A 56913-nucleotide genomic window follows, 5' to 3' on the forward strand; every position below is an offset into this window, starting at 1 on the left:
CTTTTATTTCTGGACCACTTTGGACTGTAGCTTTAGCTTTTACTTCTCCCACTTTCATTGTATGATGGACAGCACGCTTAAATTCAGGAACCCAATTTTGTAACTTTATTGAATTTTGAATTGAATATGTACTTGATACCGAAACAGTTAAACTCCCTTCAACAGTTGTTTTAAGACTTATAGGGATATGTACTGTCACTCCCGTAACCGGTGTAGGTAAAATCAATTCTCCCAATGGAATCTCTATTTCTTCTGATGCACTAAATTCTAAAGAACCTTCTGTGGTAAAACTCAATTCATTATTGATATCAAAATTCATAAAATCTAGTTTAGGAGTCCAGAAATTTAAATCAACAGCCTCTGACCAAACCTTACCTTCAATATTAAATGATAGCGTTCCTTTGATGCTTTTATCATCATTTCTCTTACCAGACAATGAGACTGATGATGAAAAAGATCCTTCAAGAGAGACACTTCTAAATAGACTTGTATCTGTATTTGATTCTTTTTTTACAGTGACTCCTTTAGCTGGAATAAAAGTAGCACTACTAATATTAGATGACCAAGCTTTTGTGTTGATATTTTGTACAACCTCGTACAATGATGGAACACTATATTCAATAACTGATTGATTATTAATAGTGCTAATTGATTTGATTTTGATAGCTTTTGAAGTCTCATAAATCTTAGATGGTGGGACCACAAGAATATCACCTGCTCTGGCATTAATTTCTTTAGACAGTACTAATTTTTTCCCATCGTCACTTTCGCTCTGATATTGACCGTCATTAACGTAAATTACCTTGCCTTTTAGATGATAGTCCACCATATCATCTGAATATTTTCTTCCTAATTCAAAACGTCCCTTTATATTTTCAATTATCGGATCACCATAAGATAGAGCAGTGACTTTAGCTTCGAAGTCTTTAGATTTTAAAGTATAAGATTGATTAGAGATTAAATGAGCAAACATATAGCCATCAAAATCAGTATTAACTTCAGTAATTAATTTATTATCTTTATAAACTGATATAGATTTTTCTTCAAGTGCATTATTGTTACTATCGTATGCGTGTCCTGAAACAACTACATCTTTCCTAGACAACCCATTTTTGGGGGTACCTATATGATAAACTTTAGTAATTAATGGTATATCTTTGCTAATTACTAATTCCGTTTGTTGTTCTTTGTTACTTAGAACCCGTTTTTTCTTAACATTTACCGTCACATAACTAGCTTGAATATCTCGTAATTGTCGCTGACCTTCAAGCATTGTATTATCATAGACTTCTATCGTCTTGATCTGAAGCAACTTTCCTTCATCTGGTGAAGCAAGATTTAGAAACGGTGTTCTATTTTTTACTAACTCACGAACTTTTTCACGGTCAGTGACGACTGTTTTATTTTCAGATTCAGTAACCTCGACTGTATAGTAACTTGAGTTAGGAATTTTTTGTGTTGTAGCTTTGGAATCAGTAGCAAGATTCTCAGCTGAGTTCGCACTTGGTGCTACTTCACTAATGTTTGGTTGAGTTCCTATTTTCTTCGTTCCAATCAGAAGAACTTTATTTTGAGGTTCTTCTCTTGTTTCTGAGATTGTTTCCTGTACAGTTTCTACATTATCCACTAGGGTAATCTTTTTAGTAGAAACTTTCTTCCCAAGTTTCCCTTCTGTTTCTACCTTAGTCTCACCTTCAGCTAAAGAGCTATCCTTCTTAACAACCACTTCAAACGGAATGTCTTCTGTAGAGCGTATAGTACGAATAACTTTTTTGGCTTTAACTATTGTGGACTCTGCAATAGTTTCCAAGCTAGAGCTTGAAGTCTCAACTGGAGCTGGAATTTCTTCTTTTTTATCCTCTCTTACTGATGATTCTGTTGAAGGTGCTGTTCCTAGATTTTCAATTTCTGAATTTTTTTCAACTGTTTGTTTAGCAGGGGTTGGGGTAGTTTTAGCTGGCGTCTCATCTTCCACAACTTCCTCAGACAATATTTCCACTAATGTAGATGGGATGACAACATTTGTTCCCTTAAGAATGTCAGCAGTTGTTTTTTCTTCATATACAGTATCTTTCTTGTAAACTTCAGTTACAGTTCGAATTATAACTGGCTGACCATTCTGAACTTCTCGTGTTTCAACAGGTTGACTCGTGCTAACTTTTATATAACCAGTGACATCTTCTAAAGTTTTCCCAGAATCATCCACTTTAATAATTTTATCAATAACTTTAGGGTCTACAGGCTTAACTGGTTCATCTTCTTTTGGTGGCATTATTGGTTTAATAGGCTCCACTTTACCACTACTACCATCATCAATAGCATCTTTCCCAGGATTATCCGTTGGAACAATAGTATCCTGAATTTTATTTTCCTTTGCTGGAAGTGAAGTTGCAGGTGTAGTTGGATTCATATCTAGATCTTTTCCATCAATGTAACCTACAAACCGATATCCAGAAATATTCACTTTACCATCTGGGAGAGTTGTACCTACTGTTATCATTTCGGTATGGTTATAGTTAGATAAAGTAGCAACAGTCAAAGCAGATACAGTTGTTACCGTCAAAGCTCCTCCAACCAAAGAGATTGACAAAATACTCTTGACAATCTTCTTATCTGAGTTACCAGATTTTTTTATGATATAAGCAACCAACAGTAGACCTGTTCCAATAATAGAAGCCAAGGACAATGCATTACTTCCAGTATCTGGTAAAATATTATTTGTAGTATCTCTACGATAGATAACAAACAAATCTGAACCATCTACAAGATCCTTTGGTAACTCGTTTACAATAAGTTTTTTCTCTATTTCTGTTAGCTCATCCATAGTAGCATATTTATAGTTTACTGTAATATCTGTTTCAGTAGCTGAAGCTGTTTCAAGAGGAAGTGAAGAAAAGCCAATAATCCCAATAACTGCAGACACTGCCCCAATGCCTGAAACTTTTCTGAGACTAAACCTTCTTCTGCGTTCATATACATTTAACTTATCTTTTTGTTTCATATTTATCTCCTTTTATATCGATATTCCAGTTCCGTATATTTAAAACAAAAATTCTCACATCATTCATATTTTACAACCAATACAACTATTTTGTCAAGCGCTTTCATTTTTCGTTAGCAAATTAAGAACAAATCAAATTGTTCAGTTCAAGTTAGACAGCAAGAAGAATTTCTCTGAGCGACTTGTAGTACAATCATTTTTTAGGATAGTTGTTATTCCAATTTTCAATGAAAGCGACTTCTTTGGGAGTCGTTTTCTTAGTTCATTTATGTAACCATCTATGAATGAGCCTGTTGTGATTGTCATTAGTTCTTCTTTCCAAAGAGGAACAGGGATATGCATAGTAGATATGTTTCTTAGAAAACACATCAGACAAGTGGTTGAATCCTGTTCAATTATCTGTCGTGATGGAAAGAATTTAATGCTGTTTTAAGATGAATTTTAGAGCCTGATTGACAGAATCAGCGCTTTTATTTGAAATCAATAAGACTGTCTCACGTTTGATTTCAGTATGGACAGTTTAAAGAGCTCTTTTCCAAGTAAAGAAGCAATTTTTCTATTTGATTCCCCTTCTTTTTTCCCGACCTTCATGTATGTTTATTTTACTTTTTTGGCTAACATGGTCGCAAAGCGTAGTTGAATGCGATTGCCATTTTCATCACGACGGTGCAGATGTCCTGGATTTTCATTGTACTTGACCAACTCCCAATCCTTGTAGTAGTCCGCCAACTCCCCTTCTTTAAAAGTGAATGGGAAGTTGACTGAGCAAGGATAATCCTCTGTATCCATGGCACAGACGATAAGGTTATAGCCACCGACCGTGGTGTGTTGCTGCATATTTTGGATAATAGCTGGAATACGGTCCGCTTGAAGAAACATGAGAACAACTGTCGATACTATGAAATCATAGTCTCGGCTAATGCTGGCTGAATTGATATCATAAAGTCCTACAGGCATGTCTAGATCCTCTTGCTCTACGATGCTTTGCAAGATTTCAAGGGACAATTCATTTTGATCCACAGCTGTCACATCAAAACCATTCTGTGCAAGAAAGAGAGAGTTACGGCCTTGACCACAACCCAAATCCAAGGCTCTTCCTGGTTTCACCGTCTGCATGGCCTCTAGGACCTCTGAATGGACTGGATTGGTCTGGTATTTCTTAGGGAAATAATCCTCAGGTTTACAATAAAATTCCAAGTACCATTCTACATCGTCTGTTGCCGCCTCTACTCGGTGCCAAGCTTGCGGTTGCGCCATAGGGTTGTCTGCACCTGCCTCAAAGAGGTGCTCAGCTAGAACCTCACCATCTTCGGTTAATTCAATAAACTTGAGTGCCCCCTTCAAGACAGTAATTTTTCCCCAAGTGCCGACTTTAGTATTGTGCTTTTGCTGAACAGCTTCAGGCATGGTCTGTTTATTCCACAAGGGCATCCGTTTATAGGCAATTAGTTTTTCCATTATTATTCCTCTTCTTATCTCTGGTTCACAGCTTTCATCACACGCGCGATGTCGCGGTTTTGTTCACGTCGCTTGATCGACTCCCGTTTGTCATAGTCATGTTTCCCTTTGGCAAGTCCTAAAAGGAGCTTAGCGTATCCATCTTTGAGATAGACTTTGAGGGGTACAAGGGTCATTCCTGTCCCTTTGGTCTCTTGTTCCAATTTTTGAATTTGCTTCTTATGGAGCAGGAGTTTGCGACGGCGTTCTGGTTCCTGATTCCAGATATTGCCCTCTTCGTAAGGAGCGATATGAACATTGCTCAGCCAGACTTCTCCATTTTTTACTTGGGCAAAGCCGTCCTTGAGATTGATTCGAGCAGCTCGAACGCTCTTGATCTCCGTTCCTGTCAGGACCATTCCTGCCTCTAGCGTATCTACGATTGTATAGTCGTGGTGCGCCTTTTTATTTTGTGCGACGACCTTTCCCTCGCCCTTTGCCATGCTTGGCTCCTTTCTTAGCTACTTCCTTGTAAAAAGGTTTCTTGCCTTTTTTCTTTCTATCTTTTTGTGAATGCTTTTGCTTATCATTTGAGCGTCCTGATTTTCTCTTGTCTTCCTTCTTGTCTGAACGACGACTTGAACCACGACCCCTGTCTCTGCGACCAGCTTGTTTCAAGCCTTTTTCAATGACATCAAACTCACTAGGTACGAAAGAGAAATCAATCTCTCCTGTCATCTTATCGGCTCTTTCAACTCGAATGCGAATCTGCTGTCCCACACGGAAAGTTGTACCCGATTTCTCTCCACGGAGTGTCAAATCACGCTCATTGAAATGATAAAATTCAGGTAGGTTAGTGATGTGAATCAAGCCTTCAACTGTATTTGGCAATTCAACAAAGAGACCGAACTTGACGATGCTGGATACAACTGCGTCGTACTCTTCACCCACGTATTCTTCCATGTATTCAGCCTTTTTCATGGCTTCTACTTCACGCTCTGCCTCGATGGCACGACGTTCACGGTTGGAAGACTGGGTTGCAATCTCTGGAATCACTTGTTCAAAATGCTCTGCTATTTCCTTGGAACGACCATAGTCCCGAATCATACGGTGGACAAGGAGGTCTGGATAACGGCGAATCGGACTGGTGAAATGAGTGTAATAGTTAGCAGCAAGACCATAGTGACCATGATTGTGCTCTGAATAGCGAGCCTGTTGCATGGAACGGAGAAGCATCATGGATAATACATCCGCATAGGGTTCTCCCTCAACCGCACGCATGATATCTTGAAGGGCCTCCTGACTAATTTCGCTAGCAGTTCCATAAATTCGCAATCCAAAGCTCGAAGCGTAATCAATAAACTTTTGCACCTTTTCAGCCTTGGGCTCCTCGTGAATCCGATAAATGAAAGGGAGGTCCAGCTTGCTAAAGTGCTCTGCAACTGTTTCGTTTGCAATCAGCATAAAGGACTCGATCATCCGTTCAGCAACGCCACGTTGACGGAGGACAATATCCACAGGCTTGCCTTTTTTATCCACCAAAATCTTTGCTTCGCTGGTATCAAAATTAAGGGCACCACGTTTCTCACGCATGCTTTCTAGCCTTTCATGAAGCTTGGCCATTAATTCGATACTAGGAACAATTTTCTTAAACTCCTGTCTCTTTTCCTCATCGCCAGCTAGGATGTCATTGACAGCGCTATAGGTCATACGAAAACTAGTCTTGATAACCGTTTGGGTAATGGTGTAGTTGACTACACAACCATGTTTATCAATTTCCATAATGGCAGACTGGGTCAGGCGGTCAACTTGTGGATTGAGAGAGCAGATGCCATTTGACAAACGCTTTGGAAGCATTGGAACCACTCGGTCTGTTACATAGACAGAAGTTGCGCGGTTAAGGGCTTCCTTGTCAAGGGCAGAGCCCTCAGTCACATAGTAGGAAACATCCGCGATGTGAACTCCGAGTTCCATATTGCCATTTTTCAAAGGCTTGATGTGAACTGCATCGTCCAAGTCCTTGGCATCCGCTCCGTCAATGGTAAAGGTAAGCTCATCTCTTAAATCAAGACGCCCTTCCATATCCTTTTGAGACGGAGTATCTGGTACACTTTCTGCCTCCTTGAGAACAGCCTCTGGAAATTCAGAGACAATATCCATAGACTCTAAAACTTCCAAGACATCAATCCCAGCATCTGTCGAGTGTCCAACTACATCCAGTACACTAGCGACAAAGAAATCGTGTTTTCTACTTGGGTATTTGTCGATAAAGACCTTGAGAACCTCTGTCCCTTCAAGTTTGAGGGCTGGTTTCTTAACATAGATTGGTTGGCTGATTTTCTGATTTTTTGAACGGATGTAGCCCGCATACTTGGGTTTTTCCTGATCCAGAACGATTTGCCCGACAACGGTTGTCAAACTGTGTTCTAGGATATCGATAATCTTAGCTTCGGCAGCTGTTCCCTTGTTACGATCAGCAACTTTTTTGATGACCACCTCAACGGTATCGCCATCAATGGCATAGTTGACATCGTTTTTTCCTACAAAAAGGTCGTCCTCTTCGCCTTCTAGACTAACAAAACCAAAACCATTTTTATGGGCATGAAAAATCCCTTTGAGGGTAATTTCATGTTTCTTCTTTTGGTCCAGACATAAACTACCATCATCTTCAAAACGAATCTGGTGCTTTCTTTCCATGAGAGACAGGGTTTTAATCAACTCACGGAAATCCTTGGATCCATCCTTTCCGAGAGCCTGAGCTAGGTCATTTACCGTCACTCGCCCCTTCTCTTGCAAATATTCTTTAATTTTATCTTTCATGTTTTCTTTCTAGATTTTTATATTTTTTTTTGAGTGATAATTTTATAAGTGTCATTAAAAATAAAAATAGGCAAAGACCTAGTCTCGCCCATTTCTTATCTACTTGATAATACCGTCAATGCTAAGGCAATGGCTAGCCAGAAAAAGACTAAAATACCTGTCAAACGTTGCATCACAGCTTCAAAACCACGCGCTTTACTACGTTCAAACAAATCACCTGAGCTGGCATCAAATACATTGCTGGATTGGTTCTTGGTCGGTTGCATGAAAATCGCAATCACAATCACAACAGATAATACTAATAAAATGGTTAATAATAGGTTATACATATCAAACTCCTTAAAATCCCTATTATTTTACCATAAATTCTACTTAGATTCAAGATGTAAAGTCACTTTTCTTTCCTTTGGACAATATTTTAGAACTTCAATCTTGTCTGGATGGGTTTTTGAGTTCTTACTAGTTAGATAATTCATGCTACCACAAGAGGAGCATTTGAGATTAATTTTTACTCGCACGAGATTTCCTTTACTTTTAATAATGATCTAAATTGAACTAAGTTACATAAACAGCTGAAAGCCACACAGGCAGCCGTCGCATAAAAAACAGAGTGGTAGCCATATTGCCCCGCGACTGCTGAACCAGTCATAGGGCCAACAACACCTCCAAGGTAGAAAAAGACTTGGTTAAAGGCAAAAATCCTTGAAATGCCAGCTTTGGGAGTCATTTTACTAAGCAAGGCATTGATACCTGGTATCAGAGCGCCCGTTCCTAAACCAAAGAGAAAACGATACAAACCGAGTTCAAGGGGACTAGTCGCACTGGCACACAGAATATAGATGATGACTGAATACATCTGAGCCAGAATCAGAAGTCGATGATTCCCTAGCTTATCACCAAGCTTTCCCATCACTCCAGCGCTCATCATACTAGAAAATCCCATACTAGATACAATCAAGCCTGAGACGAAGAGGAGATTTTCGTTCTGCCCTAAGTCCCGCACATAGAGAGCCAGAATGGGTCCAATCGATTGAGCTGAAAATTGTATGACAAAGGTAGTCAAAAATAAACTAATCAAAAGATGAGAGTGCTTGATTGAACCGAGCAATTCTTTTGTTGGTATTGCTTTCTCCTTAGCTATTGGCTGAAAATCCTCCTTGATAAAGAAAATGGTTAAGAGTGCAGCTAAAAACAAGAAGCCACCAATCAACAGAAAAACATTTCGAATACCAAAAATTTCAGCAACCAGGCCCCCAACAAAGGGGCCCGTTAGAGTTCCAGCTACTACTCCCGTTGATAAAGTCCCCAAAGCATAGCCAGACTTATCCTTAGGAACTTGACTGGCTATTAAAGCCGTCGCATTTGGTACGAAACCTGTAAATACACCATTTAGTAATCTAAGAAAGATTAACCAATAGATATTCGGAACAAAGGCCAAACCTCCCATAGTAAGGGTCATGGCAAGGCCTGCTCGAATCATCATGGGTTTTCGACCGTACTTGTCAGCAAGAATGCCCCAGATGGGAGAAACTAAAGCTGCGGAAACAGCAGAAACAGAAATGGCTAATCCAGCATAAAAAGCAACTTGGTCGCTTTCAATTCCCAACTGCTCTACAAAGATAGGCATAAAAGGGACGACTAAGGATATACTGGCCCCAGTTAGAAAACTACCAAACCAGGCGACACGAAGATTCTCTTTCCAACTAATCTCTTGCACAGCTATCGCCTCCTTCAAGTAACTTGACTACTTGACTTACAAGCTGATCACGACTGCCATTGTTATCTAGTATACGACTCGCCAATTTTCTCTTTTCTGCTAAAGACCACTGGGCGGAAAGACGGGACTTGGCAACTTCCTTAGAAAGATGATCCCGTTTCATGAAACGTTCTAATTGGATATCATAGTCCACATAGATCAGCCACGTTTCATCAAACCAGGCACTGTAGTCCTGTTCAAAAAGCAGGGGAATATCCATGAAAAAAATCGCTTCTGTCTGAGCTAACTGGTCACGCAATGCTGCCAGTTCCTCACGAATAATCTCCCCTTGGGTTTGCTTAGACCATTCTCGTTCTTCAGGATTTGAAAAGATGAGACTAGCCAGAAGAGGGCGATTGAGTTCTCCATTTTCTAAGATGATTTTCTGTCCAAAGTGCTGGACTAAGACCTGATAAAGGTGGCCCCCAGGTTTTTGTAGATCATGGACGACTGCGTCGGCATCCACCACTTGAAAACCTTTCTGTCTCAAAAAATTTGTCACAGTTGATTTACCAGAGGCAATTCCTCCTGTGATTCCAATGATTTTCCCCATCAGTCCCTCCTTTGACACTGAGGACAAAAATGAGTTCCTCGTCCACCGAGATGGAATTTCTCAATGATGGTGCCACAGCGTGAACATGCTTGACCAGTCTTATCATAGACCTGATGAAAATCCTGCATGGTTCCATCTTCCCCAAAGGCATTGGTATAGGTTCGAATAGTTGAACCCCCTTTTTCAACAGCCTGACCCAAAACAGCAATGGTCTGGTCATGAATTGCTTTCGTTTCCTCTGCTGTCAAAGTCTGGGAAGATCTAGCTGGATGAACCTGAGCTCGCCAGAGAACCTCATCCACATAGATATTTCCAAGACCAGCGACCAAGGTCTGGTCTAGGAGGTGGGATTTTACAGGCTTTTTAGACTTGGCTAAGGTAGCTTGAAAGACCTGCAAATCAAAGTCCTGTTCTCTTGGCTCAGGACCTAGTTTCTTAGAAATAAAGTAGGCATCCAATAGGTCGGGTGCCAGCAGTTCCATAGTACCAAACTTGCGTACGTCCTCATATACAAGAGTGCCACCATCCTCAAAATGAAAGAAAACATGGGCGTGCTTGCGTTCAGGAACCTGGTCTGGATAGTAAAAATACTTGCCCTCCATCCGCAAATGGGAAATCAAGACCTTGTCTGTTAGGTAAAAAAGCAAATATTTTCCACGACGTCCCATTGACACAACAACTTGACCAGGCACTTCCTTTTGAAACTCATCCAAATCTGTCTTGATCATCTTAGGATAAGCAATCTCTATATTAGAAATCTTCTTTCCCAAAATCAATTTTTCTAAGCCACGACGAACCGTTTCAACCTCAGGTAATTCAGGCATAGTCCCTCCTTCTGTAAAAACAAGAAGCAGGCATGCGCCCACCTCTACTTAGTATTCTTTCTCATTATAACCAAAGTCAGCCAAATCTAGCTTTTTATCACGCCAGTTTTTCTTGACCTTGACCCAAGTTTCTAGGAAAACCTTGTCCCCTAGCATGAGTTCGATATCACGACGGGCCATGGTCCCAATTTTCTTGAGCATGGCGCCACCTTTACCGATGATAATACCTTTTTGACTATCACGCTCGACCATGATGGTTGCACGGATATGAACCTTGTCGGTCTCTTCATCACGCTTCATAGAGTCCACCACAACTGCAACTGAGTGGGGAATCTCTTCTCTAGTTAGGTGTAGGACTTTCTCACGGATCATTTCAGAAACCAAGAAACGCTCTGGATGGTCTGTGATTTGATCAGATGGGAAATACTGGAAACCTTCCTCTAGATTTTCACTCAGAATATCGATTAGATGAGAAACATTATTACCCTGAAGGGCTGAGATAGGAACAATTTCCTTAAAGTCCATCTGATTTCGGAAATCATCAATCTGAGCCAAGAGTTGATCTGGATGGACCTTGTCAATCTTATTCACCACCAGAATCACAGGAACCTTGGCAGCTTTCAGACGCTCGATAATCATATCGTCGCCCTTACCACGTGGCTCATCAGCTGGCACCATGAATAGAACAGTATCCACTTCACGCAGAGTACTGTAGGCAGATTCCACCATGAAATCTCCAAGAGCCGTCTTAGGCTTGTGAATCCCCGGCGTGTCGATAAAGACGATTTGTTCCTTATCCGTGGTGTAAATCCCCATGATTTTATTGCGCGTTGTTTGCGCTTTGTCACTCATAATGGCAATCTTTTGCCCCATGACGTGATTTAAAAATGTTGACTTCCCAACATTGGGACGTCCCAAAATAGCTACAAAGCCTGATTTAAATGTCATAATTTCCTCTTAGTGTTTAAAATAGTATATCCCAAATGCGTGGGAGAAAGATAAGTGCACCAATCACCGCGGCAAGAAGAGAAACCACAAGTACGGCACCTGCTGCCATGTCCTTGGCTTTCTTTGCCAACATAGAAAAGTGATAGTGACTGGCTAGATCCACCACATTTTCAATAGCAGAGTTAATAATTTCAAATGCTACTACCAAGAAAATGCTCATTAGGAGAAAGAGCCATTCGATCCGTGATACCTGAAAAACAAAACCTGCAAGGATAACTACTAGAGCCGTTACTGCATGTTTTCGCATATTGCGTTCTTCCTTGATAGCAGTCAGAATGCCTGTCAGGGCAAATTCTAAACTAGAAATCAGGTCACGATTTTTCCATTTTCGTTTATTGTCTTGTGAGTCCATAGGCTGTCAAAATTTCTTCTTGTAAACCGAACATCTCCGCTTCTTCTTCCGGAGTGTAGTGATCGTAGCCGTTGATATGTAAAAAGCCGTGTACTGCCAAGAAGCCCATCTCACGCTCAAAGCTGTGGCCATATTCCTCAGCCTGCTCATGCGCTTTATCGATAGAGATGAAAAGTTCCCCAATATAGGCATCAAACTCAGACATCATTTCTGCTAATTCAGGGTTTTCCAGCAGATCTTCCTCATCAAAGGAGATGTCCAATTCCGGTTTATATTCAAGGCTGATGACATCTGTCGGACGATCTGTATCACGGTACTCGAGGTTGAGTTCGTGGCTACGCTCGTTGGTCACAAAAGTAACTGCCATCTCCTTGTCTTCTTTTCCTATTTTTTGGGCAGCAAATTCCAAAATCTCTTGGGTTTGTTGCAAGATTTCTTGTGAAACTTGACCAGTTTCATCTACCATTTCAATATACATGTACTTCTCGATTCTCTTTACTTGGCTTTATTATACCATATTTCCATGATTTTATTCTACCTTTTTGATATAATACTATGGAATACAATCACAAGGAGAGAACGATGTCATTTGACGGATTTTTTTTACACCACATGGTTGAGGAATTGCGAAGAGAGTTAGTCAATGGTCGCATCCAGAAAATCAATCAACCTTTTGAACAAGAATTGGTCTTGCAAATCCGCAGCAATCGCCAAAGTCATCGCCTGCTCCTTTCTGCTCATCCCGTTTTTGGACGCATTCAGCTGACCCAAACGACCTTTGAAAATCCAGCCCAACCTTCTACCTTTATCATGGTTTTGAGAAAGTATTTACAAGGTGCCGTAATTGAGTCCATCGAGCAAATCGAAAATGACCGCATCGTGGAGATCACGGTTTCCAATAAAAACGAGATTGGGGATCATATCCAGGCGACTCTCATTATCGAAATCATGGGCAAACACAGCAATATTCTCCTCGTGGATAAAAGTAGCCATAAAATCCTCGAAGTCATCAAACACGTTGGTTTTTCACAAAATAGCTACCGCACCTTGCTCCCCGGATCGACCTATATCGCTCCCCCAAGTACCGAATCTCTCAATCCTTTTACAGCCAAGGATGAGAAACTCTTTGAAATCCTGCAAACACAGGAATTAACAACTAAAAATCTTCAAAGCCTCTTTCAAGGTCTGGGACGCGATACAGCAAATGAATTGGAAAGCATACTGGTTAGTGAAAAACTTTCTACCTTCCGTCAGTTTTTCGCACAAGAAACCAAGCCTTACCTAACGGAGACCTCCTTCAGTCCAATTCCCTTCGAAAATAGTGTAGGAGAGCCTTTTACCAGCCTTTCAGAGCTCTTGGATACCTACTATAAGGACAAAGCCGAGCGCGATCGCGTCAAACAACAGGCCAGCGAACTCATTCGCCGCGTTGAAAATGAACTTCAAAAAAATCGCCACAAACTCAAAAAACAAGAAAAAGAATTACTGGCGACAGACAACGCTGAGGAGTTTCGCCAAAAAGGGGAATTGTTGACAACCTTCCTTCACCAAGTACCTAATGACCAAGATCAGGTTACCTTGGACAACTACTACACCAATCAACCTATCACCATTGCTCTTGATAAGGCCCTGACTCCCAGTCAGAATGCCCAACGCTATTTTAAACGCTACCAGAAACTCAAAGAAGCTGTCAAATACCTGACTGAACTGATTGAAGAAACCAAGGCCACCATTCTTTATCTAGAAAGTGTCGAGACTGTGCTCAATCAAGCTGGACTGGAAGAAATCGCTGAAATCCGTGAAGAATTGATCCAAACAGGCTTTATCCGTAGAAGACAGCGAGAGAAAATCCACAAGCGCAAAAAACCAGAACAATATCTGGCGAGCGATGGCAAGACCATCATCTATGTCGGACGCAACAACCTACAAAACGAGGAGCTCACCTTTAAAATGGCCCGCAAGGAGGAACTTTGGTTCCATGCCAAGGACATTCCTGGAAGCCATGTCGTCATCTCAGGAAATCTCAATCCTTCTGACGAAGTTAAGACGGACGCTGCGGAGCTAGCTGCCTACTTCTCCAAAGGGCGCTTATCAAATCTCGTGCAAGTGGATATGATTGAAGTCAAGAAACTCAACAAACCAACAGGAGGAAAACCCGGTTTTGTTACTTATACTGGACAAAAGACCCTCCGTGTCACACCAGACCCCGAAAAAATCGCATCCATGAAAAAATCCTGATTTCACTTGAAATCAGGATTTTCTATTACAAATTTACTCTGCAATCAAGGTTTCCAAACCAACCTTCATCATATTTGTGAAGGTGTTTTGATTTTCTCAGCCAGTTTTTAATAACTCTCAAAGAGCGAGATTTTGGTCAATAAATGAGATAGTTTTCACTTTCAAGTAACAAGGTTTTGTTGCTATCTTCTAAAATCCTTTTATTGACTCAATTTCGAAAAGACTTCCCCAATCTTGCCTTCAATGACCAATGTAGCTTGGCTATCTTGTGGAATACTGGTTTTATTGATAAGGACCAGATTTGTTCCAGAAAAATAGTTTACTAGGCTAGCTGCAGGATAAACAACCAAGGAAGTCCCACCAATAATCAGCAAGTCTGCTTGCCGAATAGCTTGTGCAGCTTGACTAAAAACATCCATGTCAAGTGATTCTTCATACAAGGTCACGTCAGGCTTGATCACCTTGCCACAGTCTAAGCAGTGGGGAACAGGTCCCTCGAGGGCTAGAAAGGCAGTTAAATCATAGAAACGATGACAACCTAGGCAGTAGTTGCGGTCCGCACTCCCATGCAATTTAAAGACCTTTTGGGAGCCTGCCATTTCATGAAGACTATCGATATTTTGTGTCACAACAGCCTTTAGCTTGCCAATTTTTTCCAAAGCAGCTAGGTAGTAATGAGCAGCATTAGGCTTGGCTTCTGGATAAATCAGGTATTTCTTATAGAAGTCAAAAAAATCTTCTGGGTAGCGCTCAAACATGGTCCGAGAAACAAGTTCTTCTGCCGTAAAATGACGGCCTAACTGATGACTATAAACACCATCTGAACTACGAAAATCTGGGATATTAGACTCGGTTGACACTCCTGCCCCTCCAAAGAAAACAATCCGTTGGCTTTGATCTATCAAGTCTTGTAATTGTTCAATTTTATCCATCACATTTCTCCTTAAGCTGGGTTCTAAAAAAGTTGAAAATCAATAGTTGGATTTTCAACTCTTTCTTTATCATTGCTTAGATATTGAAAATAGATCACTTACAACAGTTCTTGTAACTAATGTAATTGAAAAGCTATTCTCTGATTACTCTGCAATCAAGGTTTCCAAGCCGACCTTCATCATATCGGTGAAGGTGTTTTGGCGTTCTTCTGCAGTGGTGTCTTCATCTGGATTGACCAAGCTATCAGAAATGGTCATGATAGCAAGTGCATCGACGTGGTGTTGGGCGGCAAGATAGTAAAGAGCTGCTGCTTCCATTTCCACAGCCTTGACTCCCCATTTACCAAGCTCGATGTTCTTTTCAAAGTAGTTTGAGTAAAAGACATCTGATGACAAAACATTCCCAACGTGGGTAGTCATTCCGAGTTCTTTGGCGATATGGTAGGCCTTATCTAGTAAATCAAAGCTAGCGATTTGTGGAAAATCATACTGTGGCCAGTCATTCCGGATGATGTTTGAGTTAGTCGCAGCTGCTTGCGCCAAGACCAATTCACGAACGTGAACATCTTCATTTAATGAACCCGCAGTTCCCACACGGATCAATTTCTTCACACCGTAATCCACAATCAACTCACGCGCATAGATAGAAATGGATGGCATCCCCATCCCAGTTCCCATGACAGATACACGGTGACCCTTGTAAGTACCAGTGAAGCCAAACATGTTACGCACTTCGTTAAAACAAACAGCATCTTCAAGGAAATTCTCCGCAATAAACTTAGCACGAAGAGGATCCCCCGGAAGAAGAATTTTATCAGCAATTTCACCCTGCTGAGCAGCAATATGGATAGACATAGTTAAGATATAAAGGGCGACAGAGAACAAAGTAAAAATAGGAAACTGACGAAGCATCGCAGATGTTAGACAGTTTATCTTTTTTACACAGTTCTCCGCCCGTATTCAGTTCAGCAAATACGGTTTACCCATCCTTTCTTTAATTTATATTTGATATTTAGAAAGATACCAAACCCGTCAAAAAGCAAAGGGAAAATAGGAGTTGGGTGCAGTGAGCGATGCTCGCTAGACCAACTGTCTTTTTCTCACTGCTTTTAGGGTGAGTTCAATTCCTTTCTTTCTTAATTTTTATGATATAGAAGAGAACAGTCCGAATTCAATTCAAACCCGAACTCCCCTTCCTTTCTGAATTTCTAGAAAAGCTTTCCGCTCGTGTTCAAATCTGAACACTTCACTCAACTTTTCTATGATAAGTATTGATTACAATTCTGCAATAATCGCTTTAAGCAAGCCTTTGAAGTCGCCTTTGACACGTTCAGTCACTTCTACAACTTCTTCGTGGTTGAGTTCTTCTTGGAATCCTGCAGCATGGTTAGTGATACATGAAATACCGAGAACTTTCAAGCCCGAGTGAGCTGCAACAATAACTTCAGGAACTGTAGACATACCAACTGCATCTGCTCCCAAAGTCTTATAGGCACGAATTTCTGCTGGGGTTTCATAAGTCGGACCTGTTACACCAATATAGACACCTTCATCAAGCTTGATACCAAGTTTTTTAGCCACTTCATGGGCAGTAACACGGTATTCAGGTGTGTAAGCTTTTGACATATCTGGGAAACGAGGACCAAAATCATCCAAGTTTTCACCCATCAATGGATTTTGGCCTGTCATGTTGATATGGTCTGAGATAGCCATCAAAGTCCCTGGGCCAAATCCGATACCACCAGCTGCATTGGTTACAATGACACCCTCACATCCAAGAACCTTCATCACACGTACTGGGAAGGTCACAACTTCCAGAGGATTTCCTTCGTAGAAATGGAAACGACCTTGAAGAGCCAAGACCTTGCGACCTGCAAGGTCACCATATACCAATTTACCAGCATGACCAACTACTGTAGAGCGGCCCCAGTTTGGAATATCTGCATAGTCTACTACAACTGGATTTTCGATTTCTTCTGCCAATTCTCCAAGTCCTGATCCAAGGATTAAACCGAATTCAGGCGCTAGGATACCCTTTTCTTTCAGGAAAGCAGCTGTTTCCTTGATCTTATCTAAAAATGTCATTGTGTCTCCTTTATTATTTTTTTAGCATTTGACCGATTTTGTCAAAAGTTTTAGCATTGCGAATGGTGATTTGGCGGTAGAAAGGCATCTTGAGTAAGTTTTTGTGATAGGCAGTTGCATAGTAGGATTCTTCAGAGAATTTCCCCCAGAAAATACCAAGTTTTCCGAAATGAACGACTTCATCTTCCAGTTCCAAACTGTTCACTTTCTCGATCACTTGATCCACATCCAAGCTCTCCGTGTAGAAGAGCACATCTTTTCGAGCCAGGTCTTTGGTCCACCATTCAGGCAGATTCTTCAGCTCTTCTTCATAATCTTCCTGACTAAGCAAAGAAAAGCTCTGAATAAATGGATAATGGACTGCAAAGAAAGCCTTTAACTTTTCAACCAATTGGGCTTTGGGAGCTGTAGAAGTAAAGAAAATATTGCCACTGTTGATGTAGGTCTCAACCTTTTCCAGTCCCAACTCTGTCAGTTCTTGACGAAGTTGCGCCATGACAACCTTATTTTTCCCACCGACATTAATGCCCCTTACCAGTAAAGCATAGCGTTTCATCTTACACCAATTTATCTAAGAAACTTTCCCCAATCATGGCAGTTTCCACACCAAAGTTATCCGCAACTGTCGCTGAGATATCTGCAAAATGTCCGACAGGAATGAGACCATTTCCTTTAAAGCTAGGGCTGTATGCTAAAAGTGGGATATATTCACGAGTGTGGTCTGTTCCTGCATATGTTGGATCATTTCCATGGTCAGCAGTAATCAAGAGAAGGTCGTTCTCTCTCATAGCTGCGATAATTTCAGGCAAGCGTTCATCAAACTCATGCAAGCAATCACGGTAACCATGAGCATTACGACGATGGCCGTAAAGGGCATCAAAGTCAACTAAGTTTGTGAAGGAGAATCCTTTTTCAAACTCAGCAAGTCCCATGGTCTTCAATAATGTATCAATTCCGTGGCTGTTTGACTTGTTGTGGCCCATGTCGTGGTTGATACCCGCACCGTTAAAGATATCGTTGATCTTACCAACAGCGTAAGTATCGATGCCAGCTTCGTTCAATTTATCCAAAACAGTAGGTGCAAATGGAGATACTGCCAAGTCGCGACGATTTGCTGTACGAGTGAAGTTACCTGGTTCACCAACATACGGACGGGCAATGATACGGCCTAGAAGGGCAGGACGCTCAAGGGTAATCGAACGAGCGTATTCACAAATACGATAAAGTTCATCCAAAGGAATGATGTCTTCGTGGGCAGCAATCTGCAAAACAGGGTCAGCTGAAGTATAGATAATCAACTCTCCAGTTTCCATTTGACGTGGTCCGAAATCATCGATAACAGCCGTACCTGAGTAAGGTTTGTTGGCTTCACGAATGACCTTGCGTCCTGAAAATTCTTCGATTTTTGTCAGGATTTCTTCTGGGAATCCGTTCCAGAAAGTATCGAAAGGATCGGTAATGTTGAGTCCCATGATTTCCCAGTGACCTGTCATAGTATCCTTACCACGCGACACTTCTTCTAATTTTGTTGCATATCCTGTTGGATTGCTTTCTGCTGGTACAGTCTTCAGCGGTGTTTCGCGAGGAATATTTCCTAGACCGATTTTAGCCATGTTTGGCACATTCAAACCAACTGTTTTTGAAATGTGTCCCAGTGTGTCAGAAGCTCCATCTGGAACTCCTGCATTGACAAAGTTATTGGCATCTGGTGCAGCACCGATTCCTACAGAATCCAGTACCACCAAGTGAATACGATTAAATTTTGACATAGTGTATCTCCTTATTATGTTGATTAGTTTGCTTTTGTTGAAGTTAAAATCTGAACCCCGTCTCGTCCAGCAACGATGACCTTATCCACCATTTGGTTGAACAAACCATGCTCTACGACACCAACGACATGGTCCAATTCTTGCCCGAAAGCAATTGGATCTTCAATGACATCCAAGGCTAGGTCAATGATAAAGTTCTGCATATCGGTCACAAAACGTTGGCCGTCTTTTTTACGGAAACTTGGTTTGTAGCCAGCTCGCTCAAACCGACGAAAGACCTGTTCTGCGCCATACTGAACCACTTCTACAGGCAATTTAAAAGCACCTAGTTTCTCTACCAGTTTGCTTTCGTCAACCACCCAAATGTATTCTTTTGAGGGCGTTGCGACAACCTTCTCCATCAGAAGGGCACCACCACCACCTTTGATCCCGTTGAACTGGCTATCTACTTCATCCGCCCCGTCAACCGTCACATCGACAAAGTCTACTTGATCAATCGACTTGAGCGGGATATTCAGACCTTCTGCCTGTTTACTAGTAACACTGGAAGTCGTTACAGCAGTAATCTGCAAACCTTCTTCCTTAATCCGACGACCGATTTCTTCTACGAAATAGTAGGCAGTAGAACCAGTACCGAGTCCAACTACCATGCCATCCTTGACAAACTCAGCAGCCTTGATACCTGCCATTTTCTTCAGATTTTCCACTCAAACACCTCCATTAAAGAGCTATTTTTATTATAACATGTATCCGTTTTTATTTCATGGATACACTGGAAAAACCCGAACATTTTTATTTCGGGTTTTTATGTCCTATTTAACCATATCAGGATCGTAATCATAGAATCCTGTATCAAGGAAACGGTTTTTAGGGTGTAACTTGCGCACTTCCTCATCTAACAAGAAGGCTTGGTCATGGCTAAAGTTGCCCTCTTGGATCAAGCGACGCGCTTGAATAAAGAGTTTGGCAATTTCTACAAAATTCTGACCAGGTGTATAGAGCCCCTCTAGCTTCCAGTGAGTGAAACCATGCTCTACCAATTCTGTCAATTTGGTCATCAAATCAAGGTCATTGTTAGCAAAGATATGGGTACCATGATTATCTTCAAAGATGGAGTAATGGCTCTCTGGATCACTTGGTTCAGCCAAGAAGAGGTCACGCTTACGTGTCTTTTCATCATCGATATGTGTAAAGTTATAATAGTTTTGTAAAAGCGGACGTTTAGAATGATGAATGACACTAGCACCGTAAACCAAGACTTCAGCAGGAATTTCCAAAATCTCTGGCATCTTGAAGAGCTCAGCAGATGGAATTTCACGCGCCAAAACCGCCTCAGAAGCACCCGCCTTTTGACCCCAGAAGTTAATCTGACGACTGCTAGTCACCATAGTTGAAGCATCGTAGATGGTCTTAAAGGAATAGCCATCACGGTTTACCACGTAAAAGACACCAGCGTCCCCAACAGTAATATAGTCTGTCTTGATTTCTTCCAAGAAGTCTAGGAAGGGCTTGATACGGTCCATCATATCTTGGTGCATGAGGGCATTAACCGCGACAATCAATTCCTTGCCTGCTTCATGAACCAACTTAGCGATGGTGCGTAACTCTTCATAACTAAAGGTGGTTGGCAAACGGAGTCCAAAATCTTTCTCACCGACATAGATACGGTCTACGCCAGCTTCAAGTAACTGTTCAACTTGTTCAATACTTTCAGCAGTTGCTGTAATAATAATCTTTTCCATAAGGAAAATTATACCACAATTCTCAAAAATCAGCTATGAATACTAAGAGTTTTATAAAAAGTCAAAGTCATTTTTGAAGTTTGCAATCAAAAAGTGAACAGTAACCAGAACCGTCCACTTTCTTTTTTATGCATGTATTTTTTCTACTAGGTGTCCATCATTCATAACATAAATACGGTCAACCTTATCAAGAAGACGTGTATCATGAGTAATCATAACAACTCCTCTACCTTGTTCGTGGGCAATGGCAGCCAACATCTCCGTTACTTGGTAGGCACGCTGGGTATCCAGACTGGCCGTTGGCTCATCTGCAAGTACGATGCTTGGATTGTTATAGAGCGCTCTAGCTATTGCCGCACGTTGACGTTCGCCACCCGATAGGGCCTTTGGATAATGATCTTTTACTTTTTCCAAATCCAACAACTCAAAGAGCTCTTTTCGGTCACTTTTACTATTTTCTCCCTTATCCAGTCTGTCAATCAAATCCAGCTGTTCTTTGACCGTTAGAAAAGGAATTAGGTTTGAAGCCTGAAGAATGAAACCAAACTCTCTAAAACGGAGATCTGTTTTTTCCTTCTCCGTTAAACTGCTTGTTTCCTTCCCCTTGACTAGAATCTTTCCACTCGATGCTTCCTGAAGTTGTCCAAGAGTTGTTAGAAACGTTGTCTTACCAGAGCCAGAAGGCCCAACGATAGCTACGAACTCTCCCACATTTAGCTGAAAATTCGTCTCATGCAGGGCTACAACTTTCATCTTTCCTTCCCCGTAGGTTTTTGTCACTTGAGTCATTTCAATCAATGCTGTCATACTATTCTCCTTATCACTCTGCAATCGCAGTAATCGGGTCCACCTTTAGCAAGCGTGGAAGTGAAATGACACCACCTAGAAGGGCCATCAAGGAAATTACCAAACTTAGGACCGAGTAGGCTATCCAACTTGGATAGAAAAAAAAGGTAGCTGGTAAGACTGAAATCACTCCTCCGATTGCCAGCAGGGCTAAAGCAATCCCCATACCAGCTAGGAGGAAGATTTGACAGAACAGAGACCATACAATGGTTTTGATCTGTATCCCTTGAGCTCGCATTATTCCATAAAGACCTAGTTTTTGGATGGTAATGATATAAACAAAAATCCCCACAATCAAGCCTGTGATAACAATCATAGCAAGAATCATTCCTGAAAATACATTCACCTGAGGTGTGTAGCCAGGAATTTTCGATATCATTTTTGGAATGGAAATCTGTTTCAGACCATACCCAGCCACTTCTATGTCATTTTTCAATACCAAGGCAGAGATAGAACGATTGGCTTTCAAGGTTCCTTGTAAGGTCCAATAAGTTGCCAGACTCGTAAAGACAACAGGCTCAGTGAAAAATTTATTTCCTTGAGTCAAGCCTACGATCTTGTAACCTGACTCGCTTCCATTAAGCTGAATGGCATCACCTAGCTTCATCCCATAGTTCTCAAAAGACTGATCCACGACAACCTCATCATCTCCTTCAGGATAACGACCCTCCGTCAAACTAGGAGAGATAAAAGCGTCCCAGTCTAGAGCAAAGATGGAAACATTGACCTTTTCACTACCATCGACTAGATTGGTTACAGCAAACATATAGCCCAATGGAGCAGCCTCTTCAGAACTCTTATTCTTGTAGTCCTTTTCAGGAATAAAAGATGCTGTCAAATTATCATTTGCGTAGTCGGATAAAACGACACCCGTTGCTTGCCAATTATCAATAGCGGCTCGGTTGTTTCGCACAAGACCAAGAGCTAGACTGGTCATAAAAAAGACCATAAAAGCGATAAGAAAAATGGTAGTTAGAATCAAACTATATCGAAGTTTGTTTCGTACTATTTCTTTGATAGCAAGATACATGCTTATCTCCTTTAACTTTTCCCCAGAGGTAGTTTAAAAGCCACCCAGACCAATAGACAGAATCTCTGTCCTTCCATCCATTCAAAACAACTCCTACCAATACTCTACAAAAGTATCCAGGTAGCAACTCAACAAATCATCTTAGGAAAAAGCCTCAGCTTGCTATCAATTTATATAAGTTATCCTTTCCTTTCTCAGTATATCTATAATAGAGAAGGTTAGGTCATCTGTTTTAAGTGTAACATCCATGCTACCATTTTCCCTTGTAGGTGTCAAGAGAGCGACTTAGAAGTTGATAAGAGACTTTAGTAGTTTTGTAACAATTCTGTAATAATTCTCTGCATAAAAAATGATAAAATAGTTATGTACTGTTAAGGAGAGAATCATGTCCGCAAGAAAACTAGAAGCTTATGAGTTTGAACAAGCTCCCGAATCAAAACAAACTCCGCTTTACCAAGATTACACACCTGAAGCCCCAGTTGGCCCTAACCTAAAAGAGATTTTATTTTTTGTAAATATCGCTTGTTTCTGTATTTTTATGGCACTCTTTAGTTTTATCTTTTTAGCCTTAAAATTTAATACAGCTTTATCATTTATCGCTGCTATGGCAACAAGCTTCGCACTTTTACAACTTCAACGAAAGATAATGAAACGAAAATTTTCAAAATAAAGGTTGGTAGTGGTACCAACCTCTTTTCTAGTTATCTAAAAAGACAGTTTTATAACTGTCTTTTTTATTTATTCTTTCGTTTTGAAGGAGATTGAATAGCAATCTTAACTTCAAAAATTGTTCCTCTAGGTTTGTTATCTTTTACGCTAATCGTTCCTCGTAAGGCATCAACAATCTGCTTAGCCAAAGAAAGTCCCAAACCAAAGCCACCTTTCTGACGAGTTCTTGCCTTGTCTACACGGTAAAATCGGTCAAAGATTTTCTTCTTGTCAGCAGCTGAAATTCCAATTCCGTTATCCGTTACTGTAAGATAGAGGTGGCGATCTGTAGCATAGACTACAAACTCAATTTTCCCATCTTCTTCGGTATACTTGATGGCATTGTCAAATAAAATGGTCATGAGTTGTTTTAGGAGCAACTGATCGGTCATGAATGGACGATAAATTCGATTTTCATAGTTGAAAACACGATCATTTTCATAGGCAATCAACTCATAGTTGGCAAAGGTTGTTTTAAAGAATTGTGGAGAAACTTCTGCTATTTCTGGTTTGATTCCATCATCTCGACGTGCAAGGTTGAGAAGATTGGTCGTAAGGAAACGCATGTTGCGAACTTCTTCAAGACTGGAAGCAATACTTTCGCTGGATTCCATGATGGTTGCCTCTGGTTTTCGAAAGAGATTCTCTAAGCGATTTTGTAAAACGGCTAAAGGCGTTCTCAGTTCGTGACTAGCATTTTCAACAAAGGACTTCTGCTTTTGCATGCTTTCCAGCAAGGGTTTGACACTGACACGTGCCAGGTAAACACTGGCAATTAAAGACAGGAGCCAGAAACTAGCCATGACTACAACAATTAAATGCTCGTGATTTTGGCTGATTTGCTCAAGCTGGCTGGTATTGATTAGAACCGCCGCATATTTGACATTACTTGATACGGTGGAAGAGTTGGTTTCCATCAAGACCATTCGATAGGTTTCTTCCTGACCATAGCTGTTGAAAACTTGGATTTGCCGAATATGATTCAACTCTTTCTTGTCCAGTTTGATCTTGTCCAAGCCTAAAAAGCGATTGCCCAGTAAGAGTTGGTTAAAATCCTTGTCAAAAAGCAAAACTTCTGTATTGGAGCTAACATTGGGCTTGATTTCAGCCTTGCTGGCATCCGCTGTTGCTGTTTGAATATCCTTGACTTCCTCAGTTGCCCGATTCAGGGCTAACTGAATGACCGCTTGAGGACTACTACTAAGGGCTTGTAGTTTTTCATCTACAGAAGTATAGAGACTCGAGTGCATGACCTGAAGGATAATCAAGGTCATAGCAGAGAAAATCAAGGTGAACACTCCGAAATTTCGAATGAAATAGCTGAAATCATCTGCGTACCATGTTTTTTTTAATTTATTGAACATCTTTTAAAATATACCCGACACTACGCAAGGTTTGAAGATTTTCAGCAAATGCTGTTCCCTTCAATTTCTTACGAACTTTTGAGACATAGACTTCTACAACGGAAATCGTCGTATCGCTATCAAATCCCCATAGACGGTCAAAAATCTGTGTCTTGGGAAGAATGACATTTTGATTTTGAAGGAAGTAAACCAATAACTCAAACTCTTTTCCGAGCAGTTCCACAGGAGTATCTTCCACTTTTACTTCATTCGTTGAAAGATTGACGATAACATCCCCATAGGTCAAGGTGTTTTCATTAAACTTACCTGAACGCTTGAGAAGGGCTTGAATCCGCATTTTGAGTTCTTCTAGGTAGAAAGGTTTGGTGAGATAGTCATCCGCTCCCAACTCAAAACCATGTCCCTTGTCATCCAAACTTTCCTTGGCGGTCATGATAAGGACTGGTGTCGTGATTCCTTTTTCTCGCAACTCTTTCAAGACTTGGAAACCATTTTTTTCCGGCAACATCAGGTCAAGCAAAATCAAGTCATAGACGCCACTTTCTGCTTCGTAGAGACCTTCTTCTCCATCAAAGACCTGCATGACATCTGCAAAATCATCTAAAAAGTCAAATACTGAGTTTGACAGACCTAGGTCATCTTCTACTAATAAGATTTTTATCATCAGAAACTCCTCCTTGTTATGATTATTATACCAAAATTGCCTTAAAAAAAACTCAACTCTCTCTTGTTTTTAGAGAGAAAGTTGAGTTTTTTATTTACATTTCGAATGAATTAAGCTTTAGCATATTGGGCTACAACAGCTTCAACTGCTGCTTTCTCACGCTTAATCAAGTCAACACGCGCTGCGATATCCTTGATTCCCATCTTGATATTACGGCTAAGAGCAAGGTCAGAAAGTTGTGGCTCAAAGAAGGCCTTGTATTCTGCCAAGCGTTGCTCTGTTTTAAAGATATGCGATGGGAAGATGACAAAGCTATCAAAGCTCATATCTCCACCAAGGGCTGCCTTGATCCAATCCCAGTTTTCACGCGCCCAAACCCAAACAGTTTCTTGGGTAGCTTTGTGTCCGAGGAATTGGAGGTACCATGAAGAAAGGTCTTGTGGTTTCACTACAAATTTATCTTTCCATGAGCCAATCAGGGTTTGGATATTGTCGGCATCTGTACTGTATGCAAGAGCCGCTGACAGCTGACGTTTGAAGACAGCATCTGTCGCATGAGTGTAGAGGTCCAGATAAGTTGCGACCAAATCCTTGGTCTCATGGTGTTTCATCTCATTGATGAGAACTTGAGCACGGATGGCTGCTGGAAGGCCTGCAAGATTATCCTTGTGAGCTGCAAAGATTTGGCTAGCAAGTTGACTAGCTTCTGCATCATTGGAACGAATCATCATAGAAACGGCCAACTGACGAACCAATTCATCCTCATCTGATTCTCCATCTTTGGCTTCAAAACCAAGACGGTCATAGTTATGACGAGCCAATTTAGCAACCAGACTGTTAAAGGCTTTCTCAGTTGCTGTTCCTTCATCAATAAAGCGCTCAAGAGCAGCAATCACTTGAGAAACAGCTGAAACAACAAGGTAAGACTCTTCCTTAGCAAGTTTATCAAGGACTGGGAGCAAATCAGCATAAGAAATATGACCTGCCTCAGCCAACAAACGACGTTCTTGAACAATTTGCAGTTTGCTTGTGTTATCAAGTGTCTCTAGCTCAGCAAGAACAGCTTCTAATAAGTTTCCTTGATAGTCGGTAATATAGTGGGCAGTATTTTCAGTGTTGAGACGAAGAGCTCCTTCATTTTCAGCAAGAAGAGCGGCGTAGCCAGGGATTTCGATACTTTCAGTTTCAAGTGTATCTGGCAAGCCTTTCCAGTTGCTGTTCAGTGGTACAACCCAGAGACGGTTCTTGTCTTCGTGCTCACCGATAAAGAATTGTTTTTGCGAAATCTTCAAGACGTCATTTTCAACTTTGACAGTGAGAACTGGATAACCAGGTTGTTCCAACCAAGAATCCATGAAGGCAGCAACATCACGTCCTGAAGCTTGTCCGAGAGCATTCCAAAGGTCACGACCAATGGTATTTCCATATTGGTGCTTTTCAAAGTAAGCATGCAAGCCTTTAGCGAAATCAGCATCTCCTAGCCAACGTCGAAGCATGTGCATGAGACGGCTTCCTTTGGCATAGACGATAGCGCCGTCAAAGAGGGTATTGATTTCATCTGGGTGTTTAACTTCAACATGGACAGACTGAACACCATCCGTCGCATCGCGTTTAAGTGCCGCTGGAACACCACCTGTTTGGAAATCTTCAAAAATATTCCAACTTGGCTCGATGGCATCCACACAGACGTATTCCATCATGTTAGCGAAGCTTTCATTGAGCCAAAGGTCATCCCACCATTTCATAGTCACGAGGTTTCCAAACCATTGGTGAGCCAACTCATGCGCTACAACTAGGGCAACTTGTTGACGGCTAGCAAAGGTTGAGTTCTCATCCACAACCAAGTATACTTCACGGTAGGTTACCAGACCCCAGTTTTCCATTGCACCCGCTGAGAAGTCAGGGAGGGCGATATGAAGAGATTGAGGGATTGGATATTTAACTCCGTAGTAATCTTCGTAAAACTCAATCGAACGAACGGCGATGTCCAATGAGAAATCAAGGTTTGATAGTGGATGTGCTTTGGTCGAGTAGACACCTACGAGGGTACCATTTTTAGTTTTAGCAGTAACCCCTTGCAAGTCACCAGCTACAAAAGCCAACAAGTAAGAAGACATGCGAGGTGTTGTCTCGAACTTCCAGATGCCTGTTTCCTTGCGGTTTTCCACATCAATCTCAGGCATGTTTGACAAGGCAACTTCACCTTCTGCCTGGTCAAAGCGAAGAGCGAGATCAAAGGTTGCTTTGGCTTCTGGCTCATCCACACATGGGAAGGCTTCACGCGCAAAGTGGCTCTCGAACTGCGTAGACAAGACTTCCTTCTTGGCACCATCCACTGTGTAGTAAGAAGGGTAAATCCCTGTCATGTTATCTGTGATTTTTCCTGAAAAAGCGATGACTAATTCAACTTGACCAGCCTCAGCCAATTCGACATGAAGGGCTTCATTTTCATGATCAACTGTAAATGGGCGAGCTTGACCCGCAACTTTTACAGAAGCTATTTCCAAGTCCTTTTGGTGAAGGGAAATACGTTCACTCTTGGCTTGACCAGTGATGGTCACCTTCCCAGAAAAGGTCTTGGTCTCACGACTCAAGTCTAAGAATAAATCATAATGTTCAGGAACAAATTGCGTAATAAAATGTTCAACTGCTTGCATAGTTTTCTCCTATTCTAAGTTTAAGAGTTTTTCTCTTATTCAAACAAACTTATTATATCATGTTTTGCTTAAGAAAAAAGGATTGGACGGTGATTTCCAAAACTTTCTTTCTCCTAGCAGTCTACAGTGGGTAGACTTTACGAAATTCTTCTAAAACAACCTTGCTGTCAGGCGTAAAAGTTAGTCCTGCCTCTCTCAGCCACTCGGCGAAACAGTCCTCATGAACCTGACGCCAATAGGCTAGGGATTTGTCACCTTCCCCTTCCTTAAAGGCATGTTCAGCAGAAACTTGATTGAAAGGCTGAACGGAAACCTTAGTAATTTCGACAATGCAGACAGCCTGATTTTGACTGTCTAAAATAACATCGAAGGTCCCTTCTTGTGGAAGGGGTTCGTTATCAACTGCATAAAGATCATAGGCTGATGCAGTTGCCGTCTTTTCACCTTTTAAAACCAAATCTGCCAAGAGATCGGCTTCCACTCCAAAAGCCCAGGCATCTATCTCATCTCCAATCGAGGGGTTGATTTTCTTGTATGCATTCCACATTTCTTGCGGTGTCATGGGTTGCTCCTTACCTTGTAATTCTGATACTTCGTCCCTAAAAAAGAGCTTGCGATTACTCAATTCCATCCTCTTTGTTATACTCTATCATGCATTTTACAGCATATTCTATCCATTCCCAAAAATCGTTAAATTCTTTTCGTTGCTCCCATCCTTCGGCAGCAAAACCATGAATGAGTTGGACCTTATTGCCCTTTCCTATTTCAAAACAAGCTGTATCATCACAATCCCCTCTTTTGGCAAATGGAATCAACTTTCTTGTCGGGTACCTTTCCTGCAATCCCTCATACAAAGATAGGGCCCATTCTGAATCCAATAGATACCAACAATCAAAATCAACTAAATTGAGTTCGATCAATTTTTTAAACGATTCAGGATACTGGAATACCCTTTCGTCCGGATGTTGAGCAGTAAATCCGTACTTTCATTCCACCCTAATAAGTAGTTTTGATTATTTCTCCCGAACGAATATAGGTTTTAAAGAAGTTTTTAGGTACAGAGGCAACCTTAGGTGTAATGGATAAGCCATAGTTTGCAAAATCTAAAGCTAGCTTCTTAGAATCGATTGCATCATAATACTCAACATACAATCTGCATAAGTTCACTTTGGTGATAGAGAATTGTTTTAACAACCAATCCTTATCAATATCCTTCTCGGGTTCTATGCTCGAAAATACGGTTGGATATGATGAATACTGAGCAGTAAAATCGATGACCTCTTGGACAGCCTTTTCCAATTCAGCTTGATCCATGCCATTTCTATTATCGATAGAACATAATCGAGTTCTTAAAGCACAATCCACTTCTTCTAAAAGTCCCGATTCCAGAAAGAGAGGATGAAGGCCAACATTCACGAAATAGGCACTACCATCTGATTTTCGTTGAAAATAGATGACCGTATAAAAATCATGATTAATTTTATAATAGTTATAGGTTCGCTTTAGTCGCGAAAAGCCATTTTTTAGGAAGAGTTCTTTGGCCTCTTTCATTTCTTAACCTCTATTTCTAAAAGAATGTGGAGAGTTCCTCATCGCATTTTCCTAGGAATCTAAATGGGTATAGGTGATTCCTATAATACCTTGCGATTGCATGAGTTATTGACGATCTCCATCTATTCTACACAACTAGTCTAAGATTGTTCCAAGTATTATCTTATTTTGCTCTGATATCTGAAATTCAGTCATGAAATAGGGTAAAAAGTCATCAAGCAAGGGATGGCTAATTTCATCTATGGAGAGTCCTCTTTTCTGACGTTCTTTTAGTAAAACTAAGATTTCAATTGGGAAATACTGCCATAATAAGGTATTGAATTCTACTAAATGACTGTCTTTGGTGTTCGCTAAATGATAATCACACATGGATAAAATCGTTTCTCTAAAAACATTCATATCATCTGAAAAAATGGTTTCAAAAATCTGTTTATAGGCATCATTCACATTATCATAAGGATTAGAGTCCAAAGGTTTATATTTTGCATCACAGGCATTTTCGAGCAAGCTTGCTAACCTGTCTCCCTGTCCATTTCCATAAAGAAAAACGGCTAAAGGCAATAAACTACTGGACGAAAAGAAAATAGGTTTCTTCCCTTTTTCAACTTGGGCTTCTTTAAAATATACTAATTTATCAATTAAAAACTCTACATAAGTATAATCTAAATAGGCAATCGCAAATAAGATATTTAAACAAATGTCTGTGTCAAAGTTTGAACCGCCTTTAGCTAAATATTTAGCAGAAGCCATGTCTGCCATTACAGAACAAAAACAGCCATTTAGCAAAGATTGATAGGTTTCAGATGTCTTATTTTCAATAAACTCAGAAACCAAAGTATATGGTTGAATAGCATGAATCATCCGTACATGTTTATAGGAGTAGGTTTCTGTTTTCCCGTTTTCCTCCCAATTTATCTCAAGGCTTTTTTTGCCTGCTTTTAATGCTTCTAAAATTGCTTTAGTAGTAAAAAGCTGTGCTTTTTCAAGATCAAAATCTCTCGCCTTTAGTACTTGATTTTTAATGGTTGTTAATTTCCTTTTTTGATTTGAAAGTGTTTTATTCATATTGACCTCGTTAAATTTCATCTCAAATATTAATCTTTTCTTGACCAGAGAAATGCCCATTCCGAATCTAAAAGATACCAAATATCAAAATCAACTAAATTGAGTTCTATCATTTTTTTAAAAGATTCAGGATACTTGAATATACTTTCATCCATTAAATAATTTTTCATTTCTTATTTCCTTTTTGGTTCAAGACTGACATAGAATGCTAAGGAAACATTGTTTTCAACCTCTTCGATGAGTTCTTTAACATTCATTTCTTTTCTCCTATTTCTTCCTTTTATCAGAATGTTGATCAGTCAATCAGACCTTTCATTCCACCCTAATAAGTAGTTTTGATTATTTCTCCCGAACGAATATAGGTTTTAAAGAAGTTTTTAGGTACAGAGGCAACCTTAGGTGTAATGGATAAGCCATAGTTTGCAAAATCTAAAGCAAGCTTCTTAGAATCGATTGAATCATAATACTCAACATACAATCTGCATAAGTTCACTTTGGTAATAGAGAATTGATTTAACAACCAATCCTTCTCAAGATCCTTCTCGGGATCTATGCTCGAAAATACGGTAGGATACGATGAAAACTGAGCAGTAAAATCGATAGCCTCTCGCACAGCCTTTTCCAATTCAGCTTGATCCATGCCATTTCTATTATCGATAAAACCTAATCGAGTCCTTAAAGCACAATCCACTTCTTCTAACAGTCCCGAGTCCAGGAAGAGGGGATGAATGCCAATATTCACGAAATAGGCAGTCCCATCTGATTTTCGTTGAAAATAGATGACCGTGTAAAAATCTTTCTGTACCTTGTAATAGTTATTTGTACGATTGAGTCGAGAGTAACCATACTTTGAGAATATTTCTTTCGCATGCTTCATTATATTACCTACTCTTTCATAAGTTTTGAGAGTTTTTATTACAGTTTACTAGGAATCTATATGGATATAGGTTATCCCTACAACTTTCCCGTTCTCAATATTGTATTGTTTCACTAAATTAACGTAGTTAATCAATCCTTCATTACTAATCTCTTCTAGTGTTGCTGGTACTATGTTGTGTTTTAGTTTAAAATCTCTAGCTTTATTCAAATCACCTACATCTTCTATAGATGTCCAAAAAAGCATATATTCATCACAATAAAAATAGATCTGATTATCATAGAACTCAGGTATTTTACAGAACTCAACTCCATCACTTTGCCTTTCCAAGGCTTCACTATCACGATAAACAAAGTAAGTTTTCTTCATCTCTTATTTCTCCTTTTAGAAGCTTTTCTTTCTGATCTATTTAGATTTATAATCACATTACAAAGACAAGTTTAACCATTTTGAATTATCAGACCATTCTTTCTTATTTTTCCGTTATTCTGCGTAAGTACTCTTCCCAGGTAAGGGTGATAAACCTTAAATAGACCATCCTCACTCAGCTAAGTCTTGGGGTTAGGCTGTCAACTACTCTTAAAATGCGCGACCTCGAAGTTATGAAATTTCAATATTCTTCAAACTCAAAGGGAAATAGATAACTAGCATTCTTGCTTTATCCCTCTCGCATGCAAACATGTGGTAATTCGCTTCTAAGAAGTTCCCTTTGCTTCTGATTCGTTCTTCCTGTTGTTAAAAATCGAAGATGTTTTAGATACTTCAGGTAGCTAACTGTAGATGCGTATTTAAAAATATTGGTATCGACAAAATCTAAAAAACGAAGTTCACTAAATGGCTGGATGAAATCCAATTCCGGTAAGTTTTTATTTGCCGTAAACGAAAGATAGAGCAGCTGATTTAAATCCCTAATAAAATTAAAGTTCGGCAACTTTACACCAAAATCAAAGTGTAGATAACACATACCTTTCTGAATAGAAATATTCTCTATACTTTCCAAATTTGTCATAGAAGATATCCCTAGAGCTTTCACACAATCATTCTGAGGCAAGATAATCTTTCTTACTCTTCTAGCTCCCACTACTAGAATCTTTTCTACATGTTCGTATTTTGAAAAGTCTATCACATCACTTTTACTTCCCATCAAGTAAAGCGTCCTTGTATTGCTTGGCAAAGAAAGCTGATTAAAATCTACATCTTTCAACATATCCTCTGGATTTTCAACAATATACTTTTGCCTTAACAGCCGATTTATATCGATGAATTCTTTATAAGTTAATTTTTCGTCCAATAATGGAGCAAGGTCTTCAATGTTAGCCAGAGGTTCCATTGCCATTAAAACCTCTCTATCTGAAATTCCTTTTTTTATTATTTCTAAATATTTATCTATACTAGTCATCTTTGACCTCTTTTCGTTCATACAACTCTAGGAATCAATTTTTAAGGGATTTATCTCTGCAATTCGAACTATATCAGAAATCCCTGTTAGAAGGACACCATTATTATTTATAAAGTCAAATTGAACCTTATTTTCTAAAAAAATGAGTTCTACTTGACCTTTAACCTTATGAATCCCCTTAGAATAAAAATGGATTTCATCTAAATTAAAAAACTCTAAATTAATTTTTATGGCATTGAATGCACTTTTCTGCCACTTTTCAGGGAAATTAGTTGGGAAATCAAATACATAAAGGACAAGATCTAATTTGTAATCGTAACATAATACAGTATCAAGAAATACATTATTCAAGTCCAAATCACCATCAAACAAATGAATAATCTTTTCCTTACCCACTGCTTTTTCAAACCATTTCACAATATGAACTCCTTTTTAAAAATGAATATAAGTCTTCTTTTTAAGATTCATTGTTTCCCTCTTTAAGGAGATGGTAACTTCTCTCTTTAAGTAGGTCTTAGAATAGCCTAATCCTCCTGCCGTCCTTTCCTTTGGATACATCCTCAATGATTGTATTTATATGTACTTCATTAAATTGACGGGAAAAGTCTACAATTTTCTGGCGATTCTGTTCTGGATATAGATAAGATGCAGCCAAAATGAACATAAACGGAGCGATTGTTCCTCTTATATTTTCCAAATAAACATCCTTGGTGATAAAGGTCATGATTTTCTCAAAATCGTCATCTTTCAGCACAATCTTTCTTAGATAGAGTGCTGCACAAGTACCTGCAGCTTGCAATAAGTTATTCGATTCCAAGGACTCATAAACAAAAGACAAGTTCTCTGTTTCTAAATTTTCTAGATAAGCAATCGCTACTGCTAGAGAGCGATAGGTTACAAGGGTTGGAATATCTCTCAGCAGCAATGACTTGAGATAGGGGACTTCTTCTGTACAATCCGTTGCGGCCATGGCGTAGAGCAAGTACATTTGTGATTCCCATGATTTAGGCTTTTCCATCTCCCCTTCCAAGGCCTGATGCAAGAATGGTCCATATCCTTTTAGTCTGCCTTTTAAAATTTTTTTCGCTGCCTTTTTTACCAAGGGCGTTCGTCCTGAAGTCAACTCATCTACATAGTCCATCTAAAACTCCTTTATTTCATTTGCTTGTCCAGTTCTTCTTCCAATATTCTGTTATAAACTATACTTCCGACACAGGCTTCCCAGTCTAGGTCCTCAACTTCTTCCCTAGAAAAAATCTTAGGTTCCCGCCTACCGTCTAGCCAGACCTTCCCAAAGTGAAGACCATTTGGGTCTCCCCACTTAAAGGCTAAATCATTAAAAGGGCTTGGATCAAAATCCGCTTGGTGACCAATTATCTGCCAAGACCATACTGGACTTCGATCAAACAAGGTGAAGGAATCTACAATGATGGGCTTACCTATAAATTGAGCACGACTTAGCTCTTCAACTGTTATAGTAGGACTTGCTTGAAAGATATTGAAAAATTGGATGACATGACCAACATTCACTTTTCCAAGGATTTGACCAAATACAAACATTTCCTCCGAAAATTGATAGCAAAAAATATCACCAATTTTAATAAATCGAAGTTTTGTTCTTGGCTTTTCATTCCACTCAAGAATCTTTATCTGGGGCAATTTTTTCTGCATAATTAATTTAAATCCTTTCCTACTGCTCTTTATTTAAGATATGACATAGATCATCTCTTAGAACAATTCCATCGTCTTCTATCAGATAGGCCATGTGCTCCCAGAAGGGCAATTCTTGTTCAAGGGGTTCTTCCAAGGCAAGTACTTGATCATTCAAGTTTGCCGCAATCTCTTCGACTGCATCTTGCTCAATCTCATAAAACTTCGCTTTCAAAAGAAAGATGCTTGATAGAAAGAGCGAATAAGAAGAATTAAAAGCTTGCAAGGAAGAATTGACAAAAACTCTATCTTCTTGAAAAACTTCTCTTCCTTCTTGATTGCAAAGCAAAAAGATCTGCTCTTTTTCTCCAATCACAAAAGCACCTAAAAAACATTGCCCAAAAAGACTGTACTTTTCAGAACCTTTCCTAAGTTCCACCAGCTCCTGTTCAGTTTTGATAAAAGAAAATCCCATTTTGGAATAATCTTCTAAATAAGCAAAGAGGTTGAAAAGAATCTCATCAAAACTAAAGATTTTCTCCTCTGAAGGCACCACACAAAAACCGTTCTCTTTCACTAATTCATCGATATTCCCAGTCATTTCTCAATCCTTTCTTCTGATAACTAGCTCTGAGGTTGTTCACATAAGAGCTAGTCAAGACCCCAGTCCAGTTCCAAACACTTGGCTACATCCTCAAAATAATCATCCCAGGCCCATTTGTAATCCTTCCGACTCAATAGATAATCCACATACTTTTCATTATTCCAACTCTCTGTATAGATAGAAAGAGCTCGCCTTTTTCTAGCATCTTGGATTGTCGCAATTTTTTTCTGAGCCTTCTTTGACCGTTCACTCAAATTGTTTATATAGAGAATATCCGGATCCTCAGGACAAATGGTCTCCGTCAAGTCACACCTTGTAAACCCGACAAAACTGAGATGAGCCTCTGATAGATCTTTTCTACTTTCTTTGTCTTCGACCCAAAAGTACATTCAGACAGTTTTCCAATGATTTTATTAGACTGAAATTCTGGTAGGGGAAAGAAAATATCGTGCATCCTACACTTTTTAAAGAGACAATCCCTCATCTCACTGACATTCTCCAAAAGAGGACGCTCCATCTGACAAGAAAGAAAGGTAGACGATATAATGTGACTGTCATAAAATAAAGTTCCATTTAAATTGCATCGTTTGAAAGTACAGTTTCGAATAACTGTATGATCTTTGAAGCTGATTTCCCTCAAATCACAGTTTTCAAAGAAGACATTGTCAAAGATACAGTTTTCAAACACGAATCGTGAACTCTCTAGTATTCTGATGCTTGTTTCCTTAAAGTGCTGATTCCGAATAAAACGAATCCTTCTTGCTTCCTCTATTAGATTTTCAATCGATAGCTTCTCACCACTGTTTAGGATGATCTGTCCATCCTTTATGATAATCCCATCTTTCTCAACCATCTCCTGCTCCATCTTCTCATACTTCTCTTATAACCGACTACACCTAGTAGTATGCGATTTCTCCTAAACCATATTCTAATATTTCAAGACTATTGAGGGAGAATTTAAAGCCTCTACCATGCTCCGAGTCCTCTTTCAGTCCAAATTTCAAGCCGAAAATTAAATCTATATCCCTTTGCTCAGACAAGATAAAAATGGAAAGGAGTCTTGCACTTGCTAATTCTGTAAATTCCTTCTGAATTTTTGCCAAAGCTTTTGGATACCATACTGATGATTGATCCAGGAGATTATCTAGTTTTGCTCTGTAAGACGGAGTCAACTCCTCATTGATAACCTCTAAAGAATCACTTAAAGTAAGGCAGATATTTTCTCTTTCCTCTGGAATCGATACAAACATCTCGTTATGGACATCAAATTGATATTCTCTCATCATTTTCTCTCCTAATGCTATCAGTCATCAGATACCATTTCGCTAATCAGCCTAGCTAATCATTAAAGGGCATAAAATTATCGTGCTGATTATAATAATTCAAAGCATCAACCAAGTTTTGGAGACTTGCATCTGGCTTTTCTTCGAGCGCTACGGTGAGAACATCAATCAACTGCTCTCCATAGTAGACTAGCTGGAGGTTTTGTTCCGCCACTTCTGTCGGGTAGACATCACGGTCTTCCACGACATCTGGATAATTTGATACCCAATATAGGCTATTAAGTGTTAGTTCTCCATCCTCCTTGGCATAGAGACAAAAATCATCTGATGATAACTTGTCCACACGCACCTGCTCGATAATCTGCTCAAGTGAACGTTCTAAATATTTACGCATCATTTCTCCTTTTTAGTCTCACGCTTCAACAAAGGAATTCAAAAAAATCCTCCAAAGATGGCCATTGACCATACACCTCAGCTGTTTCTTCTAGAACATAGAAATACACCTTGCCATAATCCTCTTCCCTTAGAGAAAGAGCATAGTTACCCGATCCAGGATCATAGGCAAAATGGAGAAGATCTGCGCCCTTAAATCCAGCAGGCACAGCCTCATCGTCAAACCATGTAAGAGACTTTTTAATTTCGTCAAGTGAATTAAAGGAATTGAAAGGAAAGAGATGACAATCATCGTGAACACCCCTTACTTGGGGCTGGACTCCGTTGTGCTGGAGATAAAAGCCCAACATAGTTTTTGGCAATTTCTTCCCAAGAATCTCCTCAAATTGTAAAAGGTCTTCTTTTGAAATCGGTGAATCTGCTTCCAGCACTCTAAACATGATTACTCCCTTCCAGTTTTACAATTCTTCCTCTAAAATCTTGTCAATAAAGTCATAGACGTTTGCAGCTACTTTCTGCATTTCTAAGGAACCTAAAGCACCTAAGTCATTTTCATAAATGGAATCATCTGCATTTTTCTTGATAAAATAAGCCAAATCTCCCTCTTGACCAATCAAAAAGAAGTCTGGTTCATCTACTTCTATCTGATAGGTCTCATTACGCTCTAATAGATCCTCATTAGCATATAAACAGATACCTGAGTCACCAATCTTATAAGGATCCACTTCGTCCCATTCTGATAAAAACTGATAATAGAGATTTGGTAACACAAATCCGAACTCATTTCTTTTCATAACTTACCTCCACATATTCACTAAATACCAACTATGCTACTTCAAAGACCAGCCACCATCAATCGTCAAGATTTGCCCCTGCATGGCGCTTGCTTTTCCGTTTGCTAGAAAAAGTGTAAGATCTGCTATTTCCTCTGGCTCAATCCAGCGCTTGATAGGCGTTTCACTAGCCACCCAGTCAGCTAAGCCACCGGGTTCAAAGTCGGCAGCTGTCATAGCTGTCTTGACAGCACCTGGAGCAATCCCAAAGACCTGAATTCCAGCTTCCGCATAGTCTAGAGCCAACTGCTTGGTAAATCCAGCCAAGGCATGCTTAGAGGAAGTATAGGCGTGTCCACCTCCGCCAGCTAGACTTGAAGCAATCGAACACATATTGATAATGATTCCTTTTTTATTTTCCAGCATTTGTATCAAATAATGTCGTGTCATTTCAACTGGAGTCACATAGTTGATTTCAAAAATCTCTTGAATTTCCTGTGCTGATTGTTCCAAAAGCGGTTTATAATCATCCAAAACTCCAGCAGTATTGCACAAAACATCCACCTGAGGGCACCAGTCAAAAACAGGTTTCAAGTCCAAGGTCAAATCTCTCTGTAAAAAGTGGAAATCACCATCTAAAACTGGATTTTCTCCTTGATCCACACCATAAACTTGATAGCCATTCTCTAAAAAGAGACGAGCTTGAGCCAGACCGATCCCTGAACTCACTCCCGTAATCAATACGCGTCTAGTCATGCACTTCTACCCAATCCGTCGCCAAAACATCACAAGGTGTCGGACTCCACATGGAAAAACCTTCCCCTTCTCCAGACACGTTGATTAGGAAATAAGGCGTCACTTCAAGTGCAACCCCGTTTTGTTCGATAGTGTCAAAGAGTTGCACATAGTTTTCAGCCCCTCCCCAACCAGTTCGTACATATTTTTTCTTGGCCTTTAATCCAGGCAGGATTTCTTCAAAAGTCATGCTGTTCTCCTTTAATGCTACATTCTTAGTTTAATTATAACAAAAAACCGTTTTCCAACGGCTTTTTGACTGTATCTTACTTCAATAAAACTAATAGCTATCCAATTTTTTATTATTTTAGTTCAATCAATTTATTGTAGATTTTCTCGGTCAGTTCTTTCTGTTGCGTTCCTGTTAAATGGTGAGAAGTGCGAATTAATACAGTTCCATAAACATAGTGTGATCCTGGATTTAAAGCAGTTCCATCAAAAGCACTGATATAAGTATTGCGTTTTTCTGCATCTTCTTTTGTCTTATAAACCTCTATATTTCCTCCAACATCATTGCCTTTCTGAACAATATCTGAGCCTTCTACAGATTCAGTCACTTGATTGTCAACAAAATATACAGACGCTGTATACCCACCTTGTTTATTCAATTTTTTATTAGGGTCATTATCCTCCGTAACAGATTGTACTCCAGTAATTGATTCAATTTCTTTGAGCCTTTCTTCAATAAAAGAACTTGAAGGATTTGTAATTTGTTTTAATTGAAGAATGCTATTTTGATAATGAGTCTGTTTGTCAGATAAATTCTTTTTTGTTTCACTATAATCTAATGGTTGACTTAATTCTTCAATTTGCTTTTCAATTTGCTCAGTTTGTTTTTCAATATCTGGTATTTTACGAAGTGAATCTTTGCTATCCTTTATAGTTGATTTCAATTCTTCCAATGTCTTAGAATCAAGAGGTTCTTCATTATTCTCAATAACCTTTTCAGCCTCAGCTATTTGATCTTCAACTTCTTTATTCTTTTCATTTAAATCCTTTACTACATCTTCAAACTTAGTTACAGCAGCTTGATGAGGCGCATAAGATAAGAAATAGTATCCTGTTGCCAAACCTAAAGCAATAAAAATGATAAGCCCGACCATCATTGATTTCTTCATTTTAAACTCCTTGAATTATAAATAATTTTTTTATATTTTAATATGTTATTTGATAAATTTCAAGTTTGTAAAGCTATTCAATCAACTCATTGTCTATTAAAAAAACGATAACCACTTTGCAGTAATTACCGTTGATTTTTTTGATTAGTCTTTCCCACCAAGTCTACTATTGATGGTCATCATGATGCTGGCTATTTTCTCACCCCAGTAAGGATCAGAAGCATAGCGAACATTCATTCCGGTCGCCTTGTTTCCAAGGTGGTCTCTGCCGTAGTCAATGTAATTCTCACGAATCCACTTGGCAGCTCCTAGAATTCCTTTATCCACATTATCAAAGCTCTTGGCTGAGAGATAAGGGCTCGTATCATAAGCCGCAATACCAAAGAAGTTGTTCTTATCTCTGGCAATTTGACTGCGACCCCAAGCACTTTCAAGGGCACTATGGGCCATCAAGTAAAGGGCATTGACACCGTAACGTTCCTCAGCTTCTTTGAAAGTCGCTCCTTTACCTGCTAGAGGACTATCCTGCAAGTTCATCATGGAGTAAATTTTATTCAACTCAGCTGCACTATAATTACTTGGCTCTCTCAAGTTTTTATAGAGGAAAGGATTTTTAACCGTAAAGCCATCAAAATGCTCACCATCAGTCGAGTAGTACTTCTTACCAATAACCATAGCAGATGTGTGTGGAGCTACTTTGATACTCGTATAAGGAGAGAGTTCATGATAGAGGAATTTCCCATCACTAGTATAATGTGGGATAAACTCGCTTCCTTCGTCCACAGCTGTCAAATCACTTTGATTCATATAGCCAGACAAGCCAGAAATCGAAACTGCAAGTCGGCCGCCTTTTCGCGTCGAGCTATCCAGTGAAACAATGCTTCCTTGGTTAATGTAACTCAAGATTTCTCCAGATGCACTATAGACATAGGCTGTAATTGGTTTAACTTTGTAATACTTGGTTTTATCCGCAACATGCCATCTACCAGAAGCATCCAAGGTATGACCATCCACAGTTTCATTTTTTGCCATATAACCGCCGGATTTAAGGTAATACCATGATTGGTCGGATGAATCGTAGATTAATTCTTTCTCAGCCATCTTTCCATTTGACTTGAGGTAGAACCAATTGTTCTTGTACCATACCCACTCACTCGCAGCCATATAACCACCAGATTTGAGATAGTAGTAACCATTATCCCAGAGCCATTCTTTATTGGCATAATTTCCATCAGAGTTAATATAGAACCAAGAGTTATAATTCTTGTCAAAGAGCCACCCTTTGCCAGCTTTTGCTCCACTGCTCGTCACATAACTGCGGTCAATCCAAGTTTCCGTAGAGAGGTAGCCGCCTGATTTGAAATGGTAATCCTTGCCTTTGATGGTTTGCCAACCTTTTTCAGCATAGGTTCCGTCAGCTTTCAAGTAAAACCAAGAGTTATAAGTCTTGTCAAAGAGCCATTCCGATTTCAATTTAGCTCCACTTTTAGCAACATAGAAGCGGTCAATCCAGCGCTCGGTAGAAAGATAGCCGCCTGATTTGAAATGGTAATCTTTTCCATCAATTGTTTGCCAGCCTTTTTCAACATAGTCGCCTTCGGCATTGAGATAGAACCATGATTCGTAGTTCTTATCGAAAATCCAGCTTGTTTTCGCCTTATGGCCACTTGAAGTTACATAAGATTTTCCAAGCCAGGTATTTGTAGCCAGATAACCACCCTGTTTGAAGTAATAATCTTTCCCTTTAACTGTTTGCCAACCGTTTTCTGCGTAGTTGCCATCCGCTTTCAGGTAGAACCAACTGCTATAATTAGCATCATAGATCCAAGCCTGTTTTACCTTATTTCCTTTATCAGATAGGTAGTGAGAGCCATGCCAGGTATTTTTTAAGATTTTACCTTGTGAATTGATGTAGTACTGGTTCTCACCTTGAGTAATCCACTCATCTTTGGCCATTTTCCCGTCTTCTTTAAGGTAATATTTTTCCTGACCTTGTTGAATCCACTCATTTTGAGCTTTCTGACCATCAGACTTGAGATAATACCAGGATTCTTGTTCCTGATTAAATACCCACTGTTCCTTGGCTTTAGCACCACTTTCAGTCACATAGTACTGGCCAATCCACGTTTTCGAAGCTAATTTTCCAGCTTCGTTAAAATAGTAATCCTTACCAGCAACAGTCAACCAACCGTTTTCTGCACGTTGACCATCTTCTTTAAGATAAAACCAGTTCTGATGCGTTTGGTCAAAAAGCCATTGCTTGGTTGCTGGTTTCCCGTCTGATTTGAGGTAGGTCTTTCCTTGCCACGTCCCCTCTTCTGCTTTTGCTGTCTCCACTACAGTAAAAAAACACCCCAATAAGCCAGCACTTACTAGGGCCACTTTCCATCGTTTCATTTAAATGCTCCAATAACGTTTTCTAATCCCTATTGTAACATAGTTAATCGACGGAAATATTACAAATTGATGAAGATTCTATTTCTTGTTGACGATAAGGAAGACCTAGCTTATCTCAGACTGGCTTTGACTTCCTTGCGTAATTCTTCCAAACTGCTAATGCCGTATTTATCCATGACTTTTGGTAAATTTTCAATAATATCAGGACAGGCATATGGATTGGTAAAGTTGGCTGTTCCAACTCCGATGGCAGAGGCACCAGCCAGATACATTTCTATCGCTGCTTCAGCCGAATCCACTCCCCCCATTCCAATGATGGGAAGGTCGGTTGTTTGGGCGACTTGGCGGATGAGTTTGAGGGCTACTGGAAAGACTGCTGGTCCAGACATTCCACCTGTTCCATTGGCTAGGATTGGTTTTCTTGTTTTGAGGTCAAAGCGCATACCGACTAGAGTATTGATCATGGTTAGGCCACTTGCTCCTGCATCTTCTGCGGCTTTGGCGATGGTGACAACATCCGTTACACTAGGGGTTAATTTAACATAAACTGGCACATCAGAGGCTTCCACAGCTGCTTTTACCACTTCATAAGCTAGATCAGGATCTTGTCCAATCAAAAGTCCATGATTACCGTGATCCACATTCGGACAAGAGATATTAAGCTCGATAGCTTTTACATTTGCAGCCTTAGAAATTCCTCGAGAAACGGCAGCGTACTCTTGTTTTGAAAAGCCTGCAACATTTGCGATGATGGGAAGCGTAGGATACTCTCTTTCCAGCCAAGGCAACTTTTCAGCTAAAACAGCTTCTAAACCAGGGTTTTGCAAGCCGATTGCATTGAGCATACCGGCAGGTGTCTCTGCAACTCTGGGAGTTGGATTCCCAAAACGCGGTTCAAGTGTCGTCGCCTTGATCATAATAGAGCCTAAAAGGTCCAAATCATAGTACTTGGCATACTCTTGGCCAAAACCAAAACAGCCTGATGCTGGAATGATGGGATTTTTTAAATCCAAACCAGGGAGAGAAACTTGTAAACGATTTCTAGTCATGATTTTCTCCTTATAATACAACTGTTCCTGTGCGGAAAACAGGGCCATCTTCACAGACACGTTGGCTGACGGTTTCACTATCTGGGACTTTTAGGACACAGGCATAGCAAGCTCCCATCCCACAAGCCATACGAGATTCCAGAGATAGATAGGCTCTTGGATGATCATAAAATCTTTGATTGATATACTTCATCATTCCAGGAGCCCCACATGAGTAAACAGCATCAAATTGACTGTCTAAGTCATTGATAACGACTGACACATTTCCCTTGATGCCATAAGAACCATCATCTGTCGTTACAAAAACCTGCCCATATTGGGCCAATTCCTTTTCGAGAATAACAGCATCCTTAGTCGCAAAACCGAGGACTGTCACTACTGTCACCCCACGCGCATGCAATTCCTTGGCTACTTCTAGCAAGGGTGGAACACCAATCCCACCACCAACGAGGAGGACTTGACTCTGATTGTCTAAATCAGACAAGTCAAAACCATTCCCCTGAGGCCCCATCACATCAAGAGTATCTCCCTGCCTTAAGGTTGAGAAAATAGCTGTCCCAGCCCCCTCAATCCGATAAATGAGGTGACACTGCTTGTTTGCCTTGTCAATAGACGAAATTGAAATAGGACGGCGCAAGAGATGGGCATCATCAGGCACGCGCAGATGGAGAAATTGGCCTGCTCGCATGGCTTCAACCATTTCTCCTTCTAGGACTAATTCATAGATTGCTGGCGCAATTTCCTCCTGTGCAACCACTTTCATGGTTTCCAAACGAATCGCACCCATACGCTTCTTACATGTGGGATTCATGATTTTCCTCCTTAAATTTTAAGGGGACCAGATAAAGAAAAGACCTTGCTATTGCAAGGTCTCAGTCGAGATAGGACAGAACTCATGGACACACCTAAAAAGTCTCCACAGAGAATTCCCTATCACTTTTATCTGACACCTTGTGAGTCTCTCTGGACTCCCCTTAAAGGTTAAATTTGTATTAGTATACTCTTTCAAAGTAAAAAAGTCAAGTAGAAAACGAACATTCTACTTGACTTGTGATCTATTAACCAATTTGCAAACTATTAAAATCACCAATAAAATTTTCTAAGTCTCTCATAGAAGTTTGAATTTTTACCACCCTTCCATTCCATCTATCTTCAAAGCTGACTATCACTTCATTGTAATTGGTGTCAAATTTAAAGTTTCCATGAGAAATAGCATTCCTAATTTTTGTACAAACAAATTCTTTATTTAAATCGTGAGTTATCATTTTCTGATTACCAAATTTTAAATAATAATCATTGGCAAAATCAATCATATCCTGATCATCATAGACAAATTTTGAAACATCTAATTCGCTATAATCAAGTTCGGGCAAATCATCATCCTCTAACCTTAAGGCAAAATTAAATATTTTTAAAATTGTAAACATGTAGCGGAAAAATATTATCGACTCTGAGTCCTCTTGCAATTCATCCAAACTTCTCAAAATATCGTTTTTGCCTTCTTCTAGCTTTCCTTCCGAGTATAGAGTAAAACAATTTATAATTCTATCGTTCAATTGTCGTATATGCACAAAGAAGTTTGATATTTCCGTCTCTGGATCACAGAGTGCTTTGTAAAGATATGGTAAATGTTCCTTATCTCCATTCTCTTTTTCGATTATATTATGAAGAACACTAATTTTTTTTTCATCCAATATCTGCTCTTCAACTCTAAAATCACTAGAGTTTAAGAAATCATCCATTCTTTGCAAACCAAATTCACTATCTAAATCCGATTGATAATCTAAAAACTGAATCATCGGATGAATTTGTCCAGGGATATATTGAACTGAATCATTCTCGAAAGTTACTACAGTAAAAACATGATGCGGTTTAAATTCATGTTCCTTGAAAGAAAAATTACTTATGAATGAATGTTTATATGGTAGCCCCAAGACAGATTGATTTGAGTAATATCGACTAATAAATTCATGTATCACAGGCTCTAACGCAATTCCCATATATTTTAGATGTCCTTTATCTTTATTAAAAATACCATATAAAATCATTACACCTGGCTCACACATAGAAAAATTACCATACTGCATATGTGCGAAAGCATTGCGTAATCGTACAATTTCATCATAAATATTTCCAGGCTGTGGTTCAGTGTCAATAATTAGATGAGCAAATCCATCCAAATAAAAGTTGTAATTTTCATTTATGAAATTTCTGTACGATTCATAGTTGATTTCCTTCAAATCCATTTTAAAATTATCAAGGTATTTAAATTGCTTTGTTGCCTTCAAATATTCTTTTTCTAATTTATTTCTATTATATATCATTAAAGATGCATCAAGAAACACTCTAAATTTTGAAAATTCAACAAGAGTTAGCTCACCAAAATTTCTAGAGAATATTTTTTCTTTGATTTTATCAATATCAAGTTTACCCTCGTATAGTTTCGATAGTTCTTCAATAATCTTTGCATTGCTAATCAAATAGTGCGACATTATCAACTTTATACCTTTTCTAATTTATTTTATGAACTCACATTTTATTCCCAAACGCCTTCTTCCGTTCTTCCATAAACTCAATCAACTCTTTTTTGAAAATTTCCTTTTCTTCTTCGATCAGTCCTTTTGAGTCTACTCTCCCATGAAGCGTAAACAGGTTGCGAAATTTCTAGTTTTTCATCCACTTCAACTTAAATAAAGTTTGCTTTTTTATTAGTTCTTTTAAACATTTTAAAAATTCCATTTTTAAGCCTATAAACACTTTTTCAAAAATATCTCGATAAATATATCTATTGGTTATAAAACATAAATATAACCTATAGGTATATCGGTTTTAAAAATAATAATGCTAACTTTTAGCATATAGATTTTTGAAAATTAAATAAAAAGTGTATCTGACAACCAGAGGATTGGTTGTCAAAACTACACTAAACTTCCTACCTTTATTGTAAACGTTTTTGAAAAAGAGTCAAGCAGAAAACGAACATTCTACTTGACTTTACTGGATTATTTTTCACGAATGACTTCAACCTTGTAGCCATCAGGATCTTTGACAAAGTAATAGTTTGGTGGGGTTCCTGGAAGTCCATTAGGCTCTGTAACCTCATAGCCTTTCGCGCTGTGTTCTTGATGAAGTGCCTCAAGGTCAGGTGTACTGAGGGCGATATGAGCAAAGCCATCACCTACCACATAAGGGCCGTGGTCATAGTTATAGGTCAACTCCAACTCGTAGTCATCACCATCAAGTCCTAGATATACAATCGTGAAGGCATGATCTGGAAAATCTCTGCGACGCAATTCTTTAAAACCAAAAGCATCTTGATAAAATGCGATTGATTTTTCAAGGTTTTCTACTCGCAAGCAAGTGTGTAGCATTTTTGAAGCCATAGCTTTCTCCTTTATTTTTAAAAAGACTGGGACAATCCTGTTCCAGTCTTATCAATTATTATTTACCAAGTTTTGCTTTAGCTGCATCTGCAAGAGCAGCGAAAGCTGCTGCATCGTTAACAGCTAAGTCAGCAAGCATTTTACGGTTAACTTCGATCTCAGCCAATTTCAAACCATGCATCAATTGTGAGTATGAAAGTCCGTTCATACGAGCTGCCGCGTTGATACGAGTGATCCACAATTTGCGGAAGTCACGTTTTTTCTGACGACGGTCACGGTATGCATAGTAGTAAGAGTTCATTACTTGTTCTTTTGCAGTACGGAACAAGATGTGTTTAGCTCCATAGTAACCTTTTGCTAATTTAAGAATACGTTTACGACGTTTGCGTGATACAACGCCACCTTTAACACGTGCCATGTTTTATTTCCTCCAAATATTTCCTAGAATTGTTTACTTACTGTTAGGCTATTATTTCAAGCGAGTAAGCATTGCTTTGATACGTTTGAAATCTCCTGAATGCACCATAGATGCTTTACGAAGATGACGACGTTGTTTCTTAGTTTTTCCGTGGAAACGGTGAGAAGTGTAAGCACGGAAACGTTTAAGTCCACCAGAACCTGTACGTTTGAAACGTTTAGCTGATGCGCGGTGTGTTTTTTGTTTTGGCATGATTTTTTCTCCTTTATTTAACTTTCTGACAATTATTTTTTGTCAGTTGCTGGCGCCAACTGCATGAACATTTGGCGTCCATCCATCTTAGCTCGTTGTTCGATGATCGCAATATCTTGTGTTGCTTCAGCAAACTCGGCTAAAACTTTTGCACCAATCTCTTTATGGGTGATCATACGCCCTTTAAAGCGAATGGATACCTTAACTTTATTTCCTTTTTCAAGGAACTTGCGTGCATTGCGAAGTTTTGTGTCAAAGTCACCCTTGTCAATAGTTGGACTCAGACGAACTTCTTTCACAGTAACAACACTTTGTTTTTTACGTTGTTCTTTTTGCTTTTTCTGGTACTCAAATTTGAACTTACCGTAGTCCATAATTTTAGCAACAGGCGGTTTTGCTTGGGGTTGAATTAAAACTAAGTCAACATTCGCACTATCAGCCAATGCTTGCGCTTCGCTGAGTGGCTTGATGCCTAGCTGTTCTCCCTCAAGACCGATCAAGCGAACTTCACGTACACGAATTTCATCATTGATGAATAAGTCTTGCTTTGCTATGGTTTTCACCTCTTTTTTATTATTAGAGAAAAACAATAGCGGACTCGTAATGATACAAGCCCGCACGTTATGATAGCGTTTCTTAGAAACTTTTCATCCGTAGGGCCAGGCAACTTGATGTCACAAGGCGAGAAGCTCTCACTTCTGCTTTTCTCAACTTTTATATGATACCAAGTTTTCTATTCCTTGTCAAGATAAAAAGTCAATTTTTCGAAAAACTTTATCTATTTTATCGCACTGTTTCCATTCGCCAACTATTCCAACCTTTAAAGCGAATGGCTCCTTGCTGGTCTGTTCGGTAAATCTTACTCTTGATGCTTTCTAGTCGTGCCAAGGTTTCCTGATGAGGGAGTTTGGCACGATTGTTCTTGCCCACTGAAATAAGAGTAATTTCCGGTTTGAGCTTCTCTAAAAAAGCTGGACTAGATGAAATCTTTGAACCATGTTGACCTGCTTTCAAGATATCCACCTCTATGGTAGGGTATTGCTTTAAAAGTTCCTGCTCTCCCCTCTCCTTCAAATTCCCAGTAAAGAGAAAGTGCTTATCCAAGAGTTTTCCATAAAGAAGGAGAGAATCATTACGATTCCCATCTCCAATCTGCCTTGTAGATAGGACTTCTAACTGATTCCCAAAAATCGGCAAGTTCTCCCCTGCAGTTACACTGCGTACCTTGGTTTGAGTCGCTTGTAGTTCTGCCACAAATTCCTTCTGTGTCAAACTTCCTTTTGACACTAAAATTTCGCCCACATGGAAAGCATTGGTCACCTCCAGCAAATCTCCAACATGCTCCTTGTCTGTATTGGTCAAAATCAGCTGATCAATCTTATCTACTCCTCGACTTTTCAGATAGGGAATCAAGGTTCTCTTGGCATTGCTGGTTGTCGACTTTTGCTGCCAAGCTTGGATTTTTTTGTCGGATTCTGCCTTTCCGCCCACATCTATGAGAATGTTTTTACCAGTTACATCCCTTAGAAAAATACTTTCTCCCTGCCCTACATCCAGCATGGTAATTTCATTTTCCAGCGGGTGTTTGGTTAAGAAAAAGAACCCTACGATAAAGAGGCTGAATCCTGCTAGTCTTTTGACATTTTTCCTAAAGTCATAGACCAAGGCCAATGAAACTAAGAGAAGAATCAAAAGCCATGCGTTGGGTTGGCCAAAGACCAAGGGCCTACTTGCCATCTGCGATACCAAGTGAATGATGCTCTCTAACCATTCAAAGGCAAGGTTAAGCTGAGTGACTGGGTAAACAAAAGACAGAATGAATAAGATAGACAAAAGCGGTAAGAAAACCAAGTCAAACAAGAAGGAAAAGACAAAGGTCAAAAGGATTGACCAAGGCTGAAATTCTGCAAAATAAAAGGACAAAATGGGCAATATTCCCAAGGAAATTATCAGACTTTCTCTGGCAACAGCCTTGAGCCCCTCCCCTTCTTTGCTTGTCATAGTCAAGATAAAAGCGTAGGCACAGGACAAGACACCTCCTGCTGTCAGGAAAAAGTTGGGCATGATGATAAAGAGGACAAGAACCGTTAAGGCAAAATTGTCCAAGCCCTTAACACCATGTTGGGCTAGTAATTTTTGTAAGAGACTACGAATGACCGAAGCTGAGAACCCTGTCAGACCTGCATAGATAAGGGAAAAAGGGTAGATCAGCCACTTCAACTTTTCTTGAGTCAAGCCCAATCGCAAAAGGAGCTTCTTAAACCCATCCATAAAAAATCCAACCTGCATACCCGACAAGGCAAAGAGATGGATAATCCCTAGACTGGAATAAAGCTCATTCATCTCCTCGAAGTCCGTATCCAGATGTCCAAAAAGAAGACCTGTCATATAGTTGCGCATAGGGTCGGGAAAGTGCGTCTTGATCCAAACTACAGCCTTTCGACGTAAACTGGACAGATTTTCTCCTATATCCCAACTGCTAATCTTTTTCATTGACTGGATACTCTTGATAGTCAAAGTTTGGTAAATCCCCTGAGTTTTCAGATAGGCTTGGTAGTCAAAGCCACCAAAATTCCTCTGGCCTTCTGGTTCCGAAAGTTTTCCTTCTAGTTCTATCTCATAGAGCTCTGTCAAGGCTTGAAATTGCTCTTTCTCCTCCTCGGACTGGAGTTTATAGTAAACTTGGAAAGTACGTCCGTCAGTCTTGCCCCGAAAAGATAGACTATCTCCATTAACCTTAATAGTATCTGGTAAAATTCTCACCTTCTCTACAGACGCAACTAAGTCTTGACTAGCTTGTGTCTGTTGCCAGTTTTGAAACAGAAACCAAAATCCAAAAAATCCACAAATCGCTAAAACTTTACCAGCCGATTTCCAAGGAAATTGGATAAAGAGACAAACTAGCAGAAAAACGAAACCTAGCAGCGCGAGATAAGATACGGAGAAAATGGCGTAGTAAAGCCAAAGCAACAGAAAACTCAGATAGATTAGGGGGATAGGGAAGTTCTTAATCCACCGTAACATAGTCTTTTAACTTTTCTATGGTCTTAGCGCCAATGCCAGAAACTTTCTTTAACTCATCCACCGACTTGAATTTGCCATTCGTCTCACGATGGTCGATAATATCCTGGGCTCGTTTTCCTCCCAAGCCTTTGACCTGCTTGAGTTCTTCCAGACTAGCTTTATTGAGGTTGACCTTCTTTTCTTTACTTGTCGAAGGAGTCGTTCCAGAGGTAGCCTGCTGACTAGCTGCTTCTTCTCCCTTAGTTGGAACATAGACAAGAGCCTCGTCACTGACTTTCTGTGCTAGATTGAGCGACTTACTATCTGCTTCCTCTGTCAATCCACCAGCTTTCTGAACAGCATCATGGACCCGACTTCCTACTGGCAAGTCATAGATCCCCGGTGATTTGACAGCACCTTTGACATCTACTGTAATCAGCTCTTGTTCAAGAGGCTCTTCCTTTTCCTCCTTCTTCACTTCTTTTTCAGACGATGAATCCTTTGAAACGGCCGCGACTTCAGCCTGCAAATTTGTTTCTGTGACGGATTTTTGCGTAGATGGCTTTAGCAAGAAAAATCCGCCCAAGGCCAAACCCAAACCAGCACATATGACAATGATTTTATACTCTTTGATTTTCTCGATAATGACTTCCATATTTTCTCCTCTCTTAAGTTATTCGCAAGAGAAATAAAAAACAGTCGAAAATTTCTTTTCAACTGCTTATTTATTTGCAAAATAGTCTTCCTTAGTCAAGACATAATGAACTCTTGTGATGATTCGACCTGGTTCTTTATTATCCATTCTGGCATAGGGTTCTGCATGGGAAAAGCGCATGCCTGATTTCTGCATGACCTTGCCAGATGCAGGATTTTCCTTATCGTGTAAAGCAACTAACTTATTCATTCCAATCTTCTCAAAAGCCAGCTCAATCACGGCTCGATTGGCTTCTGTTGTCAATCCTTGATTCCAATACTTTTTATTGATAATGTAACCAATAGCTGCCTTCTTAAGAACAGTATCAATCTTGTGCAAATCAATGGTACCGATAAACTGACCATTGCTTTTTAGTTCTATTCCCCACCGTCCCAAGGGATTGGCCAAGTAGAACTGAGCAATGTTATTCTTGGTTTCTTCCAAGCTTTGATTGGTTGGAAAAGTGTAGCGCGTATTTTCTCTGTCCGAGGCATACTCAAACATAGCTTCTGCATCATCCAAAGTTACAGGTCTAAGCACTAAACGCTCTGTCTCCACTATTGGATACTGGGCTAGTTTTAAAAAGATTGATTCCATACTTTCCCTCCTTGGAAAGGATTTTCAACCATTTTAGCAAAAAATAAAGGCCCTAGCAATCAGTTTCTCTTGATTTTTATCCATCTTTTATATAAAATTAGTACATCACAATAAATGATCTGGTTCTCTCTGTGATTGTTATGATTAGAATCCAGATATAGAATAAGGAGACAACCTTTATGTTAATCGGAATTCCAAAAGAAATTAAAAATAACGAAAACCGTGTCGCCCTCACACCTGCTGGTGTCCATAGCTTAGTTTCTCGTGGGCATCGCGTCCTCATCGAAACAAATGCTGGTCTTGGTTCAGGATTTACTGATGCTGATTATCAAAAGCAAGGAGCTGAGATTGTCGCTACTGCTGCTGAAGCCTGGGCTGCCGAATTAGTCGTTAAAGTAAAAGAACCACTAGCTTCTGAATACGGTTATTTGCGCGATGATCTTCTCCTCTTCACCTACTTGCACATGGCCGCTGCGCCAGAATTAGCAGATGCTATGTTAGCAGCAAAAACAACAGGAATTGCCTATGAAACTGTTCGTGATAATCAAGGACAACTACCACTCCTCGTTCCTATGAGTGAAGTTGCAGGTCGTATGGCTGTTCAAATCGGAGCTCACTTCCTTACCAAACAAGCTGGTGGCTCTGGTGTCCTACTTGGTGGTGTACCAGGTGTTCCAAAAGGAAAAGTAACCATTATCGGTGGCGGTGTCGTCGGGACACATGCTGCCCGCATCGCCCTCGGACTTGGTGCTCAAGTGACTATTTTAGATATCAGTGCGAAACGTCTCTCAGTGTTAGAGGAAGTCTTTGGGAACCAAATCCAAACTCTTATGTCAAATTCATTCAACATTGAAGCAAGTGTGAGAGATGCTGATGTGGTAATTGGAGCGGTTCTTATCCCTGGTGCTAAAGCACCGAAATTGGTGACAGATGAGATGGTCAAACAAATGCGTCCAGGCTCTGTCATCGTTGACGTAGCCGTTGACCAAGGTGGCGTTATCGAGACAGCTGACCGTGTGACCACGCACGATGAACCCGTCTATGAAAAACACGGTGTTCTCCACTATGCCGTTGCCAATATCCCTGGTGCAGTTGCTCGTACTTCAACCATCGCCCTAACCAATGTCACTCTTCCTTATATCGAAGCTTTGGCCGGCAAAGGATTCGCACAAGCAATCTCTGAAGATGAGGGCTTGCGTCAAGGTGTGACCACTTATCAAGGTTACTTAACTAGCCTACCAGTTGCTCAAGGACTCGATAAAGATCATACGTCTATCGACGAACTTCTTTAAAGCTAGACACTCATTAAAAAAAAGCAGTTCACATCTGAACTGCTTTTTTTCTATTCTGTTTCTTGGTTCTTTTCTTCAACCTTAACTGGAGCTGGTTCATAGGCTCGGATAATTTGAGCGACAACTGGATGGCGAACCACATCCTTGGCTGAAAAATGAACAAAGTCAATTTGGTGAATGTTCTTGAGCTTTTCTTGGGCATCAATCAAACCTGACTTGACGTTCCGTGGTAGGTCAATCTGGCTAATATCTCCATTAACAATCATCTTCGAATTAAAACCTAAACGCGTCAAGAACATCTTCATCTGCATGATGGTCGTATTTTGCGCCTCATCGAGAATGACAAAGGCATCATCCAAGGTCCGTCCACGCATGTAGGCGAGGGGCGCAATCTCAATGATTTCACGCTCCATGAGACGGGTGGTCTGGTCTTTTCCTAAAATCTGATACAAGGCATCATAAACTGGTCGAAGGTAAGGATCCACCTTTTCCTTGAGATCACCCGGAAGAAATCCTAGACTCTCACCTGCTTCCACTGCTGGACGAGTAAGGATAATCCGCTTAACTTGCCCACGTTTAAGGGCAGTTACTGCCAAAGTCACAGCAAGAAAGGTCTTCCCTGTCCCTGCTGGTCCGATTCCAAAGGTCACATCATGCTGTTTGACACTGTCCACATAAAGTTTTTGACCTAAGGTTTTGACACGAATCGGTTTCCCAGTATTGTCCTTGATGATTTCTTCTTCGTAAAGGGCGACAAACTTGTCGATTTCATCGTTTTTGACCATGCTAATAGCCGTCACCACATCTGGCGTCCCAACTGTCATCCCCCGATTTACCAAAACCATCAATGCCTGGATAACCTGACGGGCTTCCTCACATGCAGCTTCTTCTCCCAAAACCTGCACAATCTCCGTACGTGCATGAATCACCACATCAAGCTCTTCTTCCATCAAACGAAGATGGCGCTCATTGGAACCAAAAAGATGAAACAGGTCATCTGGATGACTCAGTTGAATGTCTATTGAATGTTCCTTCAAATAAAGAACCTCTCTAATCCGTTTATTTCTTTTTATTATAGCAAAGAGAACAATAAAATACTAGCCTCATCTCATTGTCTCTAGTGTTCTAAGTATTCTTGCCAGATGGCGTCAAAGTCTCCTAGGTTGAAAGAGAAACTGGCATGTTCCTCCAAAAAGCGACTCACCTCATCAAAATCATCTGTGTGTTTTGGGAAGGCTGACTCTTCAAAAGCGAGGTCTGCCAAGATAGCTTTGGGACTGTTACTTTTAGGATTGCGCTCGGTCATGAGCCAAGTGTAAAATGATTTTCTCAATTCTTTCTCCTATCAAGAGTTTTTTGATGACACTTTTCTGATTCTTGAAAATTACTGGACTTAGCCTTTGATACGTAGTGGTTTATAAAATCTGTTTTAGCATCTGTATAGGCGTCTCGATTGTGTTCAAATTGTTTCCATAAACTTAGTTTTAATTCCTGATACGCTTGGGCAATATCTGGATGCTGGCAGAGATAATCTCTAAAATAAATCTCGTCATGATCTCCCGTCATTCGCAAATGTAAATGAAAAACTTTCTCGACAAATCCCTGCTCTGTATAGCCTTTATTTAGCGAAATCCTGTTAGGACTCTCCGACATCACTAGCCAACCATTCTTCACCAATAAATCCCTAACTCTTGCTAAATCCTCTATTCTACCTACTTCTAGCAGAATATCAACGATATTTTTGGCCCAAATATTAGGGATAGCAGTGCTACCGATATGTTCTATTCTTTTAATAACATTGGCACCCAATATTTTTTTCAGATTTGCTTCTTCTAATTCATACCAGTCTTTCCACTCTGACTTGTGCTCTACTAGAAAAATAGGAAAAAGTTGCCAGAGTTCCTCTAAACTCATTTCTTCAAGTTTCTTTATCATGTCTATAAGACCTAAATCAACTCTGTCCCAAACTGGTCCTGCTTGATTTTGCCAGCCTTCATCAAGCCTCCGAGTGCTTTCTTGAACTGACCTTTAGAAATGCCAAAGGTTGCCTTGATGTCCTCAGGAGATGACTTATCATTCAAGGTCATGAAACCACCATTGCTTTCCAAGTAGGTCAAAATCATCTGGGCATCATTTTCCAACATCTCAAAAGAACGCGGTTTAAGGGAGAGGTTCAGAGTGCGGTCAACCTCGCGGAAACCAATGACACGCGCATCTAACACTTGCCCCAAACGTGGTTCTGCGTAGCGCTCACTTGGGTGAATGAAACCAAGCATGTTATTCTCTGGCAGATAGACAAAGGTTCCTGACAGCTTGAGACGATATACAATGGCTGGCCAGTTTTGGTTCTGCATGTTGTTGTAGGCAGGACGAGCCAGACGTTGGAAGTCTTCTTGATAAGCCAAGAACCCCCAGATACGGTCTTTCTTGTCCACTTCAAGACGGATGTAGAGTTTGTCGCCCTTCTTAGGCCAGAGTTCCTTGAGCTCAGGGAGGATATCGAGTGACACAACGATTTCTTTATCAGGTAGACCGGTATCGACAAAAACACCCAAGTCTTTACGAACTTCTGTTACGGTTCCCCAACCAAATTGGTCCTGAGTGGCAGTCACTTCTAAGGTTGTCAGACGTAGTTTTTGCTTCATATCCGTGTAGGCAAAACCTTTGACCGTATCCCCTACTGTATGTTGACCTTCTTCCTTGGCAAGTGCATAGGTTTGACCATCCTTTTGCACAAAGTAAAAACGGTCATTTTCATCGATGATGAGTCCAACGATAAAACTTGCAAGATTTGTATTCATAGTTCCTTCTTTCGAATAAAACTCAGCCAGCAATGCCAACTGAGTTTTTCTGTTTATTTTTAGACTTCCAAAAGTTCTTTTTCTTTATTGGCAGTCATGTCGTCGATGTGTTTCACAGCATCGTCTGTTACTTTTTGAATATCTTTTTCAAGAGTTTTCAATTCGTCTTCAGTGATTTCTTTTGCTTTTTCTTGTTTCTTGGCTTCGTCCATAGCATCACGACGGATGTTACGAATAGCCACTTTAGCATTTTCACCGACCTTCTTCACTTCTTTAGCAAGGTCACGACGAGTTTCTTCTGTAAGAGCTGGGATAACCAAGCGGATCACAGAGCCGTCATTAGCTGGTGTAATACCAAGATCAGAAGCGTTCAAGGCACGTTCGATGTCTTTCAATGAAGACTTGTCAAATGGCGTTACCAACAAGACACGCGCTTCTGGAATAGTGATAGAAGCGATTTGATTAAGAGGAGTTTCTACTCCATAGTATTCCACATAGACACGGTCCAGCAAGCTTGCGTTGGCACGTCCTGCACGGATACCCCCAAATTCACGAGCAAGTGAGTGGTGAGACTGGGTCATTCTTTCTTTAGCTTTTTCTACAATTGCGTTAGCCATAATCTTTCCTATTCCTTTTCTTCGATATTGTTTGAAACTGTTGTTCCGATATTTTCACCAAATACGACACGTTTAATGTTGCCTGGTTGGTTCATGTTGAAGACCACCAAGTCAATGTCATTATCCATAGAGAGGGTTGAAGCTGTTGAGTCCATGATACGAAGACCTTTGTTGATAACATCACGGTGGGTCAATTCTTCAAACTTAACGGCTGTCTTGTCTTTCTTAGGATCGGCATTGTAAACACCATCGACACCATTTTTAGCCATCAGAATGGCATCTGCTTCGATTTCAGCCGCACGAAGAGCTGCTGTTGTATCTGTTGAGAAGTAAGGTGAACCAATTCCGGCACCAAAGATAACGATACGACCTTTTTCAAGATGGCGAAGGGCACGTCCACGTACGTAAGGTTCTGCAACTTGTTGCATAGAAATAGCTGTTTGCACACGCGTATCGACGCCAACTTGTTGCAATGAATCTGCCATCACAAGAGCATTCATAACAGTCCCAAGCATTCCAGTGTAATCTGCCTGAACACGGTCCATTCCTGCTTCTGCAGCAGGTTCTCCACGCCAGAGATTTCCTCCACCAATAACAAGGGCAATTTCGATCCCTAGACTATGAACTTCTTGAATCTCTTTTGCAATTTTTTGAACTGTTTGGATATCAATCCCTACGCCACGTTCACCAGCAAGGGCTTCACCTGATAACTTGATTAAAATACGATTATACTTGGGGTTCGCCATTTTTACTCTCCTTTTTTCATCCTACCTATTTTATCATAATTTCTAAGATTTTTATAGTATCATGAGCAATTCTTTCAAAAAAATTAGACAGTTAAAAATTCCTCTAAGTCAGCAAGAGCACGCTCTGCAATTTTTTCATAACGATCCTTCTTATCACGGATACGCTCGCCTTCCAACTCCTTGATAATCCCAAAGTTGACATTCATGGGCTGGAAGTGTTTGCTGTCCGCATGGGTGATGTAATGAGCCAGACTGCCAATCGCTGTTGTCTCTGGGAAAATAGCCTCGCTTTCTCCCTTGAAGAGACGAGCAGCATTTATTCCAGCAACCAATCCAGAAGCTGCTGACTCAACATAACCTTCCACACCCG

The 56913-nt window shown here is 40.0% G+C and carries 63 protein-coding genes, 4 pseudogenes and 1 other annotated feature (2 of these 68 cut by a window edge); of the genes and pseudogenes, 3 read left to right on the forward strand and 64 right to left on the reverse strand.

Translation table 11 applies throughout. The features are described 5' to 3' along the window. The 13 genes and pseudogenes from SNAG_RS05985 to ybeY all read right to left on the reverse strand — a co-directional run. Window positions 1–3001, reverse strand: the 5' portion of a protein-coding gene (locus SNAG_RS05985; RefSeq protein WP_096407510.1) for a G5 domain-containing protein. Its footprint begins 1421 nt before the window's first position; the window shows 3001 of its 4422 coding nt (coding positions 1–3001); it begins with the start codon at window positions 2999–3001; the stop codon falls past the left edge of the window. Between the two features lie 193 nt (window positions 3002–3194). Continuing rightward, window positions 3195–3485 (reverse strand): annotated as a pseudogene (locus SNAG_RS09910) (IS30 family transposase); the annotation flags it as partial. Window positions 3486–3598: 113 nt separating this feature from the next. Further along, entirely contained in the window at window positions 3599–4459 is an 861-nt protein-coding gene (tehB, locus tag SNAG_RS05995) for an SAM-dependent methyltransferase TehB (RefSeq protein WP_096407513.1), read from the reverse strand. Window positions 4460–4473: 14 nt separating this feature from the next. Next, window positions 4474–4941 (reverse strand): SsrA-binding protein SmpB, encoded by a 468-nt coding sequence (gene smpB / locus SNAG_RS06000; protein WP_001051743.1) that lies wholly within the window; start codon window positions 4939–4941, stop codon window positions 4474–4476. Then, a complete protein-coding gene (gene rnr, locus SNAG_RS06005) occupies window positions 4904–7258 on the reverse strand; it encodes a ribonuclease R (RefSeq protein WP_096407515.1) in 2355 nt (784 codons plus the stop codon). The genes smpB and rnr overlap by 38 nt, the downstream gene beginning before the upstream one ends. A 95-nt stretch (window positions 7259–7353) precedes the next feature. Further along, window positions 7354–7587 (reverse strand): preprotein translocase subunit SecG, encoded by a 234-nt coding sequence (gene secG, locus SNAG_RS06010; RefSeq protein ID WP_000282517.1) that lies wholly within the window; start codon window positions 7585–7587, stop codon window positions 7354–7356. 39 nt (window positions 7588–7626) lie between these two features. Continuing rightward, the gene (gene rpmG, locus SNAG_RS06015; RefSeq protein WP_007519517.1) at window positions 7627–7776 is read right to left on the reverse strand and encodes a 50S ribosomal protein L33; all 150 of its coding nucleotides are present in this window, start codon (window positions 7774–7776) and stop codon (window positions 7627–7629) included. After that, window positions 7767–8975, reverse strand: coding sequence for a multidrug efflux MFS transporter (locus tag SNAG_RS06020; RefSeq protein WP_096407518.1), 1209 nt, complete (start codon window positions 8973–8975; stop codon window positions 7767–7769). The genes rpmG and SNAG_RS06020 overlap by 10 nt, the downstream gene beginning before the upstream one ends. Further along, window positions 8962–9567: a dephospho-CoA kinase gene (gene coaE, locus SNAG_RS06025; RefSeq protein ID WP_096407520.1), complete on the reverse strand. Its 606-nt coding sequence runs from the start codon at window positions 9565–9567 to the stop codon at window positions 8962–8964. The genes SNAG_RS06020 and coaE overlap by 14 nt, the downstream gene beginning before the upstream one ends. Then, window positions 9567–10391: a DNA-formamidopyrimidine glycosylase gene (gene mutM / locus SNAG_RS06030; protein ID WP_096407524.1), complete on the reverse strand. Its 825-nt coding sequence runs from the start codon at window positions 10389–10391 to the stop codon at window positions 9567–9569. Before mutM ends, coaE begins: the two co-directional genes overlap by 1 nt. A gap of 48 nt (window positions 10392–10439) precedes the next feature. Beyond that, complete coding sequence (era, locus tag SNAG_RS06035) at window positions 10440–11339, reverse strand: GTPase Era (RefSeq protein WP_096407527.1); 900 nt, start codon at window positions 11337–11339, stop codon at window positions 10440–10442. A 16-nt stretch (window positions 11340–11355) separates the two neighbouring features. Continuing rightward, window positions 11356–11751, reverse strand: a complete 396-nt coding sequence (locus SNAG_RS06040; protein WP_096407529.1) for a diacylglycerol kinase family protein — start codon at window positions 11749–11751, stop codon at window positions 11356–11358. Beyond that, window positions 11732–12229, reverse strand: coding sequence for an rRNA maturation RNase YbeY (ybeY, locus tag SNAG_RS06045; protein WP_000275172.1), 498 nt, complete (start codon window positions 12227–12229; stop codon window positions 11732–11734). The genes SNAG_RS06040 and ybeY overlap by 20 nt, the downstream gene beginning before the upstream one ends. 104 nt (window positions 12230–12333) lie before the next feature. Between ybeY and pavA the strand changes: the two genes are divergently transcribed. After that, window positions 12334–13989: an Rqc2 family fibronectin-binding protein PavA gene (gene pavA / locus SNAG_RS06050; protein WP_096407532.1), complete on the forward strand. Its 1656-nt coding sequence runs from the start codon at window positions 12334–12336 to the stop codon at window positions 13987–13989. A gap of 200 nt (window positions 13990–14189) precedes the next feature. On the opposite strand, the gene SNAG_RS06055 is transcribed toward pavA, so the two are convergent. The 9 genes and pseudogenes from SNAG_RS06055 to SNAG_RS06095 all read right to left on the reverse strand — a co-directional run bounded on the left by SNAG_RS06055 (window position 14190) and on the right by SNAG_RS06095 (window position 22393). Continuing rightward, window positions 14190–14921, reverse strand: coding sequence for an NAD-dependent protein deacylase (locus SNAG_RS06055; RefSeq protein WP_096407534.1), 732 nt, complete (start codon window positions 14919–14921; stop codon window positions 14190–14192). A gap of 144 nt (window positions 14922–15065) precedes the next feature. Beyond that, window positions 15066–15776 (reverse strand): purine-nucleoside phosphorylase, encoded by a 711-nt coding sequence (deoD, locus tag SNAG_RS06060; RefSeq protein WP_096408858.1) that lies wholly within the window; start codon window positions 15774–15776, stop codon window positions 15066–15068. A gap of 420 nt (window positions 15777–16196) precedes the next feature. Further along, on the reverse strand, window positions 16197–17006 hold the full coding sequence (locus SNAG_RS06065) for a purine-nucleoside phosphorylase (RefSeq protein ID WP_096408861.1): 810 nt from the start codon (window positions 17004–17006) through the stop codon (window positions 16197–16199). Beyond that, window positions 17007–17562, reverse strand: a pseudogene (locus SNAG_RS06070) (DUF1697 domain-containing protein); the annotation flags it as partial. It lies immediately after the preceding gene. A 1-nt stretch (window position 17563) separates the two neighbouring features. Further along, a complete protein-coding gene (locus tag SNAG_RS06075; RefSeq protein ID WP_096407537.1) occupies window positions 17564–18775 on the reverse strand; it encodes a phosphopentomutase in 1212 nt (403 codons plus the stop codon). A gap of 23 nt (window positions 18776–18798) precedes the next feature. Beyond that, entirely contained in the window at window positions 18799–19482 is a 684-nt protein-coding gene (gene rpiA, locus SNAG_RS06080; RefSeq protein ID WP_096407539.1) for a ribose-5-phosphate isomerase RpiA, read from the reverse strand. 105 nt (window positions 19483–19587) lie between these two features. Next, window positions 19588–20517 (reverse strand): peptidase U32 family protein, encoded by a 930-nt coding sequence (locus tag SNAG_RS06085; protein WP_096407542.1) that lies wholly within the window; start codon window positions 20515–20517, stop codon window positions 19588–19590. 126 nt (window positions 20518–20643) lie between these two features. Beyond that, a complete protein-coding gene (locus tag SNAG_RS06090) occupies window positions 20644–21324 on the reverse strand; it encodes an ABC transporter ATP-binding protein (protein WP_096407544.1) in 681 nt (226 codons plus the stop codon). A gap of 13 nt (window positions 21325–21337) precedes the next feature. Next, window positions 21338–22393, reverse strand: coding sequence for an ABC transporter permease (locus tag SNAG_RS06095; protein WP_096407546.1), 1056 nt, complete (start codon window positions 22391–22393; stop codon window positions 21338–21340). 385 nt (window positions 22394–22778) lie between these two features. On the opposite strand from SNAG_RS06095, the gene SNAG_RS06100 reads away from it, so the two are divergent. Further along, entirely contained in the window at window positions 22779–23063 is a 285-nt protein-coding gene (locus SNAG_RS06100; protein WP_096407548.1) for a DUF3270 domain-containing protein, read from the forward strand. Window positions 23064–23127: 64 nt separating this feature from the next. Here the strand turns inward: SNAG_RS06100 and SNAG_RS06105 are convergent, their stop codons facing one another. From SNAG_RS06105 to SNAG_RS06270, 35 genes and pseudogenes are all read right to left on the reverse strand, one after another. Next, window positions 23128–24465: a sensor histidine kinase gene (locus SNAG_RS06105; RefSeq protein WP_096407550.1), complete on the reverse strand. Its 1338-nt coding sequence runs from the start codon at window positions 24463–24465 to the stop codon at window positions 23128–23130. Continuing rightward, window positions 24455–25129: a two-component system response regulator CiaR gene (gene ciaR, locus SNAG_RS06110; protein WP_061453486.1), complete on the reverse strand. Its 675-nt coding sequence runs from the start codon at window positions 25127–25129 to the stop codon at window positions 24455–24457. The genes SNAG_RS06105 and ciaR overlap by 11 nt, the downstream gene beginning before the upstream one ends. 110 nt (window positions 25130–25239) lie before the next feature. Further along, entirely contained in the window at window positions 25240–27786 is a 2547-nt protein-coding gene (locus SNAG_RS06115; protein ID WP_096407552.1) for a M1 family metallopeptidase, read from the reverse strand. 121 nt (window positions 27787–27907) lie between these two features. Next, window positions 27908–28348: an ASCH domain-containing protein gene (locus SNAG_RS06120; RefSeq protein WP_096408864.1), complete on the reverse strand. Its 441-nt coding sequence runs from the start codon at window positions 28346–28348 to the stop codon at window positions 27908–27910. Window positions 28349–28403: 55 nt separating this feature from the next. Continuing rightward, window positions 28404–28664, reverse strand: a complete 261-nt coding sequence (locus SNAG_RS06125; protein WP_231906657.1) for a hypothetical protein — start codon at window positions 28662–28664, stop codon at window positions 28404–28406. Between the two features lie 118 nt (window positions 28665–28782). Continuing rightward, complete coding sequence (locus SNAG_RS06130; protein ID WP_096407556.1) at window positions 28783–29337, reverse strand: DUF4304 domain-containing protein; 555 nt, start codon at window positions 29335–29337, stop codon at window positions 28783–28785. Between the two features lie 135 nt (window positions 29338–29472). Next, the gene (locus SNAG_RS06135) at window positions 29473–30402 is read right to left on the reverse strand and encodes a hypothetical protein (protein ID WP_096407558.1); all 930 of its coding nucleotides are present in this window, start codon (window positions 30400–30402) and stop codon (window positions 29473–29475) included. 29 nt (window positions 30403–30431) lie between these two features. Further along, the gene (locus SNAG_RS09770; RefSeq protein ID WP_157740118.1) at window positions 30432–30572 is read right to left on the reverse strand and encodes a hypothetical protein; all 141 of its coding nucleotides are present in this window, start codon (window positions 30570–30572) and stop codon (window positions 30432–30434) included. 152 nt (window positions 30573–30724) lie between these two features. Continuing rightward, a complete protein-coding gene (locus SNAG_RS06140; RefSeq protein ID WP_096407560.1) occupies window positions 30725–31279 on the reverse strand; it encodes a DUF4304 domain-containing protein in 555 nt (184 codons plus the stop codon). A 48-nt stretch (window positions 31280–31327) separates the two neighbouring features. Beyond that, on the reverse strand, window positions 31328–31648 hold the full coding sequence (locus SNAG_RS06145; RefSeq protein ID WP_096407562.1) for a hypothetical protein: 321 nt from the start codon (window positions 31646–31648) through the stop codon (window positions 31328–31330). 289 nt (window positions 31649–31937) lie between these two features. Then, window positions 31938–32678 carry a hypothetical protein gene (locus SNAG_RS06150; RefSeq protein WP_096407564.1) on the reverse strand — a complete coding sequence of 247 codons (741 nt, stop codon included), beginning with the start codon at window positions 32676–32678 and terminating at the stop codon, window positions 31938–31940. A 27-nt stretch (window positions 32679–32705) separates the two neighbouring features. Further along, window positions 32706–33095 carry an Imm50 family immunity protein gene (locus SNAG_RS06155; protein ID WP_096407566.1) on the reverse strand — a complete coding sequence of 130 codons (390 nt, stop codon included), beginning with the start codon at window positions 33093–33095 and terminating at the stop codon, window positions 32706–32708. Between the two features lie 97 nt (window positions 33096–33192). Then, the gene (locus tag SNAG_RS06160) at window positions 33193–33819 is read right to left on the reverse strand and encodes a hypothetical protein (RefSeq protein ID WP_096407568.1); all 627 of its coding nucleotides are present in this window, start codon (window positions 33817–33819) and stop codon (window positions 33193–33195) included. Window positions 33820–33830: 11 nt separating this feature from the next. Then, on the reverse strand, window positions 33831–34349 hold the full coding sequence (locus SNAG_RS06165; protein ID WP_443031041.1) for an Imm26 family immunity protein: 519 nt from the start codon (window positions 34347–34349) through the stop codon (window positions 33831–33833). 19 nt (window positions 34350–34368) lie between these two features. Continuing rightward, the gene (locus SNAG_RS06170) at window positions 34369–34929 is read right to left on the reverse strand and encodes an immunity protein (RefSeq protein ID WP_096407570.1); all 561 of its coding nucleotides are present in this window, start codon (window positions 34927–34929) and stop codon (window positions 34369–34371) included. A gap of 50 nt (window positions 34930–34979) precedes the next feature. Then, window positions 34980–35321 (reverse strand): hypothetical protein, encoded by a 342-nt coding sequence (locus SNAG_RS06175; RefSeq protein ID WP_172842361.1) that lies wholly within the window; start codon window positions 35319–35321, stop codon window positions 34980–34982. 507 nt (window positions 35322–35828) lie between these two features. Continuing rightward, complete coding sequence (locus SNAG_RS06185) at window positions 35829–36215, reverse strand: hypothetical protein (protein ID WP_096408866.1); 387 nt, start codon at window positions 36213–36215, stop codon at window positions 35829–35831. Between the two features lie 55 nt (window positions 36216–36270). Next, window positions 36271–36609: a DUF7716 domain-containing protein gene (locus tag SNAG_RS06190; RefSeq protein ID WP_096407576.1), complete on the reverse strand. Its 339-nt coding sequence runs from the start codon at window positions 36607–36609 to the stop codon at window positions 36271–36273. Window positions 36610–36627: 18 nt separating this feature from the next. Beyond that, window positions 36628–37048: pseudogene (locus SNAG_RS06195) on the reverse strand (SMI1/KNR4 family protein). An 18-nt stretch (window positions 37049–37066) separates the two neighbouring features. Continuing rightward, window positions 37067–37402: a hypothetical protein gene (locus SNAG_RS06200; RefSeq protein ID WP_096407578.1), complete on the reverse strand. Its 336-nt coding sequence runs from the start codon at window positions 37400–37402 to the stop codon at window positions 37067–37069. A 36-nt stretch (window positions 37403–37438) separates the two neighbouring features. Continuing rightward, entirely contained in the window at window positions 37439–38137 is a 699-nt protein-coding gene (locus tag SNAG_RS06205) for a 3-oxoacyl-ACP reductase (protein WP_096407580.1), read from the reverse strand. After that, window positions 38130–38366 (reverse strand): DUF2829 domain-containing protein, encoded by a 237-nt coding sequence (locus SNAG_RS06210; RefSeq protein WP_000141913.1) that lies wholly within the window; start codon window positions 38364–38366, stop codon window positions 38130–38132. The genes SNAG_RS06205 and SNAG_RS06210 overlap by 8 nt, the downstream gene beginning before the upstream one ends. A 112-nt stretch (window positions 38367–38478) precedes the next feature. After that, window positions 38479–39294, reverse strand: a complete 816-nt coding sequence (locus tag SNAG_RS06215) for an EbhA (protein WP_096407582.1) — start codon at window positions 39292–39294, stop codon at window positions 38479–38481. Window positions 39295–39438: 144 nt separating this feature from the next. Further along, on the reverse strand, window positions 39439–41691 hold the full coding sequence (locus tag SNAG_RS06220; RefSeq protein WP_096407585.1) for a glucosaminidase domain-containing protein: 2253 nt from the start codon (window positions 41689–41691) through the stop codon (window positions 39439–39441). 110 nt (window positions 41692–41801) lie between these two features. After that, on the reverse strand, window positions 41802–42788 hold the full coding sequence (locus tag SNAG_RS06225) for a dihydroorotate dehydrogenase (protein ID WP_172842394.1): 987 nt from the start codon (window positions 42786–42788) through the stop codon (window positions 41802–41804). Beyond that, window positions 42751–43551 carry a dihydroorotate dehydrogenase electron transfer subunit gene (locus tag SNAG_RS06230; protein ID WP_096407590.1) on the reverse strand — a complete coding sequence of 267 codons (801 nt, stop codon included), beginning with the start codon at window positions 43549–43551 and terminating at the stop codon, window positions 42751–42753. The genes SNAG_RS06225 and SNAG_RS06230 overlap by 38 nt, the downstream gene beginning before the upstream one ends. Window positions 43552–43798: 247 nt before the next feature. Continuing rightward, entirely contained in the window at window positions 43799–45220 is a 1422-nt protein-coding gene (locus SNAG_RS06235) for a hypothetical protein (protein ID WP_157740121.1), read from the reverse strand. Between the two features lie 49 nt (window positions 45221–45269). After that, a pseudogene (locus tag SNAG_RS10040) lies at window positions 45270–45374 on the reverse strand (helix-turn-helix domain-containing protein); the annotation flags it as partial. A 368-nt stretch (window positions 45375–45742) separates the two neighbouring features. Next, entirely contained in the window at window positions 45743–46123 is a 381-nt protein-coding gene (gene gloA / locus SNAG_RS06240) for a lactoylglutathione lyase (RefSeq protein WP_096407595.1), read from the reverse strand. A gap of 58 nt (window positions 46124–46181) precedes the next feature. Beyond that, complete coding sequence (gene rplT / locus SNAG_RS06245; RefSeq protein WP_000124832.1) at window positions 46182–46541, reverse strand: 50S ribosomal protein L20; 360 nt, start codon at window positions 46539–46541, stop codon at window positions 46182–46184. A 51-nt stretch (window positions 46542–46592) separates the two neighbouring features. Then, window positions 46593–46793, reverse strand: coding sequence for a 50S ribosomal protein L35 (rpmI, locus tag SNAG_RS06250; RefSeq protein WP_001125942.1), 201 nt, complete (start codon window positions 46791–46793; stop codon window positions 46593–46595). Window positions 46794–46825: 32 nt separating this feature from the next. Continuing rightward, window positions 46826–47356 (reverse strand): translation initiation factor IF-3, encoded by a 531-nt coding sequence (gene infC / locus SNAG_RS06255; protein ID WP_000848184.1) that lies wholly within the window; start codon window positions 47354–47356, stop codon window positions 46826–46828. Window positions 47357–47371: 15 nt separating this feature from the next. Beyond that, window positions 47372–47503, reverse strand: a sequence feature (ribosomal protein L20 leader region). Window positions 47504–47576: 73 nt separating this feature from the next. Next, window positions 47577–49817, reverse strand: coding sequence for a DNA internalization-related competence protein ComEC/Rec2 (locus SNAG_RS06260; RefSeq protein WP_096407597.1), 2241 nt, complete (start codon window positions 49815–49817; stop codon window positions 47577–47579). Further along, window positions 49801–50451 (reverse strand): helix-hairpin-helix domain-containing protein, encoded by a 651-nt coding sequence (locus tag SNAG_RS06265; protein WP_096407600.1) that lies wholly within the window; start codon window positions 50449–50451, stop codon window positions 49801–49803. The genes SNAG_RS06260 and SNAG_RS06265 overlap by 17 nt, the downstream gene beginning before the upstream one ends. Before the next feature lie 66 nt (window positions 50452–50517). Next, window positions 50518–51087 (reverse strand): GNAT family N-acetyltransferase, encoded by a 570-nt coding sequence (locus SNAG_RS06270; protein ID WP_096407603.1) that lies wholly within the window; start codon window positions 51085–51087, stop codon window positions 50518–50520. 179 nt (window positions 51088–51266) lie between these two features. Here SNAG_RS06270 and ald point away from each other — a divergent pair, with 179 nt between their 5' ends. Beyond that, on the forward strand, window positions 51267–52379 hold the full coding sequence (gene ald / locus SNAG_RS06275; RefSeq protein WP_096407605.1) for an alanine dehydrogenase: 1113 nt from the start codon (window positions 51267–51269) through the stop codon (window positions 52377–52379). A 50-nt stretch (window positions 52380–52429) separates the two neighbouring features. Here the strand turns inward: ald and SNAG_RS06280 are convergent, their stop codons facing one another. From SNAG_RS06280 to trmFO, 7 genes are all read right to left on the reverse strand, one after another. Next, window positions 52430–53416 carry a PhoH family protein gene (locus tag SNAG_RS06280; RefSeq protein WP_049550008.1) on the reverse strand — a complete coding sequence of 329 codons (987 nt, stop codon included), beginning with the start codon at window positions 53414–53416 and terminating at the stop codon, window positions 52430–52432. An 80-nt stretch (window positions 53417–53496) separates the two neighbouring features. After that, window positions 53497–53712, reverse strand: coding sequence for a YozE family protein (locus tag SNAG_RS06285; protein ID WP_001232084.1), 216 nt, complete (start codon window positions 53710–53712; stop codon window positions 53497–53499). After that, window positions 53709–54314 (reverse strand): GrpB family protein, encoded by a 606-nt coding sequence (locus SNAG_RS06290; protein WP_096407608.1) that lies wholly within the window; start codon window positions 54312–54314, stop codon window positions 53709–53711. The genes SNAG_RS06285 and SNAG_RS06290 overlap by 4 nt, the downstream gene beginning before the upstream one ends. 11 nt (window positions 54315–54325) lie before the next feature. Continuing rightward, a complete protein-coding gene (gene cvfB / locus SNAG_RS06295) occupies window positions 54326–55180 on the reverse strand; it encodes an RNA-binding virulence regulatory protein CvfB (RefSeq protein WP_096407610.1) in 855 nt (284 codons plus the stop codon). A 59-nt stretch (window positions 55181–55239) separates the two neighbouring features. Continuing rightward, window positions 55240–55797 carry a ribosome recycling factor gene (frr, locus tag SNAG_RS06300; protein ID WP_096407613.1) on the reverse strand — a complete coding sequence of 186 codons (558 nt, stop codon included), beginning with the start codon at window positions 55795–55797 and terminating at the stop codon, window positions 55240–55242. Window positions 55798–55805: 8 nt separating this feature from the next. After that, window positions 55806–56543: a UMP kinase gene (gene pyrH / locus SNAG_RS06305; protein WP_096407615.1), complete on the reverse strand. Its 738-nt coding sequence runs from the start codon at window positions 56541–56543 to the stop codon at window positions 55806–55808. An 83-nt stretch (window positions 56544–56626) separates the two neighbouring features. Then, window positions 56627–56913, reverse strand: partial view of a methylenetetrahydrofolate--tRNA-(uracil(54)-C(5))-methyltransferase (FADH(2)-oxidizing) TrmFO gene (gene trmFO / locus SNAG_RS06310; RefSeq protein ID WP_172842395.1) — the final stretch only. The gene runs 1048 nt beyond the window's last position; only the last 287 of its 1335 coding nucleotides appear in the window; the start codon falls outside the window, past its right edge — the gene reads right to left on this strand; it ends in the stop codon at window positions 56627–56629.

This window comes from Streptococcus sp. NPS 308, from assembly GCF_002355895.1.
GTDB lineage: Bacteria > Bacillota > Bacilli > Lactobacillales > Streptococcaceae > Streptococcus.

What these genes read in the sequence shown, in the direction of transcription:
- tehB (WP_096407513.1), bottom strand. Translation starts at nt 4,459, where the DNA reads ATGGAAAAACTAATTGCCTATAAACGGATGCCCTTGTGGAATAAACAG.
- smpB (WP_001051743.1), bottom strand. Translation starts at nt 4,941, where the DNA reads ATGGCAAAGGGCGAGGGAAAGGTCGTCGCACAAAATAAAAAGGCGCAC.
- rnr (WP_096407515.1), bottom strand. Translation starts at nt 7,258, where the DNA reads ATGAAAGATAAAATTAAAGAATATTTGCAAGAGAAGGGGCGAGTGACG.
- secG (WP_000282517.1), bottom strand. Translation starts at nt 7,587, where the DNA reads ATGTATAACCTATTATTAACCATTTTATTAGTATTATCTGTTGTGATT.
- coaE (WP_096407520.1), bottom strand. Translation starts at nt 9,567, where the DNA reads ATGGGGAAAATCATTGGAATCACAGGAGGAATTGCCTCTGGTAAATCA.
- mutM (WP_096407524.1), bottom strand. Translation starts at nt 10,391, where the DNA reads ATGCCTGAATTACCTGAGGTTGAAACGGTTCGTCGTGGCTTAGAAAAA.
- era (WP_096407527.1), bottom strand. Translation starts at nt 11,339, where the DNA reads ATGACATTTAAATCAGGCTTTGTAGCTATTTTGGGACGTCCCAATGTT.
- SNAG_RS06040 (WP_096407529.1), bottom strand. Translation starts at nt 11,751, where the DNA reads ATGGACTCACAAGACAATAAACGAAAATGGAAAAATCGTGACCTGATT.
- ybeY (WP_000275172.1), bottom strand. Translation starts at nt 12,229, where the DNA reads ATGTATATTGAAATGGTAGATGAAACTGGTCAAGTTTCACAAGAAATC.
- pavA (WP_096407532.1), top strand. Translation starts at nt 12,334, where the DNA reads ATGTCATTTGACGGATTTTTTTTACACCACATGGTTGAGGAATTGCGA.
- SNAG_RS06055 (WP_096407534.1), bottom strand. Translation starts at nt 14,921, where the DNA reads ATGGATAAAATTGAACAATTACAAGACTTGATAGATCAAAGCCAACGG.
- deoD (WP_096408858.1), bottom strand. Translation starts at nt 15,776, where the DNA reads ATGTCTATCCATATTGCTGCTCAGCAGGGTGAAATTGCTGATAAAATT.
- SNAG_RS06065 (WP_096408861.1), bottom strand. Translation starts at nt 17,006, where the DNA reads ATGACATTTTTAGATAAGATCAAGGAAACAGCTGCTTTCCTGAAAGAA.
- SNAG_RS06075 (WP_096407537.1), bottom strand. Translation starts at nt 18,775, where the DNA reads ATGTCAAAATTTAATCGTATTCACTTGGTGGTACTGGATTCTGTAGGA.
- SNAG_RS06085 (WP_096407542.1), bottom strand. Translation starts at nt 20,517, where the DNA reads ATGGAAAAGATTATTATTACAGCAACTGCTGAAAGTATTGAACAAGTT.
- SNAG_RS06090 (WP_096407544.1), bottom strand. Translation starts at nt 21,324, where the DNA reads ATGACAGCATTGATTGAAATGACTCAAGTGACAAAAACCTACGGGGAA.
- SNAG_RS06095 (WP_096407546.1), bottom strand. Translation starts at nt 22,393, where the DNA reads ATGTATCTTGCTATCAAAGAAATAGTACGAAACAAACTTCGATATAGT.
- SNAG_RS06100 (WP_096407548.1), top strand. Translation starts at nt 22,779, where the DNA reads ATGTCCGCAAGAAAACTAGAAGCTTATGAGTTTGAACAAGCTCCCGAA.
- SNAG_RS06105 (WP_096407550.1), bottom strand. Translation starts at nt 24,465, where the DNA reads ATGTTCAATAAATTAAAAAAAACATGGTACGCAGATGATTTCAGCTAT.
- ciaR (WP_061453486.1), bottom strand. Translation starts at nt 25,129, where the DNA reads ATGATAAAAATCTTATTAGTAGAAGATGACCTAGGTCTGTCAAACTCA.
- SNAG_RS06115 (WP_096407552.1), bottom strand. Translation starts at nt 27,786, where the DNA reads ATGCAAGCAGTTGAACATTTTATTACGCAATTTGTTCCTGAACATTAT.
- SNAG_RS06120 (WP_096408864.1), bottom strand. Translation starts at nt 28,348, where the DNA reads ATGACACCGCAAGAAATGTGGAATGCATACAAGAAAATCAACCCCTCG.
- SNAG_RS06130 (WP_096407556.1), bottom strand. Translation starts at nt 29,337, where the DNA reads ATGAAAGAGGCCAAAGAACTCTTCCTAAAAAATGGCTTTTCGCGACTA.
- SNAG_RS06135 (WP_096407558.1), bottom strand. Translation starts at nt 30,402, where the DNA reads ATGAATAAAACACTTTCAAATCAAAAAAGGAAATTAACAACCATTAAA.
- SNAG_RS09770 (WP_157740118.1), bottom strand. Translation starts at nt 30,572, where the DNA reads ATGAAAAATTATTTAATGGATGAAAGTATATTCAAGTATCCTGAATCT.
- SNAG_RS06140 (WP_096407560.1), bottom strand. Translation starts at nt 31,279, where the DNA reads ATGAAGCATGCGAAAGAAATATTCTCAAAGTATGGTTACTCTCGACTC.
- SNAG_RS06145 (WP_096407562.1), bottom strand. Translation starts at nt 31,648, where the DNA reads ATGAAGAAAACTTACTTTGTTTATCGTGATAGTGAAGCCTTGGAAAGG.
- SNAG_RS06150 (WP_096407564.1), bottom strand. Translation starts at nt 32,678, where the DNA reads ATGACTAGTATAGATAAATATTTAGAAATAATAAAAAAAGGAATTTCA.
- SNAG_RS06160 (WP_096407568.1), bottom strand. Translation starts at nt 33,819, where the DNA reads ATGGACTATGTAGATGAGTTGACTTCAGGACGAACGCCCTTGGTAAAA.
- SNAG_RS06165 (WP_443031041.1), bottom strand. Translation starts at nt 34,349, where the DNA reads ATGCAGAAAAAATTGCCCCAGATAAAGATTCTTGAGTGGAATGAAAAG.
- SNAG_RS06170 (WP_096407570.1), bottom strand. Translation starts at nt 34,929, where the DNA reads ATGACTGGGAATATCGATGAATTAGTGAAAGAGAACGGTTTTTGTGTG.
- SNAG_RS06175 (WP_172842361.1), bottom strand. Translation starts at nt 35,321, where the DNA reads ATGTACTTTTGGGTCGAAGACAAAGAAAGTAGAAAAGATCTATCAGAG.
- SNAG_RS06185 (WP_096408866.1), bottom strand. Translation starts at nt 36,215, where the DNA reads ATGAGAGAATATCAATTTGATGTCCATAACGAGATGTTTGTATCGATT.
- SNAG_RS06190 (WP_096407576.1), bottom strand. Translation starts at nt 36,609, where the DNA reads ATGCGTAAATATTTAGAACGTTCACTTGAGCAGATTATCGAGCAGGTG.
- SNAG_RS06200 (WP_096407578.1), bottom strand. Translation starts at nt 37,402, where the DNA reads ATGAAAAGAAATGAGTTCGGATTTGTGTTACCAAATCTCTATTATCAG.
- SNAG_RS06205 (WP_096407580.1), bottom strand. Translation starts at nt 38,137, where the DNA reads ATGACTAGACGCGTATTGATTACGGGAGTGAGTTCAGGGATCGGTCTG.
- SNAG_RS06210 (WP_000141913.1), bottom strand. Translation starts at nt 38,366, where the DNA reads ATGACTTTTGAAGAAATCCTGCCTGGATTAAAGGCCAAGAAAAAATAT.
- SNAG_RS06215 (WP_096407582.1), bottom strand. Translation starts at nt 39,294, where the DNA reads ATGAAGAAATCAATGATGGTCGGGCTTATCATTTTTATTGCTTTAGGT.
- SNAG_RS06220 (WP_096407585.1), bottom strand. Translation starts at nt 41,691, where the DNA reads ATGAAACGATGGAAAGTGGCCCTAGTAAGTGCTGGCTTATTGGGGTGT.
- SNAG_RS06225 (WP_172842394.1), bottom strand. Translation starts at nt 42,788, where the DNA reads ATGGCCCTGTTTTCCGCACAGGAACAGTTGTATTATAAGGAGAAAATC.
- SNAG_RS06230 (WP_096407590.1), bottom strand. Translation starts at nt 43,551, where the DNA reads ATGAATCCCACATGTAAGAAGCGTATGGGTGCGATTCGTTTGGAAACC.
- gloA (WP_096407595.1), bottom strand. Translation starts at nt 46,123, where the DNA reads ATGGCTTCAAAAATGCTACACACTTGCTTGCGAGTAGAAAACCTTGAA.
- rplT (WP_000124832.1), bottom strand. Translation starts at nt 46,541, where the DNA reads ATGGCACGTGTTAAAGGTGGCGTTGTATCACGCAAACGTCGTAAACGT.
- rpmI (WP_001125942.1), bottom strand. Translation starts at nt 46,793, where the DNA reads ATGCCAAAACAAAAAACACACCGCGCATCAGCTAAACGTTTCAAACGT.
- SNAG_RS06260 (WP_096407597.1), bottom strand. Translation starts at nt 49,817, where the DNA reads ATGTTACGGTGGATTAAGAACTTCCCTATCCCCCTAATCTATCTGAGT.
- SNAG_RS06265 (WP_096407600.1), bottom strand. Translation starts at nt 50,451, where the DNA reads ATGGAAGTCATTATCGAGAAAATCAAAGAGTATAAAATCATTGTCATA.
- SNAG_RS06270 (WP_096407603.1), bottom strand. Translation starts at nt 51,087, where the DNA reads ATGGAATCAATCTTTTTAAAACTAGCCCAGTATCCAATAGTGGAGACA.
- ald (WP_096407605.1), top strand. Translation starts at nt 51,267, where the DNA reads ATGTTAATCGGAATTCCAAAAGAAATTAAAAATAACGAAAACCGTGTC.
- SNAG_RS06290 (WP_096407608.1), bottom strand. Translation starts at nt 54,314, where the DNA reads ATGATAAAGAAACTTGAAGAAATGAGTTTAGAGGAACTCTGGCAACTT.
- cvfB (WP_096407610.1), bottom strand. Translation starts at nt 55,180, where the DNA reads ATGAATACAAATCTTGCAAGTTTTATCGTTGGACTCATCATCGATGAA.
- frr (WP_096407613.1), bottom strand. Translation starts at nt 55,797, where the DNA reads ATGGCTAACGCAATTGTAGAAAAAGCTAAAGAAAGAATGACCCAGTCT.
- pyrH (WP_096407615.1), bottom strand. Translation starts at nt 56,543, where the DNA reads ATGGCGAACCCCAAGTATAATCGTATTTTAATCAAGTTATCAGGTGAA.